The organism is Rhodococcus sp. 05-2254-5, from assembly GCF_002258575.1.
In the GTDB taxonomy this organism is placed as follows: Bacteria; Actinomycetota; Actinomycetes; order Mycobacteriales; family Mycobacteriaceae; genus Rhodococcoides; species Rhodococcoides fascians.
In genome coordinates this window covers 461373-519043 of sequence record NZ_NOZG01000002.1, presented here as the reverse complement: position 1 = coordinate 519043, position 57671 = coordinate 461373, and the positions used below count along the sequence as shown (strand labels likewise).

Sequence of the window (57671 nt, the reverse complement as noted above, 5' to 3'; positions counted from 1 at the left end):
ATGGCCTCGGCCAGACCTTCCCCACCACGCTCGACCTCGTACAGTGCGCGCAGCACGATCGCCGACAGACCGGGATGATCACCGTCGTCGTCGATGTGGATGATCTTGTTGAGTTCGTCGTTGTCGAGCACCGGCCACGGCAACACGATCTGCCTGCACGACGCGGCAGTGGGCTCGAGCAGATTCTGCTCCGGTCCCATCACTCGCGACAACGACGTCACGATCTCTTCTCGGATGGAGTCGAGTGGCGGGTTCGTGACCTGCGCGAACAGTTCGATGAAGTAGTCGTACAGCTGACGAGATCGCTGGGACATCACCGCGGACGGGGTGTCGGTCCCCATCGACCCCAGTGGCTCGCCCCCGGAGGCGGCCATCGGGGTGAGCACGACGCGGAGATCTTCCTCGGTGTAGCCGAAGGCGATCTGTCTGCGAATCACGGACTCGTGGTTGTACTGAATGTGGGCGCGCTCGGGCAGGCTCTTGATCTCCAGCAAGCCGGCGTGCAGCCACCCCTGGTACGGATGTTCCTGCGCCAGTTGCAGTTTGATCTCCTCGTCGGGAACGAGACGCCCGGCGACGGTGTCGACCAGAAACATCTTGCCCGGCTCGAGGCGACCCTTGGCGACGACCTGAGATTGCGGCACGTCCAGCACACCCGCCTCGCTCGCGAGGATCACCCGACCGTCGGCCGTCTGCCACCACCGACCGGGTCGCAGACCGTTGCGATCGAGGACGGCTCCGACGTAGCTACCGTCTGTGAACGTGACGCAGGCGGGACCGTCCCACGCTTCCATCATCGACGAGTGGAACTGATAGAACGCCCGTACCCGCGGATCCATCGTGCGATGGTTCTCCCACGGCTCCGGCACCATCATCATCACGACGTGGGGAACGCTCCGGCCGCCCAGGTGCAGCAATTCGAGGACCTCGTCGAGCGACACCGAATCGGATGCATCGGGATTACAGATGGGGAAAAGCCGCTCCAGATCGCCGGGGATGAGATCGCTGGACAGCATCGCTTCCCGAGCTCGCATCCGGTTCCTGTTGCCCTTGACCGTGTTGATCTCTCCGTTGTGCGCTACGTAGCGGTGCGGGTGCGCCAACGGCCACGACGGGAAGGTATTGGTGGAAAAACGACTGTGCACGATGGCAATTGCACTCGTACACAACGGGTTACGCAGCTCCGGGAAGAACAGGGGCAGCTGCATGGTGGTGAGCATGCCCTTGTAGACGATGGTGCGTGCGGACAGTGAAGGGAAGAACAGGCCCGAGCCTTCTGCCTCGATCTCCGGGGTGACGCGCTCCGACCGCTTACGCAGCCCGTACACCAATCGGTCGAGTTCGAGACCGGCCGGACGTGAACCGTCGACCTCGGGGGCCGCGACGAAGAGATAGCTCATGTACGGCATGCATCCGAGCGCCGTCAGTCCGACGTCGGCGCGATCCGGATCGACCTCGACCGGAACCCAACCCAGCACCTCGAGACCCTCGTCGGCTGCAATGGATTCGACACGCTGCACGGCCGACCCGCGCTCACGGATGCCCTGCGGCAGAAAGCAGACACCCGCCGCGAAGGTGTTCTCGCCGTCGCCGTTGGCGGACGGTAACTCGAACGACGACAACGAATCGAGAAGTTCGACGGGCAGCTGGATCAGAATGCCCGCGCCGTCACCACTGTTGGGCTCGGCACCGGCAGCACCACGATGTTCCAGATTCTCCAGTGCCAGAACACCGTCGGACACGATCGAGTGCGAACGGCGTCCGGCGATGTCCGCGATCATCGCGACGCCGCAGGAGTCCTTCTCCGCGCTCGGGTCGTACAGTCCTTGCTCGGCAGGCATCCGAGAAAACAACACCACGATCACCTCCACGTAGACCGGTGGGTGCTTCGGATGGCGCAGTGTCGACATGCTGCACTGTGAGCCTCGGCTACCCCGCCGGCTGGTCGCCCGAACCGACATCGAGTGCCGGATCGATCGAATTCGATGCCTATCGGGAATTCACCGGGACAGCTCTGGCCCGCGAAAGAATCCGAGATCGCTCTCGGATGGCGGAATCGTATCAGTTGCCGATCGCAACGATGCAATCGCGAACGGCACTGGGCTCAGTCGCGCAGGGGGCGCCCGTGTTCATCGCGCACGCTGCCCGTGAGCATCATGATCCCGTCGATCAGCGGCCAGATACCGCCGATGCCGCACGTGAGCCACGTGACCGCGATCTGCGCCACCGCAATTCCCGGTTGATTCAAATAGAAGCGTCCTGCCCCGAAAACACCCAGCAGGATGTTCAGCAGCCCGGCAGTGAGCTTCTGCTTGTCCGAGAACGGTTCACCGGTGACGGGATGCCGTCCGTAAGGAGCGCTCGGATCCACCCAACCGGGAGCACCGGCGTACTGGGGGCCTGGGTAGTGGGGTCCTCCGTACTGGGGTCCTCCGTACTGGGGACCTCCGTATTGGGGACCGCCCGGAAACGGGGGCGGCGGGTAACCCGCACCGGGCGGTGGACCGTCCGGTGCACCGGAGCTACGGTCGTCACCTCCGGACGCGCCGTACGGATCACTGCCCCAATTCGGCGGCCCGTAGCTGGGGTCGGGTGCGCCGTACACCGGACCCGGTGCCGCGTTCTTCTCGAACGAGATGGTGGGCTCCGAACCCGAGCCGTCTCCCGCCGATCCGCCCGGTGTCGATCCGTCCGATGACGATGTACCTGAATCACTCACAACGAACTCCCTCGACGACGCGCTACGGGTAGGTCGATCAGTCTCGCAGCTTGAGCCCGCGACTGTCGGGAACATTGCCGACGAGAATCAGCACGGCGTCCACGACATGCCACACGAACAGTCCGAACAACAGAATCAAGCCGAGACCGAACACCACGGTCAGCAGCACGCCGAAGAAGAACAGCAGCAACTGCGCGACGCCGATTCCGGTGCTACCGATGTAGAAACGACCCACGCCGAGCCAGCCGAGGAACAGCTGAAGTAGTCCACCGACGATCTTCGATTTGTCCGACAACGGTTCACCGGTGACCGGATCCCGCCCGTACGGCGCGTCGGGTCCGACACCGAAACCGGGCCCGGCCGAAAAGCCCTGTGCTTGGCCATAGGCCTGCTGGCCATACCCCTGCTGGCCGTACCCCTGCTGGCCGTACCCTTGCTGGCCGTAGCCCGACTGCTGGCCGTAGCCCGACTGCTGGCCGTAGCCCGAGTGCTGGCCGTACCCCTGCTGGCCATACCCCTGTTGGCCGTATCCCCCGGTCTGGCCGTACCCCTGTGGTGGACCGTAGGGCGACTGTTGGCCGTATCCCGGCTGACCGTATCCCTGGTACTCGGATCCCGGTGTCGGGTAACCGGCGGACGGCGGAAGGCCACCGATCGAATTGTCGATACTTCCGTCCGGGCTGGGGGCCGGATAGCTGGGAGTACTGGACCAGCCGGGCCCGTTGCCGATACCCGAATAGGTGTCCCAGCCCGGTCCGGTAGAACCGGCGGGACCGTGCGAGGGTGCAGACTCGGATGTCGCGGGCGGCTCGGAGAGCGACGCCTCGGCCGTTGCGTCGTAGTCGAACGGTGTACCGAAAGAGCCGGCCGACTTGTCGGTGCCGCCGCCCGAATCAGCAGGGTCGGGGTGTGCCCTCTTCTCGAAATCAACCACGGGTACTGCCTTCTTCCTCGGCTTTCTTCTCGGACGATGTCTCGCCCGTGCCTTCCTGCGGATCGCCGTCGGCGGACTCGTCACCCGTCTTGTCTTCGCTGTCGCGACCGTCGTCGTCGTTCGACTTCAATGCCGCTGGGTCTTCGCGACCCTTGGTGGCGAGAACGAAGTAGGCGACGGCCAGCACGAAGATGATTGCCGAAGTGAAAGTGTTCACGCGAATGCCGGCGATCTTCGTCGCGAAGTCGTCTCGCATGAGTTCCACCCAGAACCGACCGACGCAGTATCCGGCCACGTAGAGCGCGAACAATCGACCGTGGCCGATCGTGTACTTCCGATCGACGAGTACCAGGAGGACGACGACGAGGACGCTCCACAACAGTTCGTAGAGGAACGTCGGGTGGACGACCTTCTCGACCATTCCGGTGGAGACGCCGTTCAGAGGATCGAGCCGGCCGTTCGCATCGAGTCGCTCGTAGATCTCGAGACCCCACGGTTGCGTGGTTTCGCGACCGTAGAGCTCCTGGTTGAAGTAGTTGCCGATGCGGCCGATTGCCTGGGCCAGCAGGATCGGCGGGCCTACCGCGTCACCGAATGCCGGGAGTGGGATGCCGCGTCGACGACACGCGATCCACGCGCCGACTCCGCCGAGGAACACCGCGCCCCAGATTCCGAGACCGCCGTTCCACACGTAGAGCGCCTCGATCGGCCGACCGCCGGCACCGAAGTACGTCTTCCAGTCGGTGGCCACGTGGTACAGCCGGCCACCGAGAAGCCCGAAAGGTACGGCCCACACGGCGACGTCGAGGACCGTGCCCTTGGTTCCGCCGCGAGCGACCCACCGGCGATCTCCCCACACCACGGCCACCACGATGCCGATGATGATGAACAGGGCGTAGGCACGGAGCGCGAGCGGTCCGACGTGCCACACCCCCTGCGCGGGACTGGGAATGTAGGCCAGGAAGGCGGTCGAAGTCACGACGCTACGTTAGCGGAGCGGACACCCTCGGCGAGTTCGGTCGTCAGGTCACGAACCGCGTCGAGACCGTTGTCGACAGCGGTCACCAAAGCCGAGCCGACGATGACCGCATCGGCATACTTCGCGATCTCGGCAGCCTGTGCGCCCGACCGAACGCCGAGACCGACGCCGATCGGAATGTCGGAATGCTCGCGGATACGCGCCGCCAACGCCGGTGCCATCGAGGACACCGCGTCGCGGGCACCGGTCACGCCCATCGTCGAGGCGGCGTAGACGAAGCCGCTGCTGGCTTCGACGGTGCTGACGAGTCGCTCCTCCGTCGTCGACGGTGCGACGAGGAAGATTCGGTCGAGTCCGTACCGATCCGAGACCTCGATCCATTCCTGAGCCTCGTCGGGGATCAGGTCGGGAGTGATGATTCCGAGTCCACCCGCATCGGCGAGGCTCCGGGCGAAATTCTCGATGCCGTATTTGAGCACCAGATTCCAGTAGGTCATGACGACCGCTTTGCCACCCGCGGCTGCGACCTGCTCGGTGACGGCGAAGACGTCCTTGACCCGGGCTCCGGCTCGCAGCGCCACGTCTGCAGCAGCTTGGATCGTGGGGCCGTCCATCACCGGATCGGAGTACGGGATGCCGACCTCGACGATGTCGCACCCGGCATCGACCATGGTCTTGAAGACCTCGATCGACCGGGGCACGGTCGGAAAGCCGGCGGGCAGGTATCCGACGAGTGCAGCGCGCCCTTCGGCACGGCACTGGGCGAACGTCCCGGAGAGGCGAGAGTCGTTGTTGCTCATGGCTTGATACCTGCTTCGTCGTCCACGTTCGCTTCGCCGTCTCCGTCGATCAGGCCGAACCACTCGGCTGCGGTGTCGACGTCCTTGTCGCCGCGACCGGACAGGTTGACCAGGATGATGGCACCTTCACCCAGTTCCTTGCCGAGGGTGAGTGCGCCGGCGATGGCGTGCGACGATTCGATGGCCGGGATGATGCCCTCGGTGCGGCACAGCAGCTTGAAGGCGTTCATGGCCTCGGTGTCCGTCACGCCGCGGTACTCGGCGCGCCCGATGTCGTGTAGGTACGAATGCTCGGGTCCGACCCCGGGATAGTCCAATCCTGCTGAGATGGAGTGGGATTCGACGGTCTGACCGTCCTCGTTCTGCAACAGGTACGAGTAGGCACCGTGCAGGGCTCCGGGAGTACCACCGCTGATGGTCGCGGCGTGGCGACCGGTCTCGACTCCGTCGCCGGCAGCCTCGAAACCGACGAGACGGACATCGGCGTCGTCGATGAATGCGTGGAAGATGCCGATGGCGTTGGACCCGCCGCCGACGCAGGCCGCGATGGCATCGGGCAGGCGGCCGGTGGATGCGAGGACCTGCTGCCGCGCTTCGAGGCCGATGATGCGCTGGAAATCGCGGACCATCACCGGGAACGGATGCGGTCCTGCGACGGTTCCGAAGCAGTAATAAGTGTTGTCGGCGTGGGTGACCCAGTCTCGCAGCGCCTCGTTGATCGCGTCCTTGAGAGTGCGCGAACCGGACTTCACTGAAATGACTTCCGACCCGAGCAAACGCATCCGGGCGACATTGAGGGCCTGGCGCTCGGTGTCGACCTCACCCATGTAGACGACGCAGTCGAGACCCATGAGGGCACAGGCCGTGGCGGTCGCGACGCCGTGCTGACCGGCACCGGTCTCTGCGATGACACGAGTCTTGCCCATTCGCTTCGCGAGCAGAACTTGCCCGAGCACGTTGTTGATCTTGTGAGAACCGGTGTGATTCAGGTCTTCTCGCTTGAGCAGGATCCGAGCGCCACCGGCGTGCTCGGACAACCGGGTCGCCTCGAACACCGGAGACGGGCGACCGGTGTAATCGCGCTGCAGCCGATCCAGCTCACCGAGGAACTCGTTGTCGCTGCGCACTTTCTCGTACTCGGCGGTGACTTCCTCGATCACACCCATCAACGCCTCGGGCACGAACCTGCCCCCGTACACGCCGAAGTGACCGCCCACATCGGGCTCGTGCGCGCTGCGATCGGTGAGGCCGATGCTGCTCTGCGGCAGATCAGCGCCCTTGAAGCGGACTACCTGAGGGGCGTCCGCGGCGGAAGAAGTTTGGCTGGTGCTCACCGCTCCAGTGTGCCCCAACGGCGGACCGTCGCCGCGTTCGGGTGGGGTGCCGGTTCAGCGTGCGGGTTTCGGGCACGACGGGTGCGTGCCCGCCGTCACCAGGTCCGAGACCGCAGTGCGCGGATCGCCCGCGGTGACCAGACCTTCTCCGACCAACACTGCGTCGGCGCCGGCTCCGGCGTACGCGAGAAGGTCGGCGGTGCCCCGCACTCCCGACTCGGCAACGCGAATGATCTCACTGGGCAGACCGGGCGCGATACGGCCGAAACTGTCGCGATCGATCTCGAGGGTCTTGAGGTTGCGGGCGTTGATACCGATGACGCTGGCACCCGCCTCGAGTGCGCGATCGGCCTCGGCCTCGGTGTGGACCTCGACGAGTGCCGTCATGCCGAGTGACTCCGTGCGATCGAGAAGAGACGTGAGTGCGTCCTGCTCCAGGGCTGCGACGATCAGCAGGATGACGTCCGCGCCGTGTGCTCGGGCCTCGTGGATCTGGTACGGACCGACGATGAAATCCTTGCGCAGCACAGGAATCGAGACTGCGGCTCGCACCGCGTCGAGATCGGCGAGCGATCCCCGGAATCGACGCTCTTCGGTCAACACGCTGATGACGCGGGCGCCACCCTGCTCGTAGGCACGCGCGAGCACCGCAGGATCACCGATGTCGGCCAACGCGCCCTTGGACGGGCTCGCACGCTTGACCTCGGCAATGACGCCGATGCCGTCCTCGCGGAGGGCAGCCGCCGCGTCGAGAGGTGCCGGGGCCAGCTTCGCTGCTGCCTTCACCGCAGCGAAATCGATCACCGATTCGCGCGCGGCGACGTCGGCTCGTACACCGTCGAGAATCGAGTCGAGAACAGTCATGGTGCCCCAGTCCTTTCTGAGCGTCGACATTCGATGTGAGGAATCTCATCGAGGTCGGAACCTAGCGTAGAGGGCCGAATCAATCCGACGAACGCCGGGTACCGGACTCGTCGGTAGGGTCTTCACCGGCATCGAGCGCGTCCCACATCATGCGCTCGGTCAGGTCTTCACCCTCGTCCTGTGCACCCACGGCGGACGTGGTTCCAGCGGCCCGGCGAGCCACTTCGTCGCGCCGCACAGCCGGAGCTGCATACTTGGACGAGAGTACCTGTGGGCCAAAAGATTTCCGAATCGACAGGGCAGCCGCCGCGAACGCACACAGGGCCCCTGCGAGCGTGATCAGCGCGGGCAGTGTCGATGCCGTCGTCATCGTCACCTCGGCACGAGCCGGGAGCTCGGCGAGCGCAGCCGCCTCCGAGTCCGAAGCCCCCGCGGCGAGTAGCCGAACGGCCGGAATCGCCGCAGCGATCGCAACCACCGCGATGAGCAATGCCAGAACCCGAGATGCCCACCCGCGCACCGCGAACGAGGCCGCCACAGCAGCGACAAGCACCAAGGCGAGAGGAGTCGTCGCCGCGGCCCAGATACTGCCGACGAGATCGTCGGTCCGGCTCTCGCCGAGACCGTCGGAGGACGTCACGCTCACCCACGTCATTCTGGACGCACCCCACAGGCATGCGGCCGCAACCACGAGCAGCACGACAGGCAGAACGGCCGATCCGCGGCCGCCGGAGCGTTCGGTCATCGGCCACCGACCTCACGCAGCGTTTCGGCTGCTGCGACGGCACTCAGCACGGCCATGGCCTTGTTCCTCGCTTCGTCGTCCTCGTACTCCGCTACCGAGTCGGCCACGACTCCGGCACCGGCCTGCACGTACGCCGTGCCGTCCTTGATGAGCGCGGTGCGAATCGAGATTGCGGTATCGGCGTCCCCGGCGAAGTCGAGATAGCCGACGATGCCGCCGTAGATGCCACGCCGCGTCGGCTCGAGCTCGTCGATCAGTTCCATCGCCCGCACCTTGGGTGCACCCGACAGCGTGCCCGCGGGGAAGCACGCCTTGACTGCGTCCAGAGCCCGCTTTCCCTCGGCGAGACGTCCCGTCACCGTCGACACCAGGTGCATGACGTGGCTGTAGCGCTCGATATGGCGGTAGTCGCCCACGCGCACCGTCCCGGGAGCACACACTCGGCCGAGATCGTTGCGACCGAGATCGACGAGCATCAGATGCTCCGCGTTCTCCTTCTCGTCGGCCAGCAGATCCTTCTCGAGCAGCACGTCGTCCTCCTCGGAGGCACCGCGCCAGCGCGTACCGGCGATCGGGTGCGTGGTCGCGAGACCGTCCTTGACCGTCACGAGAGCTTCGGGGCTGGATCCGACGATCGAGAACGCCGTCTCGTCGTTCTCCCCCGGCACGTGCATCAGATACATGTACGGGCTGGGATTCGAGGCCCGCAGCATGCGATAGACGTCGAGAGGAGACGCCTCGGTGTCCATCTCGAAGCGCTGCGAGAGCACCACCTGAAACGCTTCACCGGCCTCGATCTCCTCGACCAGCCGCTCGACATCGGCACCGAATCCCTCCGATGTCCGCTGCCTGCGGAAACGGGGCGCGGACTTGGAGAAGACCGACACCGTCGACGCAGCAGGCTCGGACAGATCCGCGCACATCCGGTCCAGGCGACTCACCGCGTCGTCGTAGGCCCGGTCGACGTGCTCGTCGGTGCCGTTCCAGTTGACCGCGTTCGCGATCAGGGTGATCGATCCTTCGTGATGGTCCACGGCCGCCAGATCGGTGGCCAGCAACATGACCATCTCGGGGATGCCGAGGTCGTCCTGCGCATGTTCGGGCAGCTTCTCGATGCGCCGCACCGAGTCGTATCCGAGATATCCGACCATTCCGCCGGTCAACGGCGGCAGGCCCGGCACGCGCTCGGAATGGAGTAGCTCCAAGGTTCGAGCCAACACGTCGAGGGGGTCACCGCCGCTCGGGACACCTGCGGGCACGTTGCCGCGCCACGCCGCCTCGCCGTCGACCACCGTCAGCGCCGCAGGCGCACCCGCACCGATGAACGACCATCTCGACCACGACCGCCCGTTCTCCGCGGATTCGAGCAAGAACGTTCCGGGTCGGTCGGCGGCAAGCTTGCGGTACGCCGACAACGGAGTTTCGGAGTCGGCGAGCACCTTTCGCGTCACCGGCACCACTCGATGCTCGGCGGCGAGCTGGCGGAACACCTCCCGGGACGTGGTCGAGTCCGCGGCATCGGTGGGTTGGGCGTCGATGGGTGCGGCGTCCATGGATGCGGTCTCGGTGGGGCTCGTGTGGGGAGTCGTCTCGCCGTGCATGACCCCATCCTCCCAGGTTCGGCGGCGACACCCTCGCGCGCGGTAACCTGCCGACCATGAAACCAGGCGAGCTCGTTCCCGATTTTTCCCTGCCGGACCAGACCGGAAAGCTGCGAACGCTGACCGAATTGCTTACCGACGGTCCGATAGTGCTGTTCTTCTACCCGGCTGCATTCACCCCCGGATGCACCGCCGAAGCCTGCCATTTCCGCGATCTCGCAGGCGAATTCGCCGAGGTGGGTGCCACCCGGGTCGGCATCAGCGCCGACGCGGTCGCCAAGCAGGCCGAGTTCGCCGCCGCCAAATCGTTCGACTATCCGTTGCTCTCCGACGAGGACGGTGCCGTCGCGACCGCATTCGGGGTCAAGCGCGGCCTGCTCGCCAAGCTCTCCCCGGTCAAGCGCGCGACGTTCGTCATCGGTACCGACCGCAAGGTCCTCGAGAGTTTCTCCAGTGAGCTGCGATTCGAGGCCCACGCGGACAAGGCGCTGGAATACCTGCGCGCGCACCGCAGCTAGGCCGATTGTTCGACGCGATGCCTCGGGCCCGGGGATGCTCGAGGCATCATGTGCAGAACACAACTGTCTCGATCGAGAGGTACCCGCGATGGACACGTCGGCGACACCGAATGATGCGGTGGATCCCCGCTGGCTCACCGAGAGCCAGCAAGAGGCGTGGCGCGCGCTCGTCGCCCTGGTCACCCGACTGCCCGCAGCATTGGACGCCCAGCTGCAACGCGATTCGCAGTTGACCCACTTCGATTACTTCGTCCTCGCGGTCGTCAGCGAGAACCCACAGCGACGAATTCAACTGCGCGATCTCGCGGAGTACGCCAACGCGTCGCTTTCACGTCTGTCGCACGTGGTCACCAAGCTCGAGAAGGCGGGATGGGTTCGCCGCGAAAGTATCCCGGGGAGCCGCGGTTCCTATGCGGTGCTGACCGACGCCGGCATGGAGAAGGTCGTGGCATCGGCGCCAGGACACGTCGAAACAGTGCAGGCTCTGATATTCGACGGACTGTCCGACGCGGAGGTGGGTCGACTGTCGACTCTGAGCACGACGCTACTCACTCAGCTGGACAAGGGAATTGCCGCAGGAACCGGTCACGCCTGAGCCGCGGGCCCCAACAGCACGTCGGAGTCGAAGCAGGTGTGGGTGCCGGTGTGGCATGCCGCGCCGATCTGGTCGACGACCAACAGCACTGTGTCCCCGTCACAATCGAGCCGGACCTCGTGCACGTACTGCGTGTGCCCCGAGGTCTCGCCTTTGACCCAGTACTGCTGCCTGGACCTGGAGTAGTAGGTGCCCTTGCGCGTCGCGAGCGTGCGCGACAACGCTTCGTCGTCCATCCAGGCAACCATCAGTACCTGGCCGGTCGAGCGCTCCTGCACCACAGCACTGAACAGTCCGGCTTCGTTTCGCTTGAGCCGGGCGGACAGCGTCGGGTCGAGAGTCATCGAAAACCTCTTCGCTAGCGGACGACGATGCGCTCGGCGCGCATCGATTCTTTGACCTGGCCGATGGTGAGGTCCCCGAAGTGGAACACGCTTGCGGCGAGGACGGCGTCGGCTCCGGCGTGGACGGCGGGCGCGAAATGTTCGACGCGCCCTGCTCCTCCGCTGGCGATGACGGGAACGTGCACGGCGGACCGGACCGCCGCGATCATCGGCAGGTCGAATCCGGCCTTCGTGCCGTCGGCATCCATCGAATTGAGAAGGATCTCACCGACTCCCAGTTCGGCACCGCGTACTGCCCATTCGACGGCGTCGATACCGGTTCCACGCTTGCCGCCGTGGGTGGTGACTTCCCAGCCCGACGGGGTGTCCTGCTGTCCCTGCGGGACGGTGCGTGCATCCACCGACAGGACGATGCACTGGGACCCGAATCGCTCACTGAGCTCGCGCAGCAACTCCGGCCGAGCGATGGCTGCGGTGTTGACGCTGACCTTGTCGGCACCGGCCCGCAGCAGTAGGTCGACGTCGGCGACAGTGCGTACTCCCCCACCGACGGTCAGGGGAATGAACACCTGCTCGGCGGTGCGGCTGACGACGTCGAGCATGGTTCCTCGATCGGATGTGGACGCCGTGACGTCCAGGAACGTCAGTTCGTCGGCTCCCTGTGCGTCGTACGCTGCCGCGAGCTCGACGGGATCACCTGCGTCGCGGAGGTTTTCGAAGTTGACGCCCTTGACGACACGTCCGGCATCGACGTCGAGGCACGGGATCACTCTGACCGCAACGCTCATCGCACCGGTCCTTCCAGATAGTCGCCGGGTGCACCGAGTTCGGTGATCACCTTCAGCAGTTCGCCGTGTACTCCGGGGCCGGCCGCGAGCACCGACTTCGAATCGATGGTCCACGGTCGGCCTGCGAGATCGGTGACGATTCCGCCCGCAGCACGAACCAGCAGGGCCCCGGCAGCGTTGTCCCAGGCGCGGTATCCGAAGACCACCGCGCCGCCCAGTACGCCGCTGGCGGTGTACGCCAGATCGACTCCGGTGGCACCGTGCATGCGCAGCCGCGAGGAGTGCATCGACAACTCTTCGAGAATGCGAAACCGGAAGCGGCCGGGGATGGATCCACGGCTGGCAACGTTGAACGCACCGAACCCGATCATCGACTCGCGCAACGACTTCGGTTGCAGTGCGGGTAGCGGGGCCCCGTTCAGAAGCAACGGGCCGTCCGCCACGGCAGAGAATCGCTGATTCACCAGTGGTAGCCACGTGAGCCCGAGGACCGGCACCCCGTCATCGAGCAACGCCAACAACGTTCCGGCAGAGGGCAATCCGGACGAGTAGTTGAATGTGCCGTCGATCGGGTCGAGTACCCATACGAGACCGGAGTTCAGATCGGGACCGCCGAACTCTTCACCGTGAACGGCGATTCCGGTGGCGTCGTACAGTTCCGCGCCCAGACGACGCTCGAGTTCGAGATCCACCGCGGTGGCGAAGTCGTCGGGGCCCTTCTGCACGGCACTCGGTGCGCCGACGCCCGCGAGGAACCGATCATGGATGCCGTCGAGCAACCCACCGGCGATCTCGAGCAGACGACTCGGTTCCTCGGGAAGGGTCATTCGTCGTTACCGAGACACTGCCGAGAGGGCATCGGGCAGTGTGAAACGCCCGGCGTACAAGGCTTTTCCGACGATGGATCCCTCCACGCCACGGTCGACCAGTCCGGCGATCGCTTCGAGGTCGGCGATCGTCGACACGCCGCCGGACGCGATGACCGGCTTGTCGGTCCTGTCGCACACGTCGGCGAGAAGTTCGAGGTTCGGGCCGGTCAGGGTGCCGTCCTTGGTGACGTCGGTGACGACGTACCGCGAGCAGCCGTCGCGTTCGAGCCGCTCGAGTACCTCCCACAGGCCACCGCCGTCGCTGACCCAACCGCGGCCACGCAGACGAGGCGCGCCGTCCACCATCAGCACGTCGAGGCCGACCGCGACACGATCGCCGAATTCGCCGATCGCACGAGCGCACCACTCGGGGTCTTCCAGAGCCGCCGTACCCAGGTTGACGCGTGCGCATCCGGTTGCGAGGGCGGCACGCAGGGAATCGTCGTCGCGAATTCCGCCCGAGAGCTCGACCTTCACATCGAGCTCACCGACGACCGAGGCCAACAGTTCACGGTTGGACCCGCGCCCGAACGCGGCATCGAGATCCACCAGATGGACCCACTCGGCGCCGTCGTTCTGCCACGCCAGGGCGGCATCACGGGGCGAACCGTACTTCGTTTCGCTACCGGCTTCCCCTTGAACGAGACGGACAGCTTCGCCGCCTGCGACATCGACAGCAGGCAATAAGACCAGGCTCACGTGCGGTTATGCTACGGGCCGACTCGCGTCGAATTCAAAACGGGTCAGCACTGCCTGGATCCGCAGGCCGCCGGGACGGCCCGTCAGCTGTCGGGACCGAGTTCCTTGCGCGTCATGCGCGTGGACACGACCCCCATGGCCGTGATCGCCCCGACAACTCCGGCCAACGCGATGAGCAGAGCAACGCCGGCGGTGGGCTGCCACACAGCGATCGACACGGTCGCGAGGGCGAGTACCGCAACTGCCGCCCCGAGCGCTCGAAACGCCAACCGGCCGAGCGAGAACTCGCGTTCGCTCACACCGATCGAACCCAGTTCTCGAGCAACGCGGCACCGGCGTCGCCGGACTTCTCCGGGTGAAACTGTGTGGCCGAGAGCGCGCCGTTCTCCACGGCAGCGAGGAAGCGGCCACCGTGATCGGCCCACGTGAGCAACGGGGCGGCGATGGTCTCGCTCGGTTCGAGCTCCCACTGCTGCGCGGCGTAGGAATGGACGAAATAGAACCGTGTCTCGCGGTCGATGCCGTCGAACAGCACGCTGTTCTCCGGAGCCTCGACGGTGTTCCAACCCATGTGCGGAAGCACTTCGGCCTGCAGGCGTTCGACAGTGCCCGGCCATTCGCCGCACCCGTCCGCCTCGACGCCGAACTCGACACCGCGATCGAAGAGGATCTGCATGCCGACGCAAATTCCCAGTACCGGGCGGCCACCCGCGAGACGACGCCCGATGATGCGCTCACCTCGAACGGCCGTCAGACCCTCCATACAGGCGGCGAATGCACCGACCCCGGGAACCACCAGCGCTTCTGCATTCAGGGCTTCGTCGAAGTCGGAGGTCACCGTCACGTCGGCACCGACGCGGGCCAACGCCCTTTTCGCCGAGTGCAGATTGCCCGAGCCGTAGTCGAGCAACACCACAGAAGTCATGGAACGAGTCTATCGGGGACGTGGACGCGCGATCAGTGCCACCGCCGCGACAACGGCAACGGTGGCTGCACCTGCAGTGAACCCGGCGGTGTAGCCCACACTCGTCGCGATCACACCGAGGGCGAGCGCCCCTGCGCCGGTACCGGCATCGAAGCTGATGTTCCACACGGCGCTGGCGCTGCTGTACCGCGCGGGCCCTGCCGCGTCGAAGGCCATCACCAGACTGTCGTTCTGGCATGCGCCGTAACCGATTCCGAACAACACCGCGGCGACGAAGAACAGTGCGGCAGGCATGTCACCTGCGGCGGCAACGGCGAACAAACCGACGCCCAGGGCCGCGGAGATGAGCGCAGGCACCACCGACCGGCCGATTCCGATGCGATCGGCAACCGAGCCGGCGGCATATCGACCGACCAGCATCGCGGCACTGACCACGGCGAGGGCCACGCCGATCATCGCGGCTCGCTCGGATTCGGCGATCGGCAGCAGACTGGTGATGCCGCCGTACGACGCCGACACCGACGCAACGACGAGGCACGGCACCAGGAACCGCCGGGCGTCGAGGCGGACCCGGTCGACCCGAGCCGGTTGCGGTGCGGGCCGGGTCGGCGGCAACAGAGCCACCCCGATCAACCCCGCAGCGGGAACCAGAGCCCCCAGTACGAACACTGCCGTCGGACTGACGGCGAAGATCACCAGGCCCAGCGGCAACGTCACCATCTGCGACAACGCGACCGCGATCCCCTGTGCTCCCGTCGCGCGGCCGAGCAAGTGGGTCGGTGCCAACTCGGCGACGATGGCGGCCCCGGCGACCGTCAACATTCCGAAACCCGTGCCCCGCAGCGCCGATACGGCCAGTGCCGGTACAGCCTGCACCGACACGATGAACAGCAACGCGGGAACACCCAGAAGCAGGCAGCCGGCCGCAAGCACGGGCCGATGGCCGACGCGAACCAACATCGCGGGTACGAACAGTTGGGTGATGACCGTGGTGGCCATGAAGATCGCGGTGCTGGCTGCCGCCACCGCATCGGACGAACCCGATTGCGACACCGCCAGCGGAACCACCGGGAGCAACAGGCCCCAGCCGCCGAACGCGGCCGCACCCATGGCCATCGCGGCCGGGAGGCCACGAATCGAACTCAGACCACTCAACGCACGAGCACCGCTCGACCGATCACAGACTGCCCTTGGTGGAGAGAATTCCGGTGACCCGAGGGTCGTATTCGGTGGCCTGACGCAGCGCCCGAGCGACGGCCTTGAACTCCGCCTCGGTGATGTGGTGCTGGTCGCGGCCGTAGATGACGCGGACATGCAACGCGATCCGAGCGTTGGACGCCAAGGTCTCGAACACATGCTTGTTGATCACGGTGGAGTAAGGAACACCCGGGTAGCCGCCGATCACCGAGTGCACCATGTAGTCCGGCTCGCCGGTGTGCACGCAGTAGGGACGGCCGGACACGTCGACCGCCGCATGCACGAGTGTCTCGTCCATCGGAATGAACGAGTCGCCGAAGCGGGTGATGCCGGACTTGTCGCCGAGGGCTTGGCCCAACGCTTGCCCGAGCACGATCGCAGTGTCCTCGACCGTGTGATGCGCCTCGATCTCGATGTCGCCCTTGGCCCGCACAGTGAGATCGAAGCGGGCATGGGTGCCGAGGGCAGTGAGCATGTGGTCGTAGAACGGCACGCCGGTGGAGATGTCGACGATGCCGGTGCCGTCGAGGTTCAGCTCGACGGAGATGTCGGATTCCTTGGTGGTGCGCTCGATCTTGGCGATACGGGGAGCGGGTGTGGTCACTGCAGTGCCTCTGCTCTTTCGGTCGATGCGAGTTCCGAGCTGACGGTGAGGAATCGGTCGTTCTCGTGGGCGAGTCCGATGGTGACACGCAGATACCCGGGAATACCGACGTCGCGAATGAGGACGCCGTCGTCGAGATATCGCTGCCACGTCCGGGCGGCATCGGCGAATCGGCCGAAGAGCAGGAAGTTGGCGTCGGACGGGATCACGTCGTATCCCTGGTCGGCGAGTGTTTCGGCAACACGATCGCGTTCGGCCGACAGTTCGGCCACGCTCGCGAGGGTGTCGTCGGCATGCCGCAACGCGGCCCGAGCGGCGGCTTGTGTGACCACCGAGAGGTGATAGGGCAAGCGCACCAACAGCATTGCGTCGATCACGGCCGGGGCCGCAACGAGGTATCCCAGCCGTCCGCCGGCGAACGCGAACGCCTTGCTCATGGTCCGACTGACGACGATCTTGCTGGGGTAGCTCTCGATCAATCCGATTGCGCTTGCCGCCGAGGAGAATTCGGCGTACGCCTCGTCGACCACGACGATTCCCGGTGCGGCGTCGAGGATTCGACGTAGATCTGCCTCGTCGATACTGTGCCCGGTCGGATTGTTGGGGCTGGTCACGAACACGACGTCCGGCTTACGCTCCTCGATCGCCTGCACGGCGTAGTCGACGTCGAGAGAGAAATCCGCCCGACGCTGCGCCGGAATCCACTCGGTCTGAGTCCCCGACGAAATGATCGGGTGCATCGAGTACGACGGCACGAAACCCAGCGCGGTACGGTCCGGCCCACCGAAGGCCTGGAGGAGTTGCTGCAGAATCTCGTTGGAGCCGTTGGCCGCCCACACGTTGGCAGTGTCGACCGCAAAGCCGGTCTGCCCGGTGAGATACCGCGCCAGGTCGGCTCGCAAGTCGTCCGCGTCGCGATCCGGATACCGGTGCAACTGCGCCGCGGCGATACGCACCGATTCGGCGACGTCGTCGATCAGTGCCTGCGTCGGCGGGTGTGGATTCTCGTTGGTGTTCAACTGAACCGGCACGGTGAGCTGCGGCGCGCCGTACGGCGACTTGCCGATCAGCGCCTCGCGCAACGGCAGGTCGTCGAGCGAAATCGCTTGCCCCAGAGCATCACTCATGATGCACCACCGGTACGCAACCCCTCGAAACGCAGCCGAACGGCCTCACCGTGAGCCGGGAGATCTTCTGCGTTGGCCAGCGCGATGACGTGCGCAGCAACGTCTTTCAGCGCGGCCTCACTGTAGTCCACCACGTGGATCCCCCGCAGGAACGTTTGCACACTCAGGCCGGACGAATGCCGAGCGCACCCTGCCGTCGGCAGTACGTGATTCGACCCGGCGCAGTAATCACCCAAGCTGACCGGTGACCACGCCCCCACGAATACAGCGCCGGCGCTGCGCACGCGAGCGGCGACGTCGGACGCGTCCTTCGTCTGAATCTCCAGGTGTTCGGCCGCATAGGCGTTGACCACGGCCAGGCCCTGTGTGACGTCGTCGACCAGAACGATTCCGGACTGGCTACCGCTCAGCGCCGTGGTGACGCGTTCCGCGTGCCGGGTGGACGCCATCTGCGCATTGACAGCCTCGTCGACGGCATCGGCGAGTTCGAGGCTGTCGGTCACCAGCACACTGGCGGCCATCACGTCGTGCTCGGCTTGACTGATCAGGTCTGCTGCCACGTGGATCGGGTCTGCGGTGGCGTCGGCGAGAATCGCGATCTCGGTAGGGCCTGCCTCGGAGTCGATTCCGATGAGCGAACGACACAGTCGCTTGGCCGCCGTGACGTAGATGTTGCCCGGGCCGGTAATCAGATCGACCGGTGCCAGTTCTTCGCCGTCGGTGTCGACACCGCCGTACGTGAGCAGAGCGATGCCCTGACCGCCGCCGACGGCCCAGACCTCGTCGACTCCGAGGAGCTGCGCGGCCGCCAGGATCGTCGGGTGGGGTAATCCACCGAAGTTCTTCTGCGGCGGCGACGCCACCACCAGCGAACCGACGCCAGCGATCTGCGCAGGCACCACGTTCATCACGACCGACGACGGGTACACAGCGTTGCCACCGGGCACGTAGAGACCCACGCGATCGACCGGAATCCAGCGCTCGGTCACCGTGCCGCCGGGCACCACCTGGGTGGTGTGGTCGGTGCGGCGTTGATCCGAGTGCACCAGTCGGGTTCGCTCGATCGCGACCTCGAGGGCGGCCCGGACGGCCGGGTCCAGCTCGTCGAGAGCTCGAACCAATTCCTGCTGCGGAACCCGAACGCGGTCCGGTCGGACTCCGTCGAACTTCTCGCTGAACTCGAGGGCCGCGTCGGCCCCACGTTCCTTGACGGCGTCGACGACGGGCCGAACCTGGTGCAGCACCGAATCGACATCCACTCCGCCTCGGGGAAGAGCGCCGCGTAGTTCGGCAGTGGATGGAGTTCGTCCGCGTAGATCGACGCGGGCGAGCTCGATGCGGGCAGGCATAGTGGGCCCCTTCGTGGAGTCGGTTCGGTGCCGGGGTTCGGTCGAATCAGTGTTGTCCGAACCACCAGGATAGTTCCACCGAATTCGGCTCAGCCCCGCACGTCCCACAGATGGTGGATGGGATCGTGAATGTAGTAGGCCGCCAGAGTTTCGACGGTGAAGTGGGAACCGTCGCTGCGTCGCCCTCTGCGATCACGGTCTTCCGGCGGCACAGCCGAGAAGGCGTCGGCCAACGCATGTGCCGCTTCCCCGAGTTCCGACGCCACCGTCGCCGGATTCTGCGCGTTGTAGTTCTCGGCCACGGCCGTGGCGTCCTGGTCCCAGTTGTCGAACTCGGGATCGTCCTCGGTCAGCACCAGCGCCAACCGAGTGCGGAATATGCGGTGTGCATCCCGAACATGTGCGCTGTATTCGAGCGCCGACCATGTCGAATCGTCGGGACGCACTGCCGCGTCCTCGCGACGGAGCACTGCGATCCACCGATCCACGTCAGCGCGGATCAACGCGGGTACGGCGTCGTATTCGACGGAGCTCGAGTCGAACCCGCAGTCGGGGCAGGCACTGTCGAGGACCCACGTCCAGTTCTTGGTATCGGGTTCGATCGGCATGCGGGTCACTGTAGAGCAGGGCCCGTACCGCCACGGGCTGTCCGAGAGGTCAGGCGTAACGAGCAGCCAGATTGTGCAGTGTGCTCGTGATGCCCTGCGCATTCTTCTGCGGCATCTTGAACAACTCGAGCATTTTCGGAACCTTGGCGGTGCCGTAGACGAAGCTCTCGGTGACAGTGGTCAGGCCCGGCTGCTTCTCCTCGAATTCCCAGCGCCAGCTGTGGCCCATCGGGTGCTGCCACTCGATGATCTTGTGTCGATCCGCATCCACGAATTCGGTCACGGTGCTGGTGATCTTGTACGGCACGCCGTACTGCTTCATGCCGACGGAGAATTTCGCGCCGCTGCTCAGCCTCTCGGGTCCACGGACGGTGTCCTTGACTGTGCCGGATCCGTCCAGCTCGCCGTGCCGGGTGGGATCGGCCACGATGTCGAACAGTTCGGCTGCCGGTGCCCGAACCTCGGTCTGTCTCGTGACCTGCTGGGGACCGCTGTCGATGGTTCTGATGTCTGCCATCTGCAGCGTCTACCCCGCAATGACCGTATCGACACCCGGCCACCGCGCAGAATGCGAATTGACGGGCGTAGTTCAATGAACACATGTCCTGGTCAGTGTGGCTCGCCTTCCTCGGCGCGAGCATCGTCATCAGTCTGTCTCCCGGAGCCGGAGCCATCGCGTCGATGTCCACAGGTCTGCGCTACGGCCTGCGCCGCGGCTACTGGAACATCTTCGGGCTGCAGATCGGCCTGCTGGTCCAGATCGGCATCGTCGCAGTCGGACTCGGTGCTGTCCTGGCCAATTCGGCCCTGGCCTTCACCGCGATCAAGTGGTTCGGTGTCGCCTATCTGGTCTACCTCGGCATTCGCCAGTGGCGGTCGGCTCCGTCCGAAGTAGCGGACGCCCCCGCGGTGGCGGATCGAGGCACGACGATGCTCGCGCGAGGATTTCTCGTCAACGCGAGCAACCCGAAAGCCGTCGTGTTCATGGTCGCTGTGCTGCCCCAGTTTCTCGACCCAGCGCGGCCGCTGATCACCCAGTATCTCGCCATCGCGGCGACCATGGTCGTCGTCGACATGCTGGTGATGACCGGTTACACCTCTCTGGCATCGCGAGTCCTCCGCATGATGCGGTCCCACCGTCAGCAGAAGACCATGAACCGCACGTTCGCCGGCCTGTTCTTTGCCGCCGCAACATTTCTGGCCACGGTACGAAGGGTGACCCCATGAGGAAATACCGCGTGATCATGAAGAATGCGCTCGGCGGAGATCCGATTCCGTTGGGGCTGTTCGACACTCTGCTCGAAGCCAACACCTGGATTCAGGACGTGGGTAAGCGGGACGAGCACGAACTCGGCACGTACACAGTCGAAGTGGAGGTCGACGAGTGAGTACACGGTGTCCGTGTTCGAGCGGCGACACGTTCGATGCGTGTTGCGAGCCGTACCTGACGGGCCCCGTCGATGCACCGACGGCGGAGAAGCTGATGCGCTCGCGCTTCACCGCGTTTGCCGTCGGCGACGTCGCCTACCTGCGGACGTCCTGGCATCCCGACACCGCTCCGGCTGAGCTGGAGTTGGACCCCGACCAACGGTGGTATCGGCTCGACGTCCTCGCTGCCGACGCAGGCGGACTTTTCGACGAGACCGGCACCGTGCAGTTCGAGGCACGGTACAAGCATCCCGACGGTGCCGGCACGATGTCGGAGATCAGCCGTTTCGTCCGGGTCGACGGCCGGTGGCGCTACCTCGACGGAGTCGTCGCTCCCTAGAGGTTGCGTAGTTTCGTGGGCCGATTGCCCGCGGTGCGACGCGCTTCCTGCTTCTCCTTGATGCGCTCGGCATCCTTGCGAACCTGGATCTGAGTCCGACGCTCGCGTACCAGCCACTGCGGTGGGCTGGCGATCAGTTCCTCGATCTCCACACTGGTCAACGCTTCGGTGACTCCGCCGCGTGCCAATCCGGCGATGGACACGTCGAGCTTCTTCGCGATCACGTCGCGGGGGAAGGGTCCGTCGGTCTGCAAGTCGGTCAGCCACTGCGGCGGATCGCTGCGCAGGGCGTCCAGGTCGGATCTGCTGATCATCGAGTTCTGGAACTCTTCCGGCGCTGCGGGTAGATAGATGCCGAGCTTGTTCGCCGCGGTCAATGGCTTCATGGTCTGCTGTTTGTTCTCCGGGCTCACCGGACCAGCTTATCCGGCAATCGGCGGTCCCGACGCCACCGTCCCGCGCTTCGTGCACCGTCCCATAGGCTCGACTCCGTGAACATCGATGTGCAGACACTGCGCTGGTATGCGGCAGTGGCGCAACAACTGCATTTCGCCCGCGCTGCTCAGTCGCTCGGAATCTCCCGAATCCGCCTCAGCAAGACCGTGGTGGAACTCGAAGAGTTGCTCGGCGTCGACCTGTTCGTGCCGGGTGCGTCCCCCACCGAACTCACCGCCGACGGACGCGATCTGCTCGAACGCGCGTTGGTCGAGATCGCCGAGGACGATCGGCGTTCGGAGCGTGCACAGGCTGCTGCCGGGGAGCCGAGCAGTTTCACCATCGGATACGCCGAGGGCGTGACGCTGACCAAGTGGACGCGAATCTGGGCCGATCGGTTTCCCGATGTCGCCTTGTCCGTCGTGGCAACGACTCCGGACACGCAGGTGTCTCATCTGCGTGACAGAACAGTCGACGTCGGCTTCGTCAGGCCGCCGATCGATCGTGAAGGTCTGAACGCCATCGGGCTGTACCAGGAAATCCAGGTCGTGGTGGTGCCCAAAGACCATGCGGTCGCAGCATTCGACTCGGTCACCGCTCTCGACCTCGCCGACGAACACCTGCTCGCCGATCCGACCACGGTGCCCGAATGGGCTGCTGTTGCAACAGAACTGAGCACCGGCGATCGTCCCGCACTGCCACCGATGACCAGCACAGCGGAGACTTTCGAGTACGTGGCCGCCGGGCTGGGGGTGGCGATCGTCCCGCACTCGGTTGCGCGATTCAACGCTCGCAAAGATCTCGTGTACCGCCCGGTCACCGACGTCGAGCAGACACAGATCGCACTGGCCTGGGTGGCGGAGCGGGAAGACGACCGCATCGAAGAATTCATCGGCATCGTGCGTGGCCGGTCCACGCGAAGTTCACGCGGATCGTCGGACGACGCGCCCGTCAAGAAGAAGAAGGCGCAGCCCTCCAAACCGGCTCGACCGGTCGTCAAGACCAAAACGAACGCACGCCGCAGCGGGAAGAGACGCTAGCCGGGCTTCGCCCTCGAGCGCGTTGTGCGCCCCCGGAGGTACGCACAACACTCACGAGGGGCGCAGCCGCAGCCGATCGATGTCACGTCGATCACGCTTGGTCGGACGGCCCGTTCCGCGGTCACGTCGGGGAACCGACGCCAGAACCTCTTTCGGTGGCGGCGGCGGACTGCGATCGATCATGCACTCGGCTACCACCGACGCGCCGACGCGTTTGGTGATGGCACGTACGACGACGACGATCTTCTCCACGCCCTCCACGCGCAGCCGGATCTCGTCGTCCGGCCCGACCCGTTGGCCGGGCTTTGCGGGGGTGCCGTTGACGCGGACATGCCCACCGCGACAGGCTGCGGCAGCGGCAGACCGCGTCTTGAACAGTCGCACCGCCCAGATCCAGCTGTCCAGACGGGCACTCTGCAATTCCATCTTCGAACGTCTTTCTCGAATCGTGAGGCTCGGCTACATGTCCAGGCCGAGGTCGAGCACTGTCACCGAGTGTGTCAGACCGCCCACCGCCAGGAAGTCGACCCCCGTACGCGCGTAATCCCGAGCCACGTCGACGGTCAGTCCACCCGAGGATTCCAACTTGGTGTCCGGCGCGAACTTGTCGCGGCGCTGCACCGCCATCTGCGTCTGCCACAGCGCGAAGTTGTCCAGCAGAACGAGTTCGACGTTCTCGGCGAGCACCTCGTCGAGTTGTTCGAGACTGTCGACCTCTACCTCGCAGGCGATGTTCGGCGCAGCGGCCCGCACGGCTCGCAGGGCAGCGACGACGGAGCCGGCCGCCGCGACGTGGTTGTCCTTGATCAGCGCGGCGTCACCGAGACCCATCCGATGGTTGACCCCGCCGCCCGCCCGTACCGCGTACTTCTGTAGCGATCGCAGTCCGGGCAACGTCTTTCGACTGTCTCGAATGCGACACTCGGTCTCTGCGACCTCGGCGACCCAGCCGGCCGTGGCGGTTGCGATACCCGACAGGTGACAGACGATATTGAGCATGGTGCGCTCGGCGGTGAGCAATCCACGGGTGGGAGCTTCGACCGTCAGAACAGCCTGTCCGGGTTCGACATTCGATCCGTCGGCGGTCCTGTGGCGGATCGAGTACGCGCCCGAACCGATCACCTCGTCGAGAACCAGCAGTCCGACATCGAGGCCCGCGAGGGTGCCGAACTGTCGAGACACCACCGACGCCGTGGCCACGGCGTCCTCGGGAACCGTTGCCATGGTGGTGATATCCGGCCCGTACCGGAGATCCTCGTCGAGCGCGGTGCGGATGAGTGCGAGAACCTCGTCGCGGTCGACTCCCGGGTTCACTTCGTCGGCAGTACCGGTCATGTCAGCTTGCTCCCGTCATCACGTCATCGTTCACGATCGTCAGTCGTCCGTCGTCGTCGCGTTCGACATACAGGCTCCGTCGGTACTCGGGCATGCTGTCCGGGAAATCCCGTCGGGTGTGACACCCTCGGCTCTCTCGGCGGTGCGCCGCAGCCAGCACGATCACGTCTGCCGCTGCCGTCAGGGCGGCATCCTCGACCGCTACGCCGTCGACCGGCGGTTCCGACACCACGCCGTGTGCCAGCACGTCCTGTGCCGCCGCAAGACCGGACGCATCGCGGACGACACCGACGTCCGTGGTCATGGTTCGCTGCAGTACCGCGCGATCGATCCGCCGGTACACAGGCAGCGCGGTATCGGACACGGCGACCGTGGTTCCGACCCGCTCCGCGGCGACGAGCGCAGCGCGTTCGCCGACCACCAGACCCTCGAGCAGACTGTTCGACGCCAACCGGTTGGCACCGTGCAGCCCGGTGCGCGCCACCTCACCCGCAGCGAGCAATCCCGAGACGGACGTCCGTCCGAACGTGTCGGTCACGACTCCCCCGCACGAGTAGTGCGCGGCGGGTGCCACGGGGATGAGATCCGTTGCGGGATCGATTCCGGCGTCCAGGCACGATGCCGTCACGGTCGGGAAACGCTCACGCACGTGCTCCACGCGACGGGCGTCCAGCAACACGTGGTCGTCGCCGCTGCGGTACAGCAACTCGGCGATAGCACGCGAGACCACGTCGCGTGGTGCGAGGTCGCCCATGGGATGAACACCGTCCATGAATGCGCGGCCGGTGGCATCGACCAAGCGTGCACCCTCTCCGCGCACCGCTTCGCTGATCAACGGGCGACGGCCCGTCGACCCTGCGGCGAACAGCACGGTCGGGTGGAACTGAACGAACTCCAGATCCGCGATCCGTGCGCCCGCATCGAGGGCCAGTGCAATGCCGTCGGCCGTGGCACCGGCCGGGTTGGTACTGCACGAGAACAGTTGTCCCAGGCCGCCTGTCGCGAGCAACACCGTCGGAGTGCGAACGACGCCGACACCGCGAGGCCCGCGCACGAGGAGTCCGGCCACCGCGCCGTCGGTGGTCAGTACACGCAGCGCGGTGGTGTCGAATTCCACCGAAGGCACTGCGGAGTCCAGTGCGCGTTGTACCTCCGCTCCGGTGGCATCGCCGCCGGAATGGATGATTCGGCGCACACTGTGGCCACCCTCTCGGGTGCGGGAAACCGAACCGTCGGGCGCACGATCGAAATGTGCGCCGGCGACTTCGAGCGACGCGATCGCCGCGCGGCCGCCCGACACGATGGAACGCACCGCATCCTCGTCGCACAGGCCCGCGCCTGCTGCGCAGGTATCCGACACGTGCGCATCGATCGAGTCGCCGAGATCGGTGCCGACGACTGCGATTCCGCCCTGCGCATACTTGGTCGCGGTATCGACCGAACTGCCCTTGCTGACCGTCAGCACGCGCAGGCCGCGAGCGGCGGCCGTGCGAGCCGCGGTCAGTCCGGCGATTCCGCCGCCGACGACGACGAGGTCGGCCGCGGTTTCCCAGGCGACCGACGGGTTCACTCGCCGCCGCCGGGTGTGCCGATCTCGATCATGCGTTGCACCGACTTGCTGGCGATGTTCGCCGTTTCGAGGTCGACGTGGACCTCGTCGCGCCCTTCGACGAGGCAGCGCAACAGCGCGGCGGGCGTGATCATCTTCATGTATCCGCACGACGCGCGGTCGTTGACGGCCAAGAAGTCGACATCGGGTGCAGCCCTGCGGAGTTGATGCAGCATCCCGATCTCGGTGGCGACCAGAACCTGCTTGGATTCGGTGGCGCGGGCCGCGTCGAGCATGCCGCCGGTGGAGAGGATCTTGACCTTGTCGGCGGGCACGAATCCTTCGCCGGCGAGGTAGAGAGCCGAGGTGGCGCAACCGCATTCGGGATGCACGTAGAGCTCCGCATCGGGGTGGGTTCGAGACTTCTCGGCGAGCTCGTCGCCGTTGATGCCTGCGTGGACGTGGCATTCACCGGCCCAGATGTGCAGATTCTCGCGCCCGGTCACGCGCTTGACATGAGCCCCGAGGAACTGGTCGGGCAGGAAGAGGATGTCGCGGCTCGGATCGATCGATTGCACGACCTCGACGGCGTTGGACGAGGTGCAGCAGATGTCGGTGAGCGCCTTGATCTCGGCTGTCGTGTTGACGTAGGAGACGACGACGGCATCCGGGAAGTCTGCTTTCCACTCGCGCAACTGCTCGGCAGTGATCGAGTCGGCGAGCGAGCAACCCGCACGCTGGTCCGGGATCAGGATCGTCTTCTGCGGGCTGAGGATCTTGGCGGTCTCGGCCATGAAGTGCACGCCGCAGAACACGATGGTGTCCTCGGATACCTCGGCGGCCATGCGCGAAAGCGCGAGCGAATCACCGACGTGATCGGCAACGTCCTGAATCGCAGGCAGCTGGTAGTTGTGCGCCAGCAGGGTCGCACCTCGCAGATCGGCGAGCCGTCGCACTTCCGCGGCCCATTCAGCCGATGCGTCGACTCCCCCGTAACCACCGGCTCCATCGACGATGTCGCGGACTCCGGCGAATGCCGAGTCCAGGAAGTTCACCTGGGTAGCGCTGCTGGTCATGACGGTTCTCCTTCACCGATCATCCGGTCGTCGGTGACCGAATTTCCTCCGCGGGAGTTTTCGACTTATGATCGAAAACATGATTCATCGTAGCACCGTCCACGAAGTACTCATTGCGGTGTTCCAAGTTCGGGTCTTTTCCGACCCCGACACCCCTGAACTGGCGGTCCTGTTGTGGCAGCGTGCACTCGACCCCGAGGCGGGCACCTGGTCACTCCCCGGGGGCACCCTGCGCGACGACGAGAACCTTGCCACGTCCGCGCGGAGACAGCTCGCCGAGAAGGTCGACGTACGCAAGGTGGCACACCTCGAGCAGCTGTCCATCTTCAGCGAGCCGGACAGGGTGCCGGGAGATCGCCGAATCGCGTCGACGTTTCTGGGCCTCGTACCGATCGCGGCCGAGCCGACCCTGCCCGCGGATACGACCTGGTACCCGGTGTCGGAGCTGCCCGCCATGTCGTTCGATCACGGAACGGTCGTCGAGCACGCACGGCATCGACTGGTCGCCAAACTGTCGTACACCAACATCGGATTTGCCCTCGCTCCCGCAGAATTCGCGATTTCGACGCTTCGCGAAATCTACGGCGCAGCCCTCGGCTATCAGGTCGACGCCACCAATCTGCAACGGGTACTGAGCCGCCGCGGCGTCATCGAACCCACCGGACGGCGTGCACCGTCGGGTCGAGCGGGTGGACGGCCTCCAGCATTGTTCCGGTTCGCCGACAACAGCATTCGCGTCACCGACGAGTTCGCGGCATTGCGGCCACCACAGGCATGAACGAGATCCGCCGTCAGTCGGGCACCCGCGAGTCGAACGACGGCGGCGGCGGAGCGACGTCGAATTCGATCTCGTCGAGCTCGGGATCGGAATCGGGGGGCTGCAGATCGTCGTTGGGATTCATCGCCGCGAGCAGCAGTATCACCAACGACGCCGTCAGCGCCTGCACGATCAGTGCCGTTGGCGTGTCGATACTCGGTGCAACCCGGACGATCGATCCGACGGCCGGCTCGTCCGCCCTCGGGAATCGCAGCGCCGCAACGCCGTTGCCCACCAGCACTGCTGCGATCGAGCCGACGAACGACCCGACGAACACGGCCACGAACAGCCGTGGACCCCGCTGGGAAATCCACAGCCACCACCCGATCGGCACGAGAATGCCGAGAGCGAACGAGACGAGGACGAACAGGGCGAGAGCGTCGAATCGATGCAGACTCTCCCCGGTCAGTGTTGCTCCTCTGTCCTGCGCGACGACGAGCAACTGCTGGCTCGGTGCCAGGAATCCCCACAGCAGACCGCCGACGGCGGACAGCGCGATCGTCACACCGCCGACCAGAGCCACAAAGCGAAGCGTTCGACGCCGCTCCGGAGTCTCGACGGCAGACGAGGTCGTCACCTAACGCCTACCCGTCGCGGCGGAATCGATCAGGCCGTGCCGCGAGCACACCGACGTCCATCCGTCGGGCACGATCTGCACCACCATCCTGCGACCGCACCGGTCGCAGTACCTCGGCGGCTCCAGCCCGAGACCGACGGCAACCGAGAACGACGGTGCCCCCGCATCCGTACCGACCTCGACAGGCCGACCGGTGTGCGGGTCGTACCGGCTCTCGCTCGTCATTCGACCCACCTTAATACGCGCATCAGATCGTCGAGTTCAACGCTTTGATCGGCATCTGCAGTTCCCCGAGAAGATCGAGATCCTCCTCGGCGGGACGACCGAGCGTCGTCAAGTAGTTTCCGACGATGATCGCGTTGATGCCGCCCAGAATTCCCTGCTGAGCTCCGAGATCACCGAGAGTGATCTCGCGGCCGCCCGCGAATCGAAGAATCGTCCGCGGCAGGGCCAGCCGGAAGGCGGCAACGGCTCGCAACGCATCCGATGCAGGCAGCACGTCCAGATCTCCGAACGGCGTTCCGGGACGTGGGTTCAAGAAATTCAGGGGAACCTCGTCGGGTTCGAGAGCGCCGAGATCGGCTGCGAACTCAGCTCGCTGCTCCAGCGTCTCGCCCATACCGAGGATGCCTCCGCAACAGACCTCCATGCCGGCCTCGCGGACCATCCGCAGTGTGTTCCAGCGTTCCTCCCAGGTATGGGTGGTGACCACGTTCGGAAAGTAGGACCGCGAGGTCTCGAGGTTGTGGTTGTAGCGGTGCACACCCATTGCGGCGAGTTGGTCGACCTGATCCTGGTCGAGCATGCCCAGCGAACAAGCGATGTCGATGTCGACCTCGCCGCGAATGGCCTCGATTCCCGCGGCGACCTGCGCGAGCAGTCGAGCGTCCGGACCCCGCACTGCGGCCACGATGCAGAACTCCGTGGCTCCGGTCTTCGCGGTCTGTTTCGCCGCCTCGACCAACGACGGAATATCGAGCCAGGCCGCCCGCACCGGAGAGGCGAACAGGCCCGACTGCGAGCAGAAGTGGCAGTCCTCGGGGCAGCCTCCGGTCTTGAGGCTGACGATCCCCTCGACCTCCACTTCCGGTCCGCACCATCGCATCCGAACCTCGTGCGCCAGTTGCATCGTCTCTTCGAGACGATCCTCTCCGAGCTCGAGTACCTCGAGCACCTGGGATCGATCGAGCGCAATGCCGTTGTCGAGCACCTGCAGGCGCGCCGTACGCAATATGTCCATACCGGTCCCCTCGTCGTCGAACGGTCTCGGAATTGAACACCGTTCAAGTTGAACGGCGTTCACGTTAGGCACCGCACTCGGCTACTGTCAAAGCGAAACACCGCGTCGAACGGCAGGGGTAGGAAGTGCAGCTACGCAGGCAGGACGTCCTGGACGGTGCAATAGCCATTCTCGACGAGTACGGCCTCGCGGATCTGACCATGCGCCGACTGGCGACCTCACTGCACGTCCAACCCGGAGCGCTGTACTGGCACTTCCCCAACAAGCAGACGCTGCTGGGGGCGATCGCAGATCACATACTGTCCGGTGCCGACGCACCGTCGACGGAAGAACTGTGGGACGCGCAGATCTCGCAGATCGCACATCGACTTCGCGACGCGCTGCTCTCCCGGCGCGACGGAGCCGAACTGGTCGCCTCGACCTACGCCTCGCGGCTCACCACCAACCGCATCCGTGAACGCATCGCCGCGGTCTGCATTCGTGCCGGGTTGCCCAGAGTCGACGCCGAACTGACCGCCGATACGTTGCTGTACTACGTGCTCGGCCATACCGTGGACGAACAGGCTCGGCTCCAGATGGACTCGGCCGGGGCGCTGACCGCCGACGCGTCCCCGATGTTCGAGCGCCCCGATCCCACCAGCAAATTCGACTTCGGTCTCCGACTCTTTCTGGACGGCATACGCCACGCCGCGTCCGAACCACGCTCCGTCAGCATTCGGTGAACACGATTCGGTCGCGTCCGTTGTCCAGAGTCATCGTGTCGTCTTCTCTGGACCATTTCGGCTTCGAGGACAGAAACTCCGACAGCCACCGATCCTGCTCCATGAGCTCGGCCGGGCACCCCATCCGCGTGGCACCCAGGGAATCGACGGTGAGCGTCCCCAGCGAAGTGTCGACGGTGCCGAACAACCTGTTGCATCCGGCTTCGGCCGAGATGCGGTCGTCGGCGAACTCGAGCCGGATCGTCGTACCCGAGACCGGGGTGTAGGAACCGTCGGCATCGACGGAGGTGTAATTCTTGTCTGCCGGGAATTCCCCGTACGAATCGGTGCAGCCCGAGGCCAACACGCTCACGCCACAGGCGAGAGCGAGCAGTGCCCGGCGCGCGTCAGCCACCGAAGATCGGCCCCAGACCGGCCGCACCGGCATTTCCGCGGGAGGCAAACGGGTTGTCGTGCACCATGTACGTCCACGTCGACGTCGGTCGGCGCATACCGGCATTGTCGAGATCGATTCCGTCGGAGGTGATCTCGGCCGACTCGAATGTCGCGTGGGACAGATCCATGGCCTTGGCGGAGACAGTCTTGAAGGCCTCGACCGCAATTCGGTGGTACTCGTCGAGTGGATTCTCGCGACCCAGCGCACGGAGGTGGATGCTCTCGCGCACGTCGGCCAGGTGCGCTAGGTAGTCCGACCACGCGCGGTCGAGGTGGTGAAGAACGATTCGGCGGGCGACCACCACGAGGGTCTCCTCCGACACGTTCTCGCGAAGTTCCTTCGATCGCGTCGGCGACTGCTCCTCGAGCAGAGCCAACGCCTCTCCGGTGTCCAGCAACGCTGCCCTACGACGGTCCAGAATCTCCCGATGCTGCGCCGTCAGTCGGTTGTAGCGCCAGGTACGCGAGTGTATTTCGAGCATCTGTCCTTCGGCGATGCGCTGGGCATGATCGACTCGATCGGCTGCGGCGGCAGAGGTGAACAGGCCGCTGTCGTCGATGCCTTTCGGTGCGTCCTTGTCACCGATGTTGTTCTTGACGACGTCGTCCTCCCAACTGCCGAAGAACACCGAACGGCCCGGGTCGCCCTGCCTGCCCGCACGTCCTCGCAATTGATTGTCGAGCCGCTCGGTGGTGTGGCGGCCGGTGCCGACGACGAACAGCCCACCCAACTCGGCGATGCGGTCGCGGTCGGTCCCCTCCGGTCCCCCGAGCTTGATGTCGGTTCCGCGCCCGGCGATCTGCGTCGAGACGGTGACCGCGCCGTGCACTCCGGCGGCAGCGATCACCGCGGCCTCCTCGGCGTCGTTCTTGGCGTTGAGTACGACGGCGTCCACACCGGATTCCGCGAGGATCGCCGCCAGCGTCTCCGACTCCGCGACATCGTGCGTGCCGACGAGTATCGGTTGCCCGGTCTCGTGAATTTCCTTGACCTGCTGCGCAATTGCGGCATTCTTGTGCTCGACCGTGTCGTACACCCGGTCGACCTCGTCGACCCGCACCGTCGGCACGTTCGGCTCGATGACCGAGACGCCGAGCCCGTAGAACGTACGCAGCTGCTCCCCCGCCGCCATTGCCGTGCCGGTCATTCCACTTACGGTGGCATACCGGTTGATCAGCGCCTGCACCGTGATCGTGTCGAGAATTTCACCGGTCTCGGTGGGCTCGAGCCCCTCCTTGATCTCTACGGCCGCCTGTAACCCGTCCGGCCAACGCTGCAAGTCCGCCACTCGGCCACGGGAAGCGTTGATCAGCTGAACACGTCCCTCACGCACGATGTAGTCGACATCGCGTTGCACCAGCACCTGAGCGTGCAGCGCGACATTGACCGCAACGAGGGTCGATCCGACGTGCTGCTCGGAGTAGAGATCGATTCCGCCGAGTTCCTTCTCGAGCCGAAGCGCGCCCTCGTCCGTGAGGAACACATTGCGTCCTTCGGCATCGGTGTCGAAGTCGATCCCCTTGTCCAACAGGCGGACTGCGTCCATCACCGTCGAGGTCGACACGTCACCCGATACCGAGCCGGCCAACACCAACGGCACCAACGCTTCGTCGACCAACACCGAGTCGGCCTCGTCGATCAGTGCGACATCCGGGACGGGCGACACCAGATCGGCACGATCGTCGACCAAATGGTCACGGAGTACATCGAATCCGACCTCGTTGACCGACGCGTACGTGATATCGCACGCGTAGGAATCACGACGTTCCTGCGCGGAGGACGACTCGGCGATGGAACCGACGGTGATACCCAGAGCCTCGAACAGCGGAGCCATCCACCGCGCATCACGTTGTGCGAGAAAGTCGTTGACCGAGATGACGTGAACCCTGCGACCGGACAGAACGTATCCCACCGCAGCCACGGCCCCGGACAACGTCTTTCCTTCGCCGGTCGCCATTTCCACCACGTCACCGGCGAGCAGTCGCTCGGCTCCCAGAAGTTGTACGTCGAACGGTCGCATGCCGAGCGTGCGGTCGCTCGCCTCACGCGTCAACGCCAGGTACCGCGGAACGTCGAGTTTCGACGCGCTCGGGGCCCGCAACGCAGCGGCCTCGGTGACCAATTCGGCGTCAGACAAGCCCGAAGCCCAGCTCGCATGGTCTCCGGCCTGCTCGACGCGCCGACGCGACGCGCTCTGCGCCTTCTGCGCAGAGCGGCCGAGTACACGCCAGAATCGGTCGGAGCCCACAGCCATCTGTCATCCCTACTCGAGAAAGTACGTAATCTTCTTTCCCACAGTACCGAGTGCCGATTGCCCACTACCCCGCGTCGAGCGGCGTTGTCACTGCGATGTCGAGCGGCACAGCCACTGCGATTCTGCGCGAGCGGTAGTAGGACTGGCCCCGGGCGAAGAAGTCTCGGGTCTGCTGCGGGTCGGAGATGGCGGCGCATCCCCCAGCCGTCACGGCCAACGCGGTGATCGCCACTCCGAATATCGAGATCCGAACAGAGCATGGACAAACCGAGGGGTACGTATTAACGTCTTCCACTAATCAACTAGTGAAAGGCTTCTGGTGATCGCCTACCGTATCGATCGTCAGTCCGGCATTCCCACCTATGTCCAACTGATACTGCAGACCAAACAGGCCCTACGACTGGGAACACTCGCCGTCGGTGACCGACTGCCGACAGCAAAAGAAGTGGTCACGGCGCTGGCCATCAATCCCAACACCGTCCTCAAGGCGTACCGAGAACTCGAACGCGACGGGCTGGTCCAACCACGAACCGGTTCCGGGACGTTCGTCGTCGCCTCGCTCGCAAAACCTGGCATGGCCGAACGATCGGCGCTCGAGACCGAACTCGACCGCTGGATCCGACACTGCACGGCCGCAGGACTGGACCGACCCGACCTCGAAGCCATCGTCACCGCCGCACTCGACAAGCAATTCGACCGAACCGAAAGAGACGAAACATGACCGACGCGGTGCTCACCATGGACGAGGTGGCCAAATCGTTTCGCAGGAAGACCGTCCTCGACGGATGCTCGTTCGCAGTCGAAAGAGGAAGCGTCACAGCGCTGGTCGGCTCCAACGGTGCCGGAAAGTCGACGCTGCTGTCGCTGGCCGTCGGCCTGCTGACACCGGACGGCGGAACCATTCGGGTTCTGGGCGAAAGCGTGACCCAACGCGGAATCTCGCCCGGCCTGTCCTATCTGGCGCAGCACAAGCCCCTCTACCCACACTTCACCGTCGCCGAACTGTTGCGATTCGGCCGAAACACGAACTCGCACTGGGACGATGCGTACGCGAAGGAAATCGTCGACGCCGCCGGAATCGCCACCTCCGCTCGGGTCGAGTCCCTCTCCCCCGGCCACCGCACGCGGATTGCCCTCGCACTGGCACTCGGGCGTCGACCCGAAGTACTGCTGCTCGACGAGCCGCTTGCCGATCTCGATCCGGTCGCTCGCAGGGCGGTGGCACGCACCCTGATGCGCGATGCAGCCGAGAACGGTACGACGATCGTGCTGTCCTCACACGTGCTGTCCGAGCTCGTCGACGTCGCCGACCGGCTGTTGCTACTACGCGGTGGGCGAATGCGACTCGACGGGGACCTCGACGCCGTCACCGCCGACCACTACCTTCTCGTCGGCAGCTCCGACGCCGACCCGACGGTCGAGGACGGCACCATCGTGTCCGAGGTGTTCGGTTCCGGGGCAACAACATTCGTCGTACAGGGCAAACAACCGACAACGACACCACCGGGGTGGACAGTCGAGAACGCCACCCTCGACGACGTCGTACTCGCCCACCTCGGAACGGAGACCACCTGATGATCTGGGTGACTTGGAGACAATTTCGCGCGACCATCCTGTTCGGGGCGTTGACGCCACTGCTGTTGGCTGCGATCACGATTGCCGTCACGGTGATCGGCGGCGGTGTGATTCCGTCTCCGTATCTGCAGGGTTGTCGATCCTTCGGTTCGTCCGACTGCACCGTCGGGACCGTGCAGACTATAGCGATACTCACGACGATCGTCTTGCCCGTCGTCCTGGGGGCATTCGTCGGGGTGACCGTCTTCTCCCGCGATCTCGAACGTCGCACCCACGTACTCGGTTTGACTCAATCCGTGAGCAGACGCCGCTGGTACAGCGTGCGCATTCTGGTCGTGTTCACACCGATCGTCGGGGCGATGACGGTGCTCGGATGCGTGCTGTTCGCAGCCAAGTACAACACTGCACCCGATTCCTTCGCGATGTCCTTCGCGGGGTCGAGCGCATCGCGGTTGGACTTTCCCATCTTCGGGGCCACGGGATTCGTCGCAGGCGCGTACACGGCCGTCGGATTGATGGTCGGTTCGGCATGCGCACTTGCGATGCGGAACACGATCGCTGCGATGATCACCACCGTCATCGTGTCGACTGCATTCCTGGCACTGCTGCCGACGCAGTTACGCGAGCACTATGCGACTCCCCAGACAGACCGAGTATCGGTGGAGCAGAAGGTCGACGACATGTACGGCGGCACTCCGGACTACTACAGACCAGGCGACTCGATCAGTTTGTTCCCACGTTGGGAATTCTCTGCCGACTACGTCGACAGCAACGGCAGTCCGGTGCCCGTCGACTTGATGGACTGCAATTGGACCCAGAACTACAGGGATCTGAGCGAATTCGAGACGGTCGCCGAGTACGAGGAGTATTCCGACCGCAAGAGCGTGGAACGTCGCAACATCGAGATCCAGTGCATTCGGGATCAGGGTGCCGAGGCCTACGAGACGCGCTATCACGAGGACAGATCGTTCTGGCGGTTCCAGGCGATCGAGTCGGCGTTGTCGTTGGTGGTTGCCGGGCTTCTCGGGGGCGTATCACTCCTGCTGCTGCGCAGGCTGCGTCCCTAGGGCAGGTCTGCCGCAGCTACCTCTGCGCTGGAATTCCGAGCGGTTTCCGATTCCTGATCACTGTGGCCACGAGGGCGGGGAGGCCGAGGACCAGAACCATGATTCCGACTACGAGTGCAGCAGTGGACCACGGCCTGGACACCCCCAGCTGATCGGCCAGGGTGACCGCGCCGACGATGCCGAGGATCCAGGCGAGAAATTCGATTCGGCGAACGCGTCGAGATGTCGGATCCGAGGTTGCCCACCACGCACCGACGGACGAACACGCGAGGGCGCACACGAGCAACCAGTACTCCGCCATCTCGGCCTCCTCGAAGTCGATGGTGTGATCAGGGTAGTTCGCGCGCCGCCCGTCCGTTCACAATTGTGCGACCAGCAGTGGCAGACCCACCGCGGCCGTTGTGCGCCATCGGTGGTCGGCCATGTCGGATACCTCGGTCTCGACCGGGTTGATCTCGACCACCGTTGCGCCCGCACTGCGTGCGACGGCGGGCAGTCCGGCGAACGGGTACACCACGCCCGACGTACCGACCACGAGCACCAGATCTGCAGCGCGCACAGCATTCTCGGCTGCTTCCCACGCCTGTTCGGGCAGCGATTCGCCGAACCACACGGCCCCGGGACGGATGAGTCCGCCGCACCGGGGACAGTCCGGCGGCGGAACACGCTGATCTGCGTCGATCAGAATGCCGTCGTCCAGAATGTCGGTGTCGTCGAGTTCCGCGCGCACTCCACACTCGCTGCAGTACGGCTCGAAGAGGCTTCCGTGTACGTGTGCGAGCACTGTGGATCCGGCTCGTTCGTGCAGATCGTCGACGTTCTGCGTGGCGATGTCCACCTGCGCATGCTGCTGCCATTGCGCGACGGCGCGGTGGCCGGCGTTGGGTTCGGAACGACGAACCAATGCTGCACGCCACCGGTACCAACCCCACACGAGGTCGCTGTCGGCGAGCCAGCCCTCGGGACTGGCGAGGTCCTTCGGATCGAAGTCCTGCCACAGACCGGTCCGGTCGTCGCGAAACGTTGCAATTCCGGATTCGGCCGACATGCCGGCCCCGGTCAGAACGACGATGCGCGATGCCGCTCGTGCGGCGTCCACGATGGGTTGTGGAACGGCGTCGACCGTCTGCTCGTGCGAATGGGTCACACAGCTATTGTGCCAACCGGTGTTCGCTCACGCGCTACCGTGTGGGCATGAGCATCGACACCGATACCCGCACGCGGCGACGCTGGCCCCTGTGGACCGCAGCGGTCACCGCTGTGGTCGTGGTGGTGGCCGTCGGTGTTCTGTGGCTCGCCCCGAGTCGCTATCTACCGTGGGACACCGAATCGTTCCCCGAGGTGAACAGCGCCGAGTTGACCGTCGACCAGGCACGTGTGGTGGACCTGCTGCGAGTCGAGCACGAGAAGCAGCGTCCGGGAACCTTCTATGCAGAGGGCGTGGACGAGGCCTGGTGCGCCGACTTCGTCAGCTGGATCATGAAGGAAGCGGGCATGCCGTTGTCGAATCCCAACTCGGGTTCGTGGCGCATTCCCGGCGTCTACACGCTGCAGGAGTACTACCAGCAACAGGGACGGTTCGAGACCGTCGGCAACTACACGCCGTCGGTGGGTGATGTGGTGTTGTACGACAACAGCAGTTGGGTCGGCCAACACACCAACGTCATCGTGGCTGTCGACGGCAGCGAGGCCGTCACCGTGGGCGGGAACGAAGCCGGCAAGATCAGGATTCACACTCTGAATTACGAATCCGACTCGGGTGTAGTCGGATTCGGCCGATTGGCATCCTGAGAGCCGTCATTGCGACGGGGTGCTGGAACGGTCGCCGAGTGATCGCGCCCCTCCGTCTCTCTTCGCTCTGTACAGCAACAGGTCTGCTCGGTCGAAACAGTCGTAGAGCGATTCCCCCGGACGCAATGTCGTGTAACCGGCGGAAAATGTCTGCTCGTCCGGGACGACGGCTGCGAGTTCGGTCAGCACGGTTGCCATCGTCGTCGACCCGGTATCGGGCATCGCGATGGCGAATTCCTCCCCGCCCCATCTGGCGACATACGCTCGCCCTGCAAGCAACTGCATTGCAGCAGTGGAGAACTGGACCAACAGGCGATCGCCGCGGCCGTGTCCGTATTTGTCGTTGAACGACTTGAAGCGATCGAAATCGATCATCGCCATGGCCAGCGACACGTCGAATCCGCGCGGAGTCGTCAACTGAGACAACCGATCTCGCCAACCGCGCCGATTGAGCAGCCCGGTCAAGGGATCGGTCAGCGCAGCCTCCCGTAGGTCGTCCTCCAACCGCCGCCGGTCGGTGACGTCGTGGACCACCGCCATGGTCCATCGTCGGCCGTCCGGGCCGGGGACCTCGCTGGCCGACACCCAACCCCACCGCACTGTGCCGTCGGGATGCAGGTATCGCTTCTCGACGTGTACGGATTCACCACGGGCCTCGGCGTCGTCCATCATCTGTTCCATCGCCGCGTGTTGGTCCAGGTCGTCGGGGTGGGTGAATTCACGGGAGGATCGGCCCCACAGTAGATCCCTGGGGCACCCCACGATTGCCGCATACGCCTCGTTCGCGAGTAACAGCAGCCCGTGTTCGTCGGCGAGTGCCATTCCGACCGTGCTGGCCTCGAACATCTCCCGATACCAGCGATCGGCGTCGACCATGATTGTCCGGTTCACTTCCTCGAACGGTGCGAGCCACATCGATTCACACGACACACCGACGATACGCCGTCGTGGGGACCCGAACAGTATCCGGCGATCGGTCTTGACCTTGACGCTACGTCAACGTTCACACTGGACGCATGAGAATCGGATCCCTCGCCGATGCCGCCGGAACGACCCCGCGGACGGTGCGCCACTACCACCGACTCGGCTTGCTCTCCGAGCCTCGGCGGCTGTCCAACGGCTACCGCGAGTACACGATCGACGACGTCGTTCGGCTGATGCGAATCCGATGGTTGGCCGAGTGCGGAATGCCGCTGGGCGCGATAGCGGCAGTGCTCGACGGAAAAGCGACGGACGAGCCCGACGTGGTCGGGGACCTGCGAGCCTTGCTGGCCGGCATCGAGACCGAGCAGACGGCATTGGCACACAAGCACAGTCGCTTGTCGGCGTTGCTCGACGACGCTGTCGAACGGCGTGCTCTGACCGCGCTCCCACGAGATGTTGCCGCGACGTTCGGGTCCTTGCTCGATGCAGCGGACGAACGGGACCGGCCCGCGCTGATCCGCGAACGCGATCTACTCGAAGTGATGGCAATTTCGGGCCGCGTCCCGGCGGCATTCTTCGAGACGATGTCCGCCGCGCTCGGCGATCACGACCTACGTCGGAAATACCTGGTGTTGCTACGACGCTTCGGTGCCCTCGAGGGCCGAAGCGTCGCCGAATCCGAGCACGACATCGACGCGTTGGCCGACGAGTTGGTGTCCGTACTCGATGTCGAGTCCTTCGCTCAGGCGCCCGAGTCCGCTGCGCTCGGTAGCGACTCGACCGGGTTGCTCGACATCGAGGACATCGTTCCCGACGCGGCCCAACGCGCCGTCGTCCTCCGCACCACAACTCGTCTGCTCGACGGTGCGCATCCGGCAGGAACCTCACAGTGACCCCGGATCGGGGTGCCCAGGTCGGCAGATGGCACGCACTGCTGTTGTGGGCACGCGGCCGCCACGCTCCGATCGGGGCCGACTCTGCCGAGTTCACCGCGGTGCGCGGAACGGGTTCGATGCCGTTGATGTTCGGTGTGGCCTCGGTCGTCGAGATCGTCGTCGTGCATCTCCTGGTTCCGTGGTTGTGGCTCGATATCGTGCTCGGTGCGCTCTCGGTCGTATCGATCGTTCTGCTGGTGTCGGCTTTAGCCGTCGGCCGGGTGCACCCCCATGTCCTCACGCCCGAAGCACTCGTCCTGCGCACCTCCGGCGAGGTCGTCACCACGGTGGAGAGATCGACGATCGTCTCGGCCCGACTCCATCGCCGGTTCGGCGTGGTGGCTCCCACTGTCCGCGACGACCGAGCCGTGTTACCGAACCAGGACGGCACGAACGTCGACATCACGTTGTCGACCCGCACCACAGTCGTCGTACCCGCACCCCTACGTCGGTGGCGGGTCGAGGGCACCGCGACGTCCATCGGCCTGTACGTGGACGATCCCGTGGCCCTGGTCGCCGCGTTGTCCTCGGTTCCGGCCGACGGTGGCATGTGAACCCGAACTGCTGCGGGACCGGTGAGACCACGCTGTGAGAAACCGGCGACGAGCTGGGACCGGCACCGCAGTACGGACTCCGAGGAGTGCGTCACCGCGCGTACACGTATTGTTTGCTCAGAACGTCTTCTTGTTTGCGACGAACCTCGTAGTCTGCCGAGCAGCTTCCGAGACGAACACCACCGACCGTGACCGCCCGACCAGTGGTCGATCGACAGCCGGAGCCATTCCCCTTTCATGCAGGTACACCCGAGCGGCACCGATCACGAATCGGCAACCGATTCCGCGGCCCCGAGTTCGGTGTCGGCTCCCGTCGTGCCGCGACCACCACAGCGCCAGGATCTGAACGGCCTGCGTGGTGTCGCCATCGCTCTGGTGGTCGTGTTCCACATCTGGATGGGCCGGGTGTCGGGCGGAGTGGATGTCTTCCTCACGCTGTCCGGCTTCTTCTTCACTGCGTCGTTGCTTCGATCGGCCGAGGCCGGTGCGAGCCTGAACCCGATCACCCGCATCGTTCGCGTGCTCCGCAGACTCGGACCGCCTCTGGCGCTCACCCTGTTGGCGGTAGCGGCCGCGTCGGTGTTCCTGCTACCGAGGACCCGCTGGGCCGACGTGGGCGACCAACTCGTCTCCGGCGTCTTCTTCTTCGTGAACTGGCAGTTGGCGACGACAGCCAACGACTACCTGGCGGCCGACCCTTCGGTGAGCCCGGTCCAGCACCTGTGGTCCGTCGCGGTGCAATTCCAGTTCTATCTGCTCGCGATTGCCGTCGTGTTCGGTCTGGCGTGGATTCTGCGGACGATGCGACCGGAAGGACCGCGAAGTCTGCGACCACAGACCTTCGCCGTGATCTTCGCCGTCATCGCGGTGTTGTCGTTCGTGTATGCAGCGGACGGTGCTCGACGCCATCAAGCGTGGAACTACTACGACACGGGCGCGCGACTCTGGGAGATCATGCTCGGTGCGGCGGTCGCGGCCACGTTCGCGGCATTTGCCGGCAGAAACACCGGGGCCGATGCCCGCGTGAGTCGGGTGGGATCGACCGCCCGGGGCGCGCTCGCCGCCGGTGCGATGTTCGTCATCGTCGTCTGTGGATTCGTGGTGGACGGCGTGACCGCGTTCCCCGGTCCCTTGGCGCTGATTCCGGTACTGGCCACTGTGGCGCTGATCGTCGCAGGCTCCAACACCGTGGTCGCCGCGACGTTGTCCAACCGGTTCTTCGCCTGGGTCGGCTCGATCGCGTTTCCGTTGTACCTGTGGCACTGGCCGCTGTTGATCTTCTACCTGTCGACCACCGGCAGGTCCCACGCGGACATACCCGGCGGACTCGGCATCGTCGGTGCATCGGTCGCACTCGCGTGGCTCACCGTCCGCTTCGTGGAGCGTCCTACGCAGGCCACCACATTCACTCCCGGCCGCATTGCGGTCACGGCCGTCGCCCTCGTTGCTGCCGTGGCGGTGACAGCCGGTTCGGTCGGCTGGAACGCCTACATCGAACGATCGATCTCGGCCGTGCAGGCCGACGAATCGGTCGACGAAGCCACGCACCCGGGGGCGCTGGAACTGACCGACGGCATTCGCGTCGAACCGGCCGAGATGACGCCTCCCCTGTACTCCGCTCCCGAGGATCTTCCCGTCACCACCCTCGAGGGCTGCATCGCGGATTTCGAGACTCGCGACGCGCTGTCCTGTACCTACGGCGACGTCGATGCGGCCCGAACGATCGTGCTGGCGGGGAGCTCACACGCCGAGCACTGGGTGACCGCTCTCGACACTCTGGGGCGGCGGCACGGCTTCAAGGTGGTCACGTTCGTGAAGATGGGGTGCCCGCTCAGCCTGGACACGATGCCGATGCTCGGGCAGAACGAGTACCCGGATTGTCTGGACTGGACCCGGACCGTGCTCGACGACGTCGCATCGATGCAACCGGAATACGTGTTCACCACGGCCACCCGACCCCGCGACGACTTCCCCGGCGACTTCACCCCGCCCTGGTACGTCTCGGTCTGGCAGCAGTTGATCGCCGACGGTGTCGGCGTCCTCGGCATCAGGGACACCCCGTGGCTCGCGTATCGAGCCATCGACTGCCTGGCCGACGGCGGCTCGGCCACCTCGTGCGGCATCCCGCGAGACGAGGCGCTCGACTCGGTCAACCCCGCTCTGGCGTCCTCGTTCCAGCTGAGCGGATTCTCCGCCCTCGACCTCTCGGACGCGGTGTGCGACGACACCGTCTGTCGCGTCGAGCAGGGGAACGTACTGATCTATCGCGACGAGCATCATCTGACCGCCACCTACGTGCGAACCCTGACCACCGAGCTCGGCCGGCAGCTCGGATCTGCGACCGGCTGGTGGGCCGGACCGTGAGCGGAACGGCTCGCGCTCGGTAAGCCCGGTCCCACCGGTCACAGTAGGGTTGATCCATGCTGCACGACGCCTCCGACGACACGCCCGCCATCGCCGTATGGCCGGGATCCCCTTATCCACTGGGAGCGACCTACGACGGAGCAGGAACCAACTTCGCCTTGTTCTCCGAGGTCGCCGAGGCCGTGGACCTGTGCCTGATCGCCGAGGACGGTACCGAAACTCGTATTCGTTTCGAGGAGTCCGACGGCTACGTGTGGCACGCGTACCTGCCCACGGTGGTGCCGGGACAACGCTACGGCTACCGCGTCCACGGGCCGTGGGATCCGGCTGCCGGACATCGTTGTGATCCCAGCAAGTTGCTGGTCGATCCTTACGGAAAAGCATTCGAGGGGTCGTTCGACGGAGACCGATCGCTCTTCTCCTACAACATCGACATCCCGGCCGCCGAACCCGAGCCCGTGGAGTCCCCGGACTCCGCAGCCGCGGATCCACTCGACGCCGAGGTCCGGTTCGAGGACGCGACCGACCTCGCCGATCCGGACGGCGAAATCGTGGACGAGTCCCCGATCGCCCACGACGACGAGCCGAACAACGATTTCCCTCAGCACGATTCGCTGGGACACACGATGACCACCGTGGTGATCAACCCCTTCTTCGACTGGCAGGCCGACCGCGCACCGAAGAGGCCGTATCACGAAACGGTGATCTACGAGGCCCACGTCAAGGGCATGACGATCACCCATCCGGACATCCCCGAGGCCGAGCGCGGCACCTATGCCGGTCTGGCACATCCGGTGATCATCGAGCATCTGCAGCACCTGGGCGTCACCGCGATCGAGCTGATGCCGGTGCACCAGTTCATGCAGGACCAGGTACTCCTGGACAAGGGACTGCGAAACTACTGGGGCTACAACACCTTCGGATTCCTCGCGCCTCATGCGGAGTATTCCTCGCATCAGTCGCCCGGTGCCGCGGTGACCGAATTCAAGGCGATGGTCCGTTCGTTCCACGCCGCCGGCATCGAGGTGATCCTCGACGTGGTCTACAACCACACCGCCGAGGGAAACCACATGGGCCCCACCATCAGCTTCCGCGGCATCGACAACGCGGCCTACTACCGACTGGTCGACGGCGATCTCGAGCACTACATGGACTACACCGGGACGGGCAACAGTCTCAATGCTCGACACCCGCACACGCTGCAGCTCATCATGGACTCGCTGCGCTACTGGGTCACCGAGATGCACGTCGACGGATTCAGGTTCGACCTCGCATCCACCCTGGCCCGTGAACTGCACGACGTGGATCGGCTGAGCGCGTTCTTCGATCTGGTGCAACAGGACCCGGTCGTCAGCCAGGTCAAGCTGATCGCCGAGCCGTGGGATGTCGGCGAGGGCGGATACCAGGTGGGTAACTTCCCCGGTCTGTGGACCGAGTGGAACGGCAAGTACCGTGACACCGTTCGCGACTACTGGCGCGGTGAGCCCGCGACGCTGGGCGAGTTCGCGTCGCGCCTGACCGGATCGTCGGATCTCTACGAGGCGACGGGCCGTCGCCCCGGTGCCAGCATCAACTTCGTCATCGCGCACGACGGCTTCACCCTCAACGACCTGGTCTCGTACAACGACAAGCACAACGAGGCCAACGGCGAGGACAACAACGACGGCGAGAGCCACAACCGGTCGTGGAACTGCGGCGTCGAGGGTCCGACCGACGATCCCGAGATCCTCGATCTGCGGGCCCGCCAGATTCGCAACATCATGGCCACGCTGCTGCTCAGCCAAGGCACGCCGATGATCGCGCACGGCGACGAACTCGGCCGAACTCAGCAGGGCAACAACAACGTCTACTGCCAGGATTCGGAACTGGCGTGGATGGATTGGTCCCTGGCCGAGACCAACGCCGACCTGATCGAGTTCACCCGCAACGCAATTGCGCTGCGCAACGAGCACCCGGTGTTTCGCCGTCGCCGATTCTTCGAGGGCAGGCCCATCCGATCGGGCGAACAGGCACGTGACATCGCCTGGCTCACCCCCGCAGGCGAGGAGATGACTCCCGAGGACTGGGACAGCGGTTTCGGCAAATCGCTCACCGTGTTCCTCAACGGTGAGGGCATTCCCGAGCCGAATCAGCGCGGGGAGCGGGTGGTCGACGACTCGTTCCTGTTGTGCTTCAACGCACATCACGAGACGATCGAATTCGTCACTCCGGACGGAAACTACGCCAAGGAATGGACGGTCGCCCTCGATACGGCAGCGCGCACGGGAGCGGGTGAGAAATCGATCGAAGCGGGTACACCGGTGGAGGTCACCGCTCGATCCCTACTCGTTCTACGAAAGACTGCCTGACTCATGCCGCTGCCCACCAGCACATACCGGTTACAACTGCGGGGCGATGCCTTCACCCTGGCCGACGCCTCGGACGTGGTCGACTACCTGCACGACCTCGGAGTGAGCCATCTCTATCTCTCGCCGATACTGACCGCGACCGACGGTTCGACGCACGGGTACGACGTCACCGACACCTCGACCGTCTCCGCCGCCCTCGGCGGGCGAGATGCATTGACTCGCTTGCGCTCTCGGGCTGCCGAGGTGGGCATGGGGATCATCGTCGACATCGTTCCCAACCACGTCGGGGTGGAGGATCCACGACAGAACGCGTGGTGGTGGGACGTTCTGCGGCGCGGTCGTGACTCGGAGTTCGCCACCTACTTCGACATCGACTTCGCAGCCGACAACGGAGTGGACGGCAAGATCGCCATCCCCGTGCTCGGCAGCGCGAGCGATGTCGCCGAGCTCACCGTCGACCGCTCCGAGGACGAGCCTCTGCTGGCGTTCTACGAGCACCGCTTCCCCATCGCCGACGGTACCGACGGCGACGACGCCCAGGCCGTGCACGACCGTCAGGCCTACCGCCTCGTCAGTTGGTCCGCCGGGTTGATCGGTTACCGCCGCTTCTTCTCGGTGAACGGCCTGGCCGGTGTCCGGCAGGAAGACCTCGACGTCTTCACCGACTCGCATCGCCAGGTGGCGAGCTGGATCGAGGACGGGCTGATCGACGGGTTACGCGTCGATCACCCCGACGGCTTGGCCGATCCTGCCGGATATCTGACCGAACTACGCGGGCTGCTCGGTCCCGACCGCTGGCTGGTGATCGAGAAGATCTTGGCCGACGGCGAACCGTTGGACGAGTCGCTGCCCGTCGACGGCACGACAGGGTACGACGCGTTGGCGGCCGTGGGCGGGATATTCGTCGACGCGGAAGGGGCACCGGCACTGACCGCACTGTCCCAGGTGCGCTCCGGCATCGCCTACGACGACGAGACGTTGCACGAGACAGAACTCGATCTCAAGACCGCTGTCGCGCGCGGCGACCTGTCCCCCGAGGTGCGACGCCTCGCCCGCGCCGTGGTTCGTGAATCGGGTACCTCCATCGAGCTCGAATCGGTGATCGACGCCATCGTTGCCGTTGTTGCCGCAGTTCCGGTGTACCGCACCGACTACGCGCCGCTGGCCGGTGTGCTTCCGGGTGTCGTCGCCGCCATCGGTGAAGAGCAGCCGGAACTGGCCGGCGGTCTCGACGCTCTGACAACCGCCCTGATCGCCGGTACCGAATCCCCCGTGCGTTTCGATCAGGTGTGCGGTGCCGTCACGGCCAAGGGCGTCGAGGACTGCCTGTTCTACCGCGCCAACCGGTTGATCTCGCTGCAGGAGGTGGGCGGCGATCCCGCTCGGTTCGGTTGCAGCCCAGCGTACTTCCATCTGAAGAACGCCGACCGCGCGAAGCGCTGGCCCGCCGCGATGACGACACTGTCCACACACGACACCAAACGCGGTGAGGACGTGCGGGCGCGTATCGGCGTGCTCTCGCAGACGCCGGAGCTGTGGGCCCGGTCGATCGCCGATTGGGAGGAGCTGGCCCCGAGCCCCGACGGCACCACGGGGATGTTCTTGTGGCAGAACGTCTTCGGTGTCTGGCCGGTCGACGGGGTGATCACCTCGACCCTGCGGGAACGGCTACACGCCTACGCCGAGAAGGCCATTCGCGAGGCCGCTCTCCGTACCACGTGGACCGATCCGGACGAGGAGTTCGAGACTGCCGTTCACAACTGGCTCGACGCAATTCTCGACGGTCAGGTGGCACGTTCGATGACTATGCTCGTCGAAAAGCTCTCGCCCCATGGACACTCCGATGCACTCGGGCAGAAGTTGCTCACACTCGTCGGTCCCGGAATCCCGGATGTGTATCAGGGCACCGAGCTGTGGGAGGACTCGCTCGTCGACCCCGACAACCGCAGACCCGTCGACTACTCGGTACGCCGGTCCGTTCTGGCCGGACTGAACGGATCCGCGCCGTCGGTCGATACCGGTGCTGCGAAGCTGGCCGTGGTTCGTTCCGCGCTGACGGTACGACGCGAACGGCCTGCGAGCTTCGTCGGCGGTAGTTACACGCCGATCGTCGCGGACGGGACCGCGGCCGCGCATGTCGTCGGATTTGCCCGAGGTCCGTTGCCCGGCAACTCCGATGTGGTTGCGCTGGCCACGAGGCTGTCCCTCGGTGTGGCCGAGACAGGGTGGGGCGAGACGACCGTGACGCTGCCCGACGGTCGGTGGCGCGACCGCATCACCGACGTCGAACACAGCGGGACCGTTGCGGTCGCCGAGCTGTTCGCCTCCCTGCCGGTTGCACTTCTGGTGCGCGACAACGAAGGAGAGTCAGCACGATGACATCCTCGACCACGACATCTTCGGCCACGACATCTTCGGCCACGACCCGTGAATTCGCAGTATGGGCACCGACCCCAGAACGAGTACGGCTGCAACTGGACGACTCGGTCCACGACATGGAGCAATCCTCGGACGGCTGGTGGCGAGCAGAGGTGAGTGCCGCCGCGGACAGTCGCTACGGATTCCTCCTCGACGACGCCGAGAAGGCGCTGCCGGATCCACGCTCGCCTCGGCAACCCGACGGTGTGCACGAAATGTCCCAGGTGTTCGAGGTCGATCCGTCGTTGTGGACCGATTCCGCATGGACCGGTCGTCAACTCCCCGGATCGTCGATCTACGAACTCCACATCGGCACCTTCACTCGCGAGGGAACGTTCGACGCGGCGATCGACAAGCTCGATCACCTCGTCGACCTCGGCGTGTCTTTCGTCGAGATCATGCCGGTCAACGGATTCAACGGCGTGCACAACTGGGGCTACGACGGCGTCCTCTGGTACACCGTGCACGAGGCCTACGGTGGCCCGGAAGGGTTGCAGCGCTTGGTCGATGCATGCCACGGCCGCGGGATCGGTGTCGTTCTCGACGTCGTCTACAACCATCTCGGCCCGTCCGGCAACTACCTGGAACGCTTCGGTCCCTACATGACCGAAGGGGCCAACAGCTGGGGCCAGGCGATCAACTATGCCGATGCAAACTCGGGCGAGGTGCGGCGCTACGCCCTGGACAACGCGTTGCGCTGGTTCTCCGAGTTCCACATCGACGCGTTGCGTCTCGACGCGGTGCACGCCATCGTCGACCACACCGCTGTGCATCTCCTCGAGCAACTCTCGATCGAAACGCGCACCCTGTCAGCGCATCTCGGCCGTCCACTGACCCTGATCGCCGAGAGCGACCTCAACGATCCGTCGCTGATCACGGCGCGGTCGGGTGGCGGCTACGGACTCGACGCACAGTGGGACGACGACATTCACCACGCGATCCATGCTGCGGTCTCCGGCGAACGGCAGGGCTACTACGGCGACTTCGGGTCCTTGCAGGGCCTGGCGAACACGGTGCGGCAGGGCTTCTTTCATGCCGGAACGTACTCCAGCTTCCGCGGCCGAATCCACGGGCGACCATTGGACACCCGCCGCATTCCCGCCAGCTCTCTGGTGGCCTACACGACCACCCATGATCAGGTCGGTAACCGTGCGATCGGGGATCGCCCCGGCTTCTACCTCTCCCCCGGACAGCTTGCGATCAAGGCAGCTCTGGTACTCACCTCGCCCTACACTCCGATGCTGTTCATGGGCGAGGAATGGGGAGCATCGACTCCGTTCCAGTTCTTCACCTCCCACCCCGAACCCGAGCTCGGCAAGGCCACGGCGGAAGGACGCAAAGCCGAGTTCGCCGCACACGGGTGGGACAAGAGCGACATCCCCGACCCACAGGATCCCGAGACGTTCACACGATCGAAATTGAATTGGTCGGAACTGGGCGACGGCGACCATGCCCGACTGTTGGCCGTCTATCGAGACCTACTGGCCCTGCGCCGCGAGCGGACCGAACTGACCGACCCGTGGCTCGATCACGTGAAGGTCGAGTACGACGAGGACGCCCAGTGGATCGCGATTCGCCGCGGCCGCGTCAGCGTGGTGTGCAATCTGTCCGAGTCCGCGGTGACGGTGCCGGTCGGCGGCTCCACACTGCTCGAGTGGGAGCCGACGACCTCGAACGACACCGGGTCTGCCACCACGGTTCCCGGTCACTCCTTCGCGGTGCTCGAATCCTGACGAACCCGTAGGTTCACCAGCACGAACACGGCGGTGACCGCAAGGACCACCGCGGTGGCGACGGCCGCAACGTGCATGCCCGAGACGAACGCGGCATGCGCGGAGTCCAGGAGGACCGTCGCCACCGAGTCCGGCAGCTCACGGGCCACCGCGTCGGCGCCGCCGAGCGTTTCGGCTGCTCTGGCACCGAGCTCGGGTGTGAGCTGCGAGGTGTCGATCCCGCGTCGGAAGATGGCCATGACGACCGTGCCGAGGATCGCCACTCCCAGCGCGATGCCCAGCTCGTACGCGGTTTCCGACACCGCGGACGCAGCCCCGGCTCGCTCGGGTTCGACGGCACTGACCACGAGGTCGGACGTCAGAGTGAGCGCGAAGCCGACGCCTGCACCCACCAGGACGAATCCGGCGATGAACAACGCCGGGCTGGTGTCGGTACCGAGACCGACCAGGATGCCCGCGCCCGCAGCGGCAGCAATCATGCCTGCGCCGAGGACCGTGCCTGCGGTGAAGTACCGAACCAGAACCGCAGCGAGCAATGAGGTCACGATGCTGGCGGCCGTGCCCGGCAGCAACAGCAGTCCGGCTTCGAGCGGGCTGTTGCCCAGGACGAGCTGCAGGTACTGCGAACCGAAGAACAGCACGCCGGCGAGTGCGAACACGGACAGGAAGTTCGTCGCCACACCCGTCGAGAAGGCACGGTTGGCGAACAGCCGGATGTCGATCATCGGGGCGTCCAGAATTCGCTGCCGCCGCACGAACACCACACCGGCGATCACGCCGACGACGGCGGAGACCACGTAGGCCGGGTGAAGGCCGTGCGCTGCGATCTCCTTGACCGCGAACACGATCGGAACGATAGCGAGCATCGACAACGCCGAGCTGGGGAGGTCGAAACGGCCCGGGTTCGGATCCTTGGACTCGGGAATGACCAACGGCCCCAGCGCGATCAGCGCAATCATGACGGGAATGTTGATGAGAAACACCGAGCCCCACCAGAAGTGCTCGAGCAACCAGCCGCCCACGAGCGGACCGGCGGCCGCGCCGCCGCCCGCCATCGCGCCCCAGACGCCGATAGCGGTCACCCGTTGGCGCGGATCGAGGAAGATCGTGCGAATCAAGCCGAGAGTGGCGGGCATCAAGGTCGCGCCGGAGATACCCTGCAGAACTCGCGCCGCGATGAGCATCTCCGGGCTGGTCGAGACAGCCGCAACGAGAGAGGCGATTCCGAAGCCCGCGGCTCCGATCAGCAGTAGGCGACGCCGACCGATCCGGTCACCGAGCGTGCCCATCGTGATGAGCAAGCCGGCCAGTACGAACGAGTACACGTCGATGATCCACAGCAGCTGATTGCTCGACGGTGCCAGATCGGCGCTGATGAACGGCAGGGCGAGGTCGAGCACGGTCCCGTCGACCGCGATGAGAAGGACGGCAAACGCGAGCACCACCAACCCGAACCAGTCGCGCGCGGTGGCTCTGGAGGCCGATCCGCCGTCGATCTCGTGCACCGCACCGGTCCGCACGTCGCTCACCGTGACTCCATTTCGCCCGCCCGGTCCGCGACCGGGCACATCTTCGATACCAACCGTCCAGCCGGTACAGCTCCGTAGACTACCTCGAACCGTCCAGCCGGTAAAGTGAGTTCCATGTCATCTGACACACGCGACCGAATTCTGGACTCGCTCGAGACATTGCTTCTCGAACAAGGAATGACCAAAGTGACCCTGGACAGCGTCGCTGCCGCCGCCGGGGTATCGAAGGGCGGCTTGCTGTACCACTTCAAGACCAAGGACGCGCTGGTCGCTGCCATGGTCCGACGACTCGCCGTTCAGGCCGATCAGCAGAGAGCCGACGCCGGCGCAGGTGGCACCTCCGTAGCGGAGTGGTATCTGCAACCACCCGATTGCATTTCGGAGAAGGAAATCGCGCTCTACCGCTCCACGCTGGCGGCACTGCGCAGCGTCGACGGCAACTCCGGTGAGGTGCAGGACGCCGTCACGGACATGATGCAGCAGTGGGACGAGGGCTTACGTACCGAGATCGACGATCCGGTGCAGGCCGAGATCATCCGACTCGTCGGCGACGGGATATACCTCGGAGCCGTCCTCGACCTGCCCGCCGTCGACCCGGAACTGCACAAGCAGGTGGTCGACCGCCTGCTGGGTCGGTGACTCAGGTCAAGTAGCGGTAGACGGGCGAACCCGGCTCCAGCTGCTCCACCTGAAGGTGCGAGGACCGCATACGTTCGAGGAGGGCCGAAAGGCCGTGCGCCGCACCGAGTTGGATGCCGACGAGCGCGGCACCGGTCTCCCGGTTGTTTCGCTTGACGTACTCGAACAGGGTGATGTCGTCCTCGGGCCCGAGTACCTCGTCGAGAAACCGACGCAGTGCGCCGGGCTCCTGCGGAAAGTCCACGAGGAAGTAGTGCTTGAGGCCGAGGTGGACGAGCGATCGTTCGAGAATCTCGCCGTACCGTGAGACGTCGTTGTTTCCCCCGGACACCAGGCACACGACGGTGCTTCCCGGTGCGATGTCGAGATGCTCGAGCGCGGCGACCGCCAACGCGCCTGCGGGCTCGGCGATGACCCCTTCGTTCTGGTACAGCTCGAGCATTGCGGTACAGACCGCGCCCTCGTCGATCTGGGTGATCAGGAACGCACCGGGGCCGGAGCTTTCGAACACCGGCGCGGTGATCAGGGGCAACGATGCATGGGACACCACCGTCGCGCCCAACGACTGCAGCGCCGAGTACGGAACATCGCCGATACGCCGGACCGCCGCCCCGTCGACGAACGGATCGATATCCGACAGCGTCACCGGCCCACCGGCAATCAACGCAGCGGTCATCGACGCAGCACCGGATGGTTCGACGCCGACCAACGATGTCTGCGGAGCGCGCTCACGCAGATAACTGGAGATACCCGCGATGCAGCCGCCCCCGCCGACGGGCATTACCACCACATCGGGTGCGCCGCCGAGCTGATCGACGATTTCCTTGGCGATCGTCCCTTGGCCCGCCACCGTTCGTGGATCGTCGAACGGCGGGACCATGGTGGCACCGGTACGGGCCACGTCCGCGGCAGCCGCGGCAGCTGCGGCGTCGAACGTGTCGCCGATGACGATGAGCTCCACGAAGTCGCCTCCGTGGACCCTGATTCGGTCACGCTTCTGCTTGGGGGTGTTGGCCGGCACGTAGATCCGACCTCGCACCTGCATGGACCGACAGGCGAATGCCACCCCCTGCGCGTGGTTACCGGCACTCGCCGTGACCACACCGACGCTGCGCTCGGCCTCGGTCAGCTGATCCATCAGGTTGTAGGCACCGCGGATCTTGTACGAGCGGACGATCTGCAGGTCTTCGCGTTTGAGGTAGACCGTCGCTCCGGTCTCTGCCGACAGGCGCTCGCACAACTGCAGGGGTGTCGCGGCGACCACCGAGGAAATTCGCATCGCAGCTGCATCGATGTCGGCCGCGGTGACGGCTACCGACGAGGGGTGCTGGGAGGCGAGCTCAGGTGATGAAGACACCAGCACATGCTGCCACCAGCGTGGAACGGTCACCCACTCGGGACCGTTCCACGGGCAGGCCGATCGTGCTCAGGCGCGAGCGAGGACGAACACCGGGATCTCCCGGTCTGTCTTCTTCTGGTAATCCGCGTAATCGGGGTAGACCGCGACCGAACGCTCCCACCACACGGCCTTCTCGTCGCCGGTTACCTCCCGAGCGACGTAATCATGCTTTTCGGGTCCGTCCTGCAACTCCACCAGCGGCTCGGCTTTGACGTTGAAGTACCAGACGGGATGCTTCGGCGCACCGCCGAGGGAGGCCACGATGGCGTACTCCCCATCGTGTTCCACCCGCATCAACGGCGACTTGCGCAGCTTCCCGCTCTTGTTTCCCTTGGTGGTCAGCAGCACGACCGGCATCCCGTTCATCGTCGTGCCTTCGGTTCCGCCGGAGTTCTCGTACAGCTCGGCCTGCTTTCGGGCCCAGTCGGATGAACTCGGTTCGTATTCTCCTGTCAATGGCATGGTTTCAGTCAACACCCACGGCCGCCGGGACGCCACCGAATCTCGGTCGTCGCAGGTCGGGACCGTGAGTTCGGTGGACCGAATCTTTGCGTGGGTATAGTCTGAACTTCACCCGCCGGACACCCGAATCATCGAACCGGACGGGCGTACCCGAGGAGGACGCGATGACCTACACGAGCAACCAGGTGAGCCGTCGAACTGTCCCCGCCCTGCGCACGGTCGATGTCGCCGGAGTCGATTGGCCTCTGTACAAGCTCGAGGCCGTGGCCGTCGGGCTCGTCGTGTTCGTCGCCACGCTCGCCCTGGTCGGATCGCTGCAGGCAGCCGTTCTGGGCGGCGCGGCAGTCGCAGTCGCCGCGTGGTGGACTCTGCGGTTGACCGAGGTCCACCCCGCCCGGACCGGCTCACCCCGTCAGGCAGCCGGGCCCCAGTAGCGCCTTCAGGTCTCCCATCAACGCCGACGTCGGCGTCACCCGCAGACTGTCGTCGAGCTTCATCGTGGTGATCTTGTCGCCACTGACCAAACGTAGATGGACGTCCGAGGTCCCTGGGTGGCTGATCAACACCCGCTTGAGTGCGCCGACCTTGTCTGCCGTGCACAGTCGCGTCGGCAAACTCACCGCAAGCGGCTTGTCGATACCGATCGCCGAAAGATCCGGCACCGCAAGATCGTTCGCAATCAACGACACCCGGTCGTCACGCACCGACACGCGACCCTTGACGAGCACCACCGAGTCCTCGGTCACGTCGGCACCGAACACCGAGTAGGCCTGCGGGAAGAACAGCACCTCGATGCCGCCGGCAAGGTCCTCGAGCTGAGCCGACGCCCACGTCAGACCGTTCTTGTTGATCCGCCGGTTCACCGAGGCCAGAATTCCGCCGACGGTGACCTGAGTGCCGTCCTTGATGTCACCTTCGAGGATCGTCGGGATGTTGCAGTCGGACTTCGCGGCCAACATGTGCTCGACGCCCAGGAGTGGGTGGCCGGAGACGTAGAGACCGAGCATCTCGCGCTCGAGGGCCAGACGGTGCTTGGACTCCCACTCCTCGTCCGGCACGCGGACGTTGAACACCGAGGAAATGGACTCGTCGGCGTCCTCACCGCCGAACAGATCGAACTGTCCGATCGCCTCGGCCTTCTTGGTGCCCATCACCGCATCGATCGCGTCGGCATGGATCAACATCAGACCCTTGCGCGGATGATCGAGAGAGTCGAAAGCGCCTGCCTTGATGAGAGATTCGGTGACCTTCTTGCTGCACGCGATCGCGTCGATCTTGCCCAGGTAGTCCGAGAAGTCCGTGTATTTGGACTTCTCCGACCGCGCTCTGATGATCGATGCGACCACGTTAGTGCCGACGTTGCGCACCGCGCCGAGACCGAATCGGATGTCCTTGCCCACCGATGCGAAGTTGAGCTCGGATTCGTTGACGTCCGGTGGCAGCACCGTGATGCCGAGCTTGCGGCAGTCGGCCAGGTAGATCGCGGCCTTGTCCTTGTCGTCACCGACACTGGTGAGCAGGCCGGCCATGTACTCGGCCGGGTAGTTGGCCTTGAGGTACGCCGTCCAGTACGAGACCAGGCCGTAGCCGGCCGAGTGCGACTTGTTGAACGCGTAGCCGGCGAACGGGAGCACGGTGTCCCACAGCGCCTTGATCGCGGCCTCGGAGAAGCCGTTGTCCAACATGCCCTGCCGGAACCCGGCGTACGCCTTCTCGAGCTCGGAGAGCTTCTTCTTTCCCATGGCACGACGCAGCAGGTCGGCCTGGCCCAGGGTGTACCCGGCGACCTTCTGCGCGAGCTGCATGATCTGCTCCTGGTAGACCACCAGGCCGTACGTCTCGCCGAGAATCACCTTGAGCGGCTCTTCGAGCTCGGGGTGAATCGGCTTGACCTCCTGCCGCCCGTTCTTGCGGTCGGCGTAGTCGTTGTGCGAGTTCATGCCCATCGGACCCGGGCGGTACAGCGCCAGCACGGCGACGATGTCCTCGAAACCGGTGGGCTGCATGCGGCGCAGCAGGTCTCGCATCGCGCTGCCGTCGAGCTGGAAAACACCGAGAGTGTCTCCGCGAGAAAGCAATTCGAAGGTCGCGGGATCGTCGAGCGGCAACGCGTCGAGATCGATGTCGATGCCGCGATTGGCCTTGATGTTGTCGATCGCGTCGCCGATGACCGTGAGGTTTCGCAGACCGAGGAAGTCCATCTTCAGCAGGCCGATGGCCTCGCACGACGGATAGTCCCAGCCGGTGATGATCGCGCCGTCCTGGGCGCGCTTCCACACCGGGATGGCGTCGGTGAGCGGCTCCGAAGACATGATGACCGCGCAGGCGTGTACGCCCGCGTTGCGGATCAGGCCTTCGAGGCCCTTGGCCGTCTTGTAGATCGTGGCCACGTCGGGGTTGGAGTCGATGAGCGCTCGGACCTCGACGGCCTCCTTGTAGCGCTCGTGCGACGGATCGGTGATGCCGGCCACCGAGATGTCCTTGGCCATGATGGGCGGCGGCAAAGCCTTGGTGATCTGATCGGCGATGCCGAAACCGGGCTGGCCGAACTGCACACGTGCGGAGTCCTTGATGGCAGCCTTGGTCTTGATGGTGCCGAAGGTGATGACCTGCGCAACCCGGTCGCTACCCCACTTCTCCGTGGCGTAGCGCACCATCTCACCGCGACGACGATCGTCGAAGTCGATATCGATATCGGGCATCGACACACGCTCGGGGTTGAGGAATCGCTCGAAGAGCAGCCCGTGCGGGAGCGGATCGATGTTGGTGATGCCCATGGCGTAGGCAACCAGGGATCCGGCGGCGGAACCACGGCCCGGTCCGACGCGGATGCCGACCGCTTTCGCGTGGTTGATCAGGTCGCCGACCACGAGGAAGTAGGCCGGGAAGCCCATCTCCAGAATCACCTTGATCTCGTACTCCGCACGCGCGAGGTAATCCTCGGCCGGGCCGTCGGGGAACCGACGTTCGAGTCCGGTCATGACCTCGTGCCGCAGCCACGTTCCCTGCGTGTATCCCTCGGGAACCGGGAAGATGGGCATCCGGTCGCGGTGCGCCCACACCTCGTCGTAGGGCTGGACTCGCTCGGCGATGAGGAGCGTGCTGTCGCAGGCACCGGGTACCTCGTCGTCCCAGAGGGCACGCATCTCGGCAGCGGACTTGAGGTAGTAGCCGTCGCCGTCGAACTTGAAGCGCGTGGGATCGCTGAGCGTCTTACCGGTCTGGATGCACAGCAGAGCCTCGTGGTTCTCGGCGGCGTCCTTCGTGACGTAATGGCAGTCGTTGGTGGCCAACGGCGGAATGGACAGCTTCCTGCCGATGTCGAGCAGGCCTTCGCGGACTCGTCGCTCGATGGACAGACCGTGGTCCATCAACTCGAGGAAGAAGTTGTCCGGTCCCCAGATCTCCTGCCACTTGGCCGCGGCCTCGAGTGCTTCGCGGTCCTGGCCCAGACGTAGGCGCGTCTGAACCTCACCGGACGGGCATCCGGTGGTGGCGATGATGCCCTCGGCGTGCTGAGCGATGATCTCCTCGTCCATGCGGGCCCACTTGCCGAGCTGACCCTCGATGGACGCCAGCGAAGACAGCTTGAACAGATTGCGCACGCCGGTCGCGTTCTCCGCCACCATCGTCATGTGCGTGTACGCACCGCTACCGGAGACGTCGTCGGACTTCTGGCTTCGGTCGCCCCACAGCACGCGCTTCTTGTTGAACCGGGATTCGGGAGCGATGTAGGCCTCGATGCCGATGATCGGCTTGATGCCGGCCTTCTTGGCCTCGTTGTAGAACTCGCTGGCTCCGTACATGTTGCCGTGGTCGGTCATGCCGACCGCCGTCATCTCCAACCGCGCCGCCTCCGCGAACATGGCCCCGATCTTGGCGGCACCGTCGAGCATCGAATATTCGGTGTGGTTGTGCAGATGAACGAACGAATCGGCCACGAAGGTTCTCTCCTGAAGGTCGTGCGTTTTCGAAAATACGAGCCGCGAATGCACCCACTCTAGGCGGTGGAACCGACAGATTTTTCAGGCCGACGGTGTGTCCTGGGAGGACGTGACGGGTGTGACGAACGAGACTGAAGTTGCCTCATTCGGCGGGAACCGGCCCGTCGTCCGGCAGCGGCCCGACGACGTCGATGTGCTCCGGAAGCAACGGCTCGACGGCGAACTTCCCGGACACCGCGTCGGGCGGAAGTGCCTCCACCGCCCGCACCCCGTCGCGGCCTGCCACCTCGCTCAACTCGGCCGCGGTGCCCCGCACGACCACCGTCACCACGCATGCGCATCCGCTCAGCAACCGGCGCTGCGACACAGCGTCTATCTGAGCCTGCCGGTCCTCCACGCCGAACGATTCCTGGATCTGGCCGGCAGCGCGCGCGGTCGCATTCAGTATCGACCGTTCACTGCCGGGAACACCGACCGTGAGGATCGGAGTTTGCACGCGATCGAGCGGTACTCGAAAGAGCACCATCGAGATGCGCACGCCGTTCGCGGCGGCGTAGGCCTGTTCGGCGGTGAGTTCGCGATCGAACGACACCGATCCCCAGCGAGGTTCGGCATCGTTGCCGAGCAGACTCGCCTCGGCGCGAGCCAGGTAGTCGGTCACCTGCTCGCCGCTCTCCGGGCCGAGCCGGTCGGTGCCCACGCGCAGCTGCCGTTGCGGGTTCAGATGGCCGACGACGGCCAGGCCACCGACCACCAGAGCGATCGTGACGACGACACCGACCACACCCGAGACTCCGCGCATCACGCCTTCCGGAGCACCTCGAGAGCGTGTTCGAGGTCTGCCGGGTACTTGCTCTCGATCTCGACCCAGCGGCCGTCGGACGGGTGCGCGAAGCCGAGCGAACGCGCGTGCAGCCACTGACGTTCCAGGCCCAACCGTTCGGCCAACCGCGGGTCGGCCCCGTAGGTCAGGTCGCCGCAACACGGGTGCCGCAGCGCCGAGAAGTGCACGCGGATCTGGTGCGTGCGACCGGTTTCCAGGTGGACGTCCAGCAGGCTCGCGGCCTGGAAGGCCTCGACCGTGTCGTAGTGGGTGACGCTGGGCTTGCCGTCCGCGCGGACGGCGAACTTCCAGTCGTTG

General features: G+C 65.2%; 60 protein-coding genes and 1 pseudogene (2 of these 61 cut by a window edge). 20 read left to right on the top strand and 41 right to left on the bottom strand.

The features are described 5' to 3' along the window. The 9 genes and pseudogenes from gltB to CH278_RS03515 form a co-directional block, all read right to left on the bottom strand. Positions 1-1841 carry the 5' portion of a glutamate synthase large subunit gene (gene gltB / locus CH278_RS03555; RefSeq protein WP_373557317.1) on the bottom strand. 2728 nt of this gene lie to the left of the window's left edge, so 1841 of the gene's 4569 nt are visible here — the first part of the coding sequence; its start codon is at positions 1839-1841; its stop codon lies beyond the left edge, outside the window. A gap of 263 nt (positions 1842-2104) precedes the next feature. Next, a pseudogene (locus CH278_RS27885) lies at positions 2105-2611 on the bottom strand (TM2 domain-containing protein); the annotation flags it as partial. Between the two features lie 145 nt (positions 2612-2756). After that, positions 2757-3653, bottom strand: a complete 897-nt coding sequence (locus CH278_RS28140) for a TM2 domain-containing protein (RefSeq protein ID WP_045841245.1) — start codon at positions 3651-3653, stop codon at positions 2757-2759. Beyond that, the gene (lgt, locus tag CH278_RS03540; RefSeq protein ID WP_032374326.1) at positions 3646-4632 is read right to left on the bottom strand and encodes a prolipoprotein diacylglyceryl transferase; all 987 of its coding nucleotides are present in this window, start codon (positions 4630-4632) and stop codon (positions 3646-3648) included. The genes CH278_RS28140 and lgt overlap by 8 nt, the downstream gene beginning before the upstream one ends. Further along, a complete protein-coding gene (gene trpA, locus CH278_RS03535; protein WP_027497278.1) occupies positions 4629-5432 on the bottom strand; it encodes a tryptophan synthase subunit alpha in 804 nt (267 codons plus the stop codon). The genes lgt and trpA overlap by 4 nt, the downstream gene beginning before the upstream one ends. Further along, positions 5429-6700, bottom strand: coding sequence for a tryptophan synthase subunit beta (gene trpB, locus CH278_RS03530; RefSeq protein ID WP_094621224.1), 1272 nt, complete (start codon positions 6698-6700; stop codon positions 5429-5431). The genes trpA and trpB overlap by 4 nt, the downstream gene beginning before the upstream one ends. A gap of 120 nt (positions 6701-6820) precedes the next feature. Beyond that, positions 6821-7630, bottom strand: a complete 810-nt coding sequence (trpC, locus tag CH278_RS03525) for an indole-3-glycerol phosphate synthase TrpC (RefSeq protein WP_027497280.1) — start codon at positions 7628-7630, stop codon at positions 6821-6823. 79 nt (positions 7631-7709) lie between these two features. Then, on the bottom strand, positions 7710-8375 hold the full coding sequence (locus CH278_RS03520; RefSeq protein WP_094621176.1) for a TIGR02234 family membrane protein: 666 nt from the start codon (positions 8373-8375) through the stop codon (positions 7710-7712). Continuing rightward, entirely contained in the window at positions 8372-9928 is a 1557-nt protein-coding gene (locus CH278_RS03515) for an anthranilate synthase component I (RefSeq protein WP_228139413.1), read from the bottom strand. Before CH278_RS03515 ends, CH278_RS03520 begins: the two co-directional genes overlap by 4 nt. A 104-nt stretch (positions 9929-10032) precedes the next feature. On the opposite strand from CH278_RS03515, the gene CH278_RS03510 reads away from it, so the two are divergent. After that, the gene (locus CH278_RS03510; RefSeq protein WP_027497283.1) at positions 10033-10494 is read left to right on the top strand and encodes a peroxiredoxin; all 462 of its coding nucleotides are present in this window, start codon (positions 10033-10035) and stop codon (positions 10492-10494) included. Positions 10495-10582: 88 nt separating this feature from the next. Beyond that, complete coding sequence (locus CH278_RS03505; protein WP_045841353.1) at positions 10583-11089, top strand: MarR family winged helix-turn-helix transcriptional regulator; 507 nt, start codon at positions 10583-10585, stop codon at positions 11087-11089. Here CH278_RS03505 and hisI read toward each other — a convergent pair. The 12 genes from hisI to CH278_RS03445 form a co-directional block, all read right to left on the bottom strand. Next, positions 11080-11433, bottom strand: a complete 354-nt coding sequence (gene hisI / locus CH278_RS03500) for a phosphoribosyl-AMP cyclohydrolase (protein ID WP_027497285.1) — start codon at positions 11431-11433, stop codon at positions 11080-11082. The genes CH278_RS03505 and hisI overlap by 10 nt on opposite strands. A 14-nt stretch (positions 11434-11447) precedes the next feature. Further along, entirely contained in the window at positions 11448-12221 is a 774-nt protein-coding gene (hisF, locus tag CH278_RS03495; RefSeq protein WP_027497286.1) for an imidazole glycerol phosphate synthase subunit HisF, read from the bottom strand. Then, a complete protein-coding gene (locus tag CH278_RS03490) occupies positions 12218-13048 on the bottom strand; it encodes an inositol monophosphatase family protein (protein ID WP_032370328.1) in 831 nt (276 codons plus the stop codon). Before CH278_RS03490 ends, hisF begins: the two co-directional genes overlap by 4 nt. A 6-nt stretch (positions 13049-13054) precedes the next feature. Continuing rightward, entirely contained in the window at positions 13055-13789 is a 735-nt protein-coding gene (gene priA, locus CH278_RS03485) for a bifunctional 1-(5-phosphoribosyl)-5-((5-phosphoribosylamino)methylideneamino)imidazole-4-carboxamide isomerase/phosphoribosylanthranilate isomerase PriA (RefSeq protein ID WP_032370327.1), read from the bottom strand. Positions 13790-13872: 83 nt separating this feature from the next. Then, complete coding sequence (locus CH278_RS03480) at positions 13873-14088, bottom strand: hypothetical protein (RefSeq protein WP_027497289.1); 216 nt, start codon at positions 14086-14088, stop codon at positions 13873-13875. Then, a complete protein-coding gene (hisH, locus tag CH278_RS03475; protein WP_032368073.1) occupies positions 14085-14714 on the bottom strand; it encodes an imidazole glycerol phosphate synthase subunit HisH in 630 nt (209 codons plus the stop codon). Before hisH ends, CH278_RS03480 begins: the two co-directional genes overlap by 4 nt. Positions 14715-14723: 9 nt before the next feature. Next, on the bottom strand, positions 14724-15830 hold the full coding sequence (locus CH278_RS03470; RefSeq protein ID WP_094621175.1) for an MFS transporter: 1107 nt from the start codon (positions 15828-15830) through the stop codon (positions 14724-14726). Positions 15831-15891: 61 nt separating this feature from the next. Then, positions 15892-16515, bottom strand: coding sequence for an imidazoleglycerol-phosphate dehydratase HisB (gene hisB / locus CH278_RS03465; RefSeq protein ID WP_027497292.1), 624 nt, complete (start codon positions 16513-16515; stop codon positions 15892-15894). Beyond that, positions 16512-17642, bottom strand: a complete 1131-nt coding sequence (locus CH278_RS03460) for a histidinol-phosphate transaminase (protein ID WP_094621174.1) — start codon at positions 17640-17642, stop codon at positions 16512-16514. Before CH278_RS03460 ends, hisB begins: the two co-directional genes overlap by 4 nt. After that, the gene (gene hisD / locus CH278_RS03455) at positions 17639-18991 is read right to left on the bottom strand and encodes a histidinol dehydrogenase (protein WP_094621223.1); all 1353 of its coding nucleotides are present in this window, start codon (positions 18989-18991) and stop codon (positions 17639-17641) included. The genes CH278_RS03460 and hisD overlap by 4 nt, the downstream gene beginning before the upstream one ends. Positions 18992-19080: 89 nt before the next feature. Then, complete coding sequence (locus CH278_RS03450) at positions 19081-19599, bottom strand: DinB family protein (RefSeq protein WP_027497295.1); 519 nt, start codon at positions 19597-19599, stop codon at positions 19081-19083. 49 nt (positions 19600-19648) lie between these two features. Then, a complete protein-coding gene (locus tag CH278_RS03445; RefSeq protein WP_027497296.1) occupies positions 19649-20116 on the bottom strand; it encodes an SRPBCC family protein in 468 nt (155 codons plus the stop codon). A gap of 83 nt (positions 20117-20199) precedes the next feature. Here CH278_RS03445 and rhtB point away from each other — a divergent pair, with 83 nt between their 5' ends. Genes rhtB through CH278_RS03435 form a run of 3 tightly spaced genes read left to right on the top strand, consistent with a single transcriptional unit; the run spans position 20200 to position 21367 of the window. Next, on the top strand, positions 20200-20826 hold the full coding sequence (gene rhtB / locus CH278_RS03440; protein ID WP_027497297.1) for a homoserine/homoserine lactone efflux protein: 627 nt from the start codon (positions 20200-20202) through the stop codon (positions 20824-20826). Beyond that, a complete protein-coding gene (locus CH278_RS27350; protein ID WP_169879459.1) occupies positions 20823-20987 on the top strand; it encodes a hypothetical protein in 165 nt (54 codons plus the stop codon). Before rhtB ends, CH278_RS27350 begins: the two co-directional genes overlap by 4 nt. Then, positions 20984-21367, top strand: a complete 384-nt coding sequence (locus CH278_RS03435; RefSeq protein WP_032370323.1) for a YchJ family protein — start codon at positions 20984-20986, stop codon at positions 21365-21367. The genes CH278_RS27350 and CH278_RS03435 overlap by 4 nt, the downstream gene beginning before the upstream one ends. On the opposite strand, the gene CH278_RS03430 is transcribed toward CH278_RS03435, so the two are convergent. Continuing rightward, entirely contained in the window at positions 21364-21780 is a 417-nt protein-coding gene (locus CH278_RS03430) for a DUF5997 family protein (protein WP_027497299.1), read from the bottom strand. The genes CH278_RS03435 and CH278_RS03430 overlap by 4 nt on opposite strands. A gap of 78 nt (positions 21781-21858) precedes the next feature. Between CH278_RS03430 and CH278_RS03425 the strand changes: the two genes are divergently transcribed. Beyond that, complete coding sequence (locus CH278_RS03425) at positions 21859-22842, top strand: LysR family transcriptional regulator (RefSeq protein WP_094621173.1); 984 nt, start codon at positions 21859-21861, stop codon at positions 22840-22842. A gap of 51 nt (positions 22843-22893) precedes the next feature. Here CH278_RS03425 and CH278_RS03420 read toward each other — a convergent pair whose 3' ends face one another. Genes CH278_RS03420 through nadA form a run of 4 tightly spaced genes read right to left on the bottom strand, consistent with a single transcriptional unit; the run spans position 22894 to position 26802 of the window. Then, entirely contained in the window at positions 22894-23268 is a 375-nt protein-coding gene (locus CH278_RS03420) for an RNA-binding S4 domain-containing protein (protein ID WP_032368080.1), read from the bottom strand. A gap of 33 nt (positions 23269-23301) precedes the next feature. Further along, the gene (gene nadC, locus CH278_RS03415; protein WP_032368081.1) at positions 23302-24177 is read right to left on the bottom strand and encodes a carboxylating nicotinate-nucleotide diphosphorylase; all 876 of its coding nucleotides are present in this window, start codon (positions 24175-24177) and stop codon (positions 23302-23304) included. A 1-nt stretch (position 24178) separates the two neighbouring features. Beyond that, entirely contained in the window at positions 24179-25747 is a 1569-nt protein-coding gene (locus tag CH278_RS03410) for an L-aspartate oxidase (protein ID WP_094621172.1), read from the bottom strand. Next, on the bottom strand, positions 25744-26802 hold the full coding sequence (gene nadA, locus CH278_RS03405) for a quinolinate synthase NadA (protein WP_048318691.1): 1059 nt from the start codon (positions 26800-26802) through the stop codon (positions 25744-25746). Before nadA ends, CH278_RS03410 begins: the two co-directional genes overlap by 4 nt. 79 nt (positions 26803-26881) lie before the next feature. On the opposite strand from nadA, the gene CH278_RS03400 reads away from it, so the two are divergent. Beyond that, a complete protein-coding gene (locus tag CH278_RS03400) occupies positions 26882-27580 on the top strand; it encodes an NUDIX hydrolase (RefSeq protein WP_032406822.1) in 699 nt (232 codons plus the stop codon). Positions 27581-27593: 13 nt separating this feature from the next. Here CH278_RS03400 and CH278_RS03395 read toward each other — a convergent pair whose 3' ends face one another. Genes CH278_RS03395 through bioB form a run of 3 tightly spaced genes read right to left on the bottom strand, consistent with a single transcriptional unit; the run spans position 27594 to position 29436 of the window. Then, complete coding sequence (locus CH278_RS03395) at positions 27594-28196, bottom strand: DUF2567 domain-containing protein (protein WP_094621171.1); 603 nt, start codon at positions 28194-28196, stop codon at positions 27594-27596. After that, positions 28197-28421: a biotin synthase auxiliary protein BsaP gene (bsaP, locus tag CH278_RS03390; RefSeq protein WP_032382834.1), complete on the bottom strand. Its 225-nt coding sequence runs from the start codon at positions 28419-28421 to the stop codon at positions 28197-28199. A 22-nt stretch (positions 28422-28443) separates the two neighbouring features. Beyond that, positions 28444-29436, bottom strand: coding sequence for a biotin synthase BioB (gene bioB / locus CH278_RS03385; protein WP_032370319.1), 993 nt, complete (start codon positions 29434-29436; stop codon positions 28444-28446). A 125-nt stretch (positions 29437-29561) separates the two neighbouring features. Between bioB and CH278_RS03380 the strand changes: the two genes are divergently transcribed. After that, on the top strand, positions 29562-30158 hold the full coding sequence (locus tag CH278_RS03380) for a TetR/AcrR family transcriptional regulator C-terminal domain-containing protein (RefSeq protein ID WP_094621170.1): 597 nt from the start codon (positions 29562-29564) through the stop codon (positions 30156-30158). Here the strand turns inward: CH278_RS03380 and CH278_RS03375 are convergent. The 3 genes from CH278_RS03375 to CH278_RS27345 all read right to left on the bottom strand — a co-directional run bounded on the left by CH278_RS03375 (position 30145) and on the right by CH278_RS27345 (position 33080). Next, complete coding sequence (locus CH278_RS03375; RefSeq protein WP_179274402.1) at positions 30145-30552, bottom strand: META domain-containing protein; 408 nt, start codon at positions 30550-30552, stop codon at positions 30145-30147. The genes CH278_RS03380 and CH278_RS03375 overlap by 14 nt on opposite strands. Continuing rightward, positions 30545-32848 carry an accessory Sec system translocase SecA2 gene (gene secA2, locus CH278_RS03370; RefSeq protein ID WP_094621168.1) on the bottom strand — a complete coding sequence of 768 codons (2304 nt, stop codon included), beginning with the start codon at positions 32846-32848 and terminating at the stop codon, positions 30545-30547. The genes CH278_RS03375 and secA2 overlap by 8 nt, the downstream gene beginning before the upstream one ends. 64 nt (positions 32849-32912) lie before the next feature. Next, complete coding sequence (locus CH278_RS27345; protein WP_155288449.1) at positions 32913-33080, bottom strand: hypothetical protein; 168 nt, start codon at positions 33078-33080, stop codon at positions 32913-32915. 87 nt (positions 33081-33167) lie between these two features. Here CH278_RS27345 and CH278_RS03365 point away from each other — a divergent pair, with 87 nt between their 5' ends. The 3 genes from CH278_RS03365 to CH278_RS03355 are packed head-to-tail and all read left to right on the top strand — an operon-like array spanning position 33168 to position 35490. Beyond that, entirely contained in the window at positions 33168-33569 is a 402-nt protein-coding gene (locus CH278_RS03365) for a GntR family transcriptional regulator (RefSeq protein WP_027497311.1), read from the top strand. Then, positions 33566-34423 (top strand): ABC transporter ATP-binding protein, encoded by an 858-nt coding sequence (locus CH278_RS03360; RefSeq protein ID WP_094621167.1) that lies wholly within the window; start codon positions 33566-33568, stop codon positions 34421-34423. Before CH278_RS03365 ends, CH278_RS03360 begins: the two co-directional genes overlap by 4 nt. Next, positions 34423-35490: an ABC transporter permease gene (locus tag CH278_RS03355; RefSeq protein WP_094621166.1), complete on the top strand. Its 1068-nt coding sequence runs from the start codon at positions 34423-34425 to the stop codon at positions 35488-35490. The genes CH278_RS03360 and CH278_RS03355 overlap by 1 nt, the downstream gene beginning before the upstream one ends. A gap of 16 nt (positions 35491-35506) precedes the next feature. Here CH278_RS03355 and CH278_RS03350 read toward each other — a convergent pair whose 3' ends face one another. Together CH278_RS03350 and CH278_RS03345 are read right to left on the bottom strand one after the other, a co-directional pair. Further along, complete coding sequence (locus CH278_RS03350) at positions 35507-35791, bottom strand: hypothetical protein (protein ID WP_032399990.1); 285 nt, start codon at positions 35789-35791, stop codon at positions 35507-35509. 57 nt (positions 35792-35848) lie between these two features. Beyond that, the gene (locus CH278_RS03345) at positions 35849-36637 is read right to left on the bottom strand and encodes an SIR2 family NAD-dependent protein deacylase (RefSeq protein ID WP_094621165.1); all 789 of its coding nucleotides are present in this window, start codon (positions 36635-36637) and stop codon (positions 35849-35851) included. A 47-nt stretch (positions 36638-36684) separates the two neighbouring features. Between CH278_RS03345 and CH278_RS03340 the strand changes: the two genes are divergently transcribed. Then, positions 36685-37281 (top strand): CHAP domain-containing protein, encoded by a 597-nt coding sequence (locus CH278_RS03340; RefSeq protein ID WP_032382827.1) that lies wholly within the window; start codon positions 36685-36687, stop codon positions 37279-37281. Between the two features lie 6 nt (positions 37282-37287). Here CH278_RS03340 and CH278_RS03335 read toward each other — a convergent pair whose 3' ends face one another. Beyond that, positions 37288-38196: a sensor domain-containing diguanylate cyclase gene (locus CH278_RS03335; RefSeq protein ID WP_032399988.1), complete on the bottom strand. Its 909-nt coding sequence runs from the start codon at positions 38194-38196 to the stop codon at positions 37288-37290. Positions 38197-38297: 101 nt separating this feature from the next. Between CH278_RS03335 and CH278_RS03330 the strand changes: the two genes are divergently transcribed. The 6 genes from CH278_RS03330 to treZ all read left to right on the top strand — a co-directional run bounded on the left by CH278_RS03330 (position 38298) and on the right by treZ (position 48557). Continuing rightward, positions 38298-39098 (top strand): MerR family transcriptional regulator, encoded by an 801-nt coding sequence (locus CH278_RS03330; protein ID WP_032399987.1) that lies wholly within the window; start codon positions 38298-38300, stop codon positions 39096-39098. Next, entirely contained in the window at positions 39095-39694 is a 600-nt protein-coding gene (locus tag CH278_RS03325; protein WP_052061427.1) for a hypothetical protein, read from the top strand. Before CH278_RS03330 ends, CH278_RS03325 begins: the two co-directional genes overlap by 4 nt. A 237-nt stretch (positions 39695-39931) precedes the next feature. After that, positions 39932-42058, top strand: a complete 2127-nt coding sequence (locus CH278_RS03320; protein WP_094621164.1) for an acyltransferase family protein — start codon at positions 39932-39934, stop codon at positions 42056-42058. Positions 42059-42114: 56 nt separating this feature from the next. Then, positions 42115-44406, top strand: a complete 2292-nt coding sequence (gene glgX, locus CH278_RS03315) for a glycogen debranching protein GlgX (protein ID WP_027497319.1) — start codon at positions 42115-42117, stop codon at positions 44404-44406. A 3-nt stretch (positions 44407-44409) separates the two neighbouring features. Continuing rightward, a complete protein-coding gene (gene treY / locus CH278_RS03310; RefSeq protein ID WP_094621163.1) occupies positions 44410-46785 on the top strand; it encodes a malto-oligosyltrehalose synthase in 2376 nt (791 codons plus the stop codon). Continuing rightward, positions 46782-48557, top strand: coding sequence for a malto-oligosyltrehalose trehalohydrolase (gene treZ, locus CH278_RS03305; RefSeq protein ID WP_094621162.1), 1776 nt, complete (start codon positions 46782-46784; stop codon positions 48555-48557). The genes treY and treZ overlap by 4 nt, the downstream gene beginning before the upstream one ends. Here treZ and CH278_RS03300 read toward each other — a convergent pair. Beyond that, positions 48530-50086 carry an MFS transporter gene (locus tag CH278_RS03300; protein ID WP_179274401.1) on the bottom strand — a complete coding sequence of 519 codons (1557 nt, stop codon included), beginning with the start codon at positions 50084-50086 and terminating at the stop codon, positions 48530-48532. The two genes, treZ and CH278_RS03300, sit on opposite strands and share 28 nt — an antisense overlap. 114 nt (positions 50087-50200) lie before the next feature. Between CH278_RS03300 and CH278_RS03295 the strand changes: the two genes are divergently transcribed. Continuing rightward, positions 50201-50725 carry a TetR/AcrR family transcriptional regulator gene (locus CH278_RS03295; protein ID WP_032391018.1) on the top strand — a complete coding sequence of 175 codons (525 nt, stop codon included), beginning with the start codon at positions 50201-50203 and terminating at the stop codon, positions 50723-50725. 1 nt (position 50726) lies between these two features. Here CH278_RS03295 and ilvA read toward each other — a convergent pair whose 3' ends face one another. Beyond that, a complete protein-coding gene (ilvA, locus tag CH278_RS03290) occupies positions 50727-52082 on the bottom strand; it encodes a threonine ammonia-lyase IlvA (RefSeq protein WP_027497324.1) in 1356 nt (451 codons plus the stop codon). Between the two features lie 69 nt (positions 52083-52151). Further along, positions 52152-52586 (bottom strand): nitroreductase family deazaflavin-dependent oxidoreductase, encoded by a 435-nt coding sequence (locus tag CH278_RS03285; protein ID WP_027497325.1) that lies wholly within the window; start codon positions 52584-52586, stop codon positions 52152-52154. 164 nt (positions 52587-52750) lie between these two features. Between CH278_RS03285 and CH278_RS03280 the strand changes: the two genes are divergently transcribed. Continuing rightward, complete coding sequence (locus CH278_RS03280; RefSeq protein ID WP_052054873.1) at positions 52751-53020, top strand: hypothetical protein; 270 nt, start codon at positions 52751-52753, stop codon at positions 53018-53020. Here the strand turns inward: CH278_RS03280 and dnaE are convergent. The 3 genes from dnaE to CH278_RS03265 form a co-directional block, all read right to left on the bottom strand. Next, a complete protein-coding gene (gene dnaE, locus CH278_RS03275) occupies positions 52991-56527 on the bottom strand; it encodes a DNA polymerase III subunit alpha (protein WP_094621161.1) in 3537 nt (1178 codons plus the stop codon). The genes CH278_RS03280 and dnaE overlap by 30 nt on opposite strands. Before the next feature lie 145 nt (positions 56528-56672). Then, positions 56673-57332: a hypothetical protein gene (locus tag CH278_RS03270; protein WP_032399983.1), complete on the bottom strand. Its 660-nt coding sequence runs from the start codon at positions 57330-57332 to the stop codon at positions 56673-56675. Next, positions 57332-57671, bottom strand: the end of a protein-coding gene (locus CH278_RS03265) for an RluA family pseudouridine synthase (protein WP_027497328.1). The gene runs 587 nt beyond the window's last position; the window shows 340 of its 927 coding nt (coding positions 588-927); its start codon lies off the right edge, out of view; its stop codon occupies positions 57332-57334. Before CH278_RS03265 ends, CH278_RS03270 begins: the two co-directional genes overlap by 1 nt.

Coding starts and splice junctions, on each gene's coding strand:
- CH278_RS03340 (WP_032382827.1), top strand. CDS start 36,685: ATGAGCATCGACACCGATACCCGCACGCGGCGACGCTGGCCCCTGTGG.
- CH278_RS03470 (WP_094621175.1), bottom strand. CDS start 15,830: ATGGCCATGGGTGCGGCCGCGTTCGGCGGCTGGGGCCTGTTGCTCCCG.
- treZ (WP_094621162.1), top strand. CDS start 46,782: ATGACATCCTCGACCACGACATCTTCGGCCACGACATCTTCGGCCACG.
- CH278_RS03285 (WP_027497325.1), bottom strand. CDS start 52,586: ATGCCATTGACAGGAGAATACGAACCGAGTTCATCCGACTGGGCCCGA.
- CH278_RS03520 (WP_094621176.1), bottom strand. CDS start 8,375: ATGACCGAACGCTCCGGCGGCCGCGGATCGGCCGTTCTGCCTGTCGTG.
- CH278_RS03490 (WP_032370328.1), bottom strand. CDS start 13,048: ATGACCCTTCCCGAGGAACCGAGTCGTCTGCTCGAGATCGCCGGTGGG.
- treY (WP_094621163.1), top strand. CDS start 44,410: ATGCCGCTGCCCACCAGCACATACCGGTTACAACTGCGGGGCGATGCC.
- CH278_RS03510 (WP_027497283.1), top strand. CDS start 10,033: ATGAAACCAGGCGAGCTCGTTCCCGATTTTTCCCTGCCGGACCAGACC.
- CH278_RS03460 (WP_094621174.1), bottom strand. CDS start 17,642: ATGAGTGATGCTCTGGGGCAAGCGATTTCGCTCGACGACCTGCCGTTG.
- CH278_RS03280 (WP_052054873.1), top strand. CDS start 52,751: ATGACCTACACGAGCAACCAGGTGAGCCGTCGAACTGTCCCCGCCCTG.
- CH278_RS03445 (WP_027497296.1), bottom strand. CDS start 20,116: ATGGCAGACATCAGAACCATCGACAGCGGTCCCCAGCAGGTCACGAGA.
- CH278_RS03515 (WP_228139413.1), bottom strand. CDS start 9,928: ATGGACGCCGCACCCATCGACGCCCAACCCACCGATGCCGCGGACTCG.
- glgX (WP_027497319.1), top strand. CDS start 42,115: ATGCTGCACGACGCCTCCGACGACACGCCCGCCATCGCCGTATGGCCG.
- CH278_RS03320 (WP_094621164.1), top strand. CDS start 39,932: ATGCAGGTACACCCGAGCGGCACCGATCACGAATCGGCAACCGATTCC.
- CH278_RS03350 (WP_032399990.1), bottom strand. CDS start 35,791: ATGGCGGAGTACTGGTTGCTCGTGTGCGCCCTCGCGTGTTCGTCCGTC.
- bioB (WP_032370319.1), bottom strand. CDS start 29,436: ATGGACATATTGCGTACGGCGCGCCTGCAGGTGCTCGACAACGGCATT.
- secA2 (WP_094621168.1), bottom strand. CDS start 32,848: ATGGCTGTGGGCTCCGACCGATTCTGGCGTGTACTCGGCCGCTCTGCG.
- rhtB (WP_027497297.1), top strand. CDS start 20,200: ATGTCCTGGTCAGTGTGGCTCGCCTTCCTCGGCGCGAGCATCGTCATC.
- CH278_RS03450 (WP_027497295.1), bottom strand. CDS start 19,599: ATGCCGATCGAACCCGATACCAAGAACTGGACGTGGGTCCTCGACAGT.
- CH278_RS03335 (WP_032399988.1), bottom strand. CDS start 38,196: ATGTGGCTCGCACCGTTCGAGGAAGTGAACCGGACAATCATGGTCGAC.
- CH278_RS03295 (WP_032391018.1), top strand. CDS start 50,201: ATGTCATCTGACACACGCGACCGAATTCTGGACTCGCTCGAGACATTG.
- CH278_RS03270 (WP_032399983.1), bottom strand. CDS start 57,332: ATGCGCGGAGTCTCGGGTGTGGTCGGTGTCGTCGTCACGATCGCTCTG.
- hisF (WP_027497286.1), bottom strand. CDS start 12,221: ATGAGCGTTGCGGTCAGAGTGATCCCGTGCCTCGACGTCGATGCCGGA.
- CH278_RS03400 (WP_032406822.1), top strand. CDS start 26,882: ATGATTCATCGTAGCACCGTCCACGAAGTACTCATTGCGGTGTTCCAA.
- hisI (WP_027497285.1), bottom strand. CDS start 11,433: ATGACTCTCGACCCGACGCTGTCCGCCCGGCTCAAGCGAAACGAAGCC.
- bsaP (WP_032382834.1), bottom strand. CDS start 28,421: ATGACGAGCGAGAGCCGGTACGACCCGCACACCGGTCGGCCTGTCGAG.
- hisD (WP_094621223.1), bottom strand. CDS start 18,991: ATGCCTGCCCGCATCGAGCTCGCCCGCGTCGATCTACGCGGACGAACT.
- CH278_RS03355 (WP_094621166.1), top strand. CDS start 34,423: ATGATCTGGGTGACTTGGAGACAATTTCGCGCGACCATCCTGTTCGGG.
- trpA (WP_027497278.1), bottom strand. CDS start 5,432: ATGAGCAACAACGACTCTCGCCTCTCCGGGACGTTCGCCCAGTGCCGT.
- hisH (WP_032368073.1), bottom strand. CDS start 14,714: ATGACTTCTGTGGTGTTGCTCGACTACGGCTCGGGCAATCTGCACTCG.
- CH278_RS03505 (WP_045841353.1), top strand. CDS start 10,583: ATGGACACGTCGGCGACACCGAATGATGCGGTGGATCCCCGCTGGCTC.
- CH278_RS27350 (WP_169879459.1), top strand. CDS start 20,823: ATGAGGAAATACCGCGTGATCATGAAGAATGCGCTCGGCGGAGATCCG.
- nadA (WP_048318691.1), bottom strand. CDS start 26,802: ATGACCAGCAGCGCTACCCAGGTGAACTTCCTGGACTCGGCATTCGCC.
- CH278_RS03420 (WP_032368080.1), bottom strand. CDS start 23,268: ATGGAATTGCAGAGTGCCCGTCTGGACAGCTGGATCTGGGCGGTGCGA.
- trpC (WP_027497280.1), bottom strand. CDS start 7,630: ATGACTGTTCTCGACTCGATTCTCGACGGTGTACGAGCCGACGTCGCC.
- nadC (WP_032368081.1), bottom strand. CDS start 24,177: ATGACCGGTACTGCCGACGAAGTGAACCCGGGAGTCGACCGCGACGAG.
- CH278_RS03360 (WP_094621167.1), top strand. CDS start 33,566: ATGACCGACGCGGTGCTCACCATGGACGAGGTGGCCAAATCGTTTCGC.
- CH278_RS03330 (WP_032399987.1), top strand. CDS start 38,298: ATGAGAATCGGATCCCTCGCCGATGCCGCCGGAACGACCCCGCGGACG.